Origin of the sequence: Lachnobacterium bovis DSM 14045, assembly GCF_900107245.1 — a bacterium.
Classification (GTDB): domain Bacteria; phylum Bacillota; class Clostridia; order Lachnospirales; family Lachnospiraceae; genus Roseburia; species Roseburia bovis.
The window spans coordinates 1-57,671 of the sequence record NZ_FNPG01000009.1 but is presented as its reverse complement, the minus strand read 5'-3'; the positions used below and the strand labels follow the sequence as shown (position 1 = coordinate 57,671).

The 57,671-nt window shown below is 31.6% G+C and carries 49 protein-coding genes (1 of these 49 running past the window's edge); 46 read left to right on the top strand and 3 right to left on the bottom strand.

Features of this window, described 5'->3' with window-relative positions:
* The 6 genes from ilvB to BLV79_RS04375 all read left to right on the top strand — a co-directional run.
* On the top strand, positions 1-1,349 hold the 3' portion of the coding sequence (gene ilvB, locus BLV79_RS04400) for a biosynthetic-type acetolactate synthase large subunit (protein ID WP_074716510.1). The gene continues 397 nt to the left of window position 1, outside the view; only the last 1,349 of its 1,746 coding nucleotides appear in the window; the start codon falls outside the window, past its left edge; its stop codon occupies positions 1,347-1,349.
* Positions 1,350-1,393: 44 nt separating this feature from the next.
* Complete coding sequence (gene serC / locus BLV79_RS04395) at positions 1,394-2,476, top strand: 3-phosphoserine/phosphohydroxythreonine transaminase (protein ID WP_074716508.1); 1,083 nt, start codon at positions 1,394-1,396, stop codon at positions 2,474-2,476.
* Positions 2,477-2,493: 17 nt separating this feature from the next.
* A complete protein-coding gene (locus tag BLV79_RS04390; protein WP_074716506.1) occupies positions 2,494-3,657 on the top strand; it encodes a phosphoglycerate dehydrogenase in 1,164 nt (387 codons plus the stop codon).
* Between the two features lie 88 nt (positions 3,658-3,745).
* Positions 3,746-4,705, top strand: coding sequence for a mechanosensitive ion channel family protein (locus BLV79_RS04385; RefSeq protein ID WP_083354439.1), 960 nt, complete (start codon positions 3,746-3,748; stop codon positions 4,703-4,705).
* A 112-nt stretch (positions 4,706-4,817) separates the two neighbouring features.
* Positions 4,818-5,018, top strand: a complete 201-nt coding sequence (locus BLV79_RS04380) for a cold shock domain-containing protein (protein WP_022747641.1) — start codon at positions 4,818-4,820, stop codon at positions 5,016-5,018.
* Between the two features lie 169 nt (positions 5,019-5,187).
* A complete protein-coding gene (locus BLV79_RS04375) occupies positions 5,188-6,840 on the top strand; it encodes a putative manganese-dependent inorganic diphosphatase (protein WP_074716504.1) in 1,653 nt (550 codons plus the stop codon).
* A 147-nt stretch (positions 6,841-6,987) separates the two neighbouring features.
* On the opposite strand, the gene BLV79_RS04370 is transcribed toward BLV79_RS04375, so the two are convergent.
* The gene (locus BLV79_RS04370; protein WP_074716502.1) at positions 6,988-7,830 is read right to left on the bottom strand and encodes an AraC family transcriptional regulator; all 843 of its coding nucleotides are present in this window, start codon (positions 7,828-7,830) and stop codon (positions 6,988-6,990) included.
* A 158-nt stretch (positions 7,831-7,988) separates the two neighbouring features.
* Here BLV79_RS04370 and dapF point away from each other — a divergent pair, with 158 nt between their 5' ends.
* The 4 genes from dapF (at position 7,989) to BLV79_RS04350 (ending at position 12,149) form a co-directional block, all read left to right on the top strand.
* Positions 7,989-8,816 (top strand): diaminopimelate epimerase, encoded by an 828-nt coding sequence (gene dapF / locus BLV79_RS04365; RefSeq protein ID WP_074716500.1) that lies wholly within the window; start codon positions 7,989-7,991, stop codon positions 8,814-8,816.
* A gap of 75 nt (positions 8,817-8,891) precedes the next feature.
* Positions 8,892-10,364 carry a UDP-N-acetylmuramoyl-L-alanyl-D-glutamate--2,6-diaminopimelate ligase gene (locus BLV79_RS04360; RefSeq protein ID WP_074716498.1) on the top strand — a complete coding sequence of 491 codons (1,473 nt, stop codon included), beginning with the start codon at positions 8,892-8,894 and terminating at the stop codon, positions 10,362-10,364.
* A gap of 19 nt (positions 10,365-10,383) precedes the next feature.
* Entirely contained in the window at positions 10,384-11,268 is an 885-nt protein-coding gene (gene dapA, locus BLV79_RS04355; RefSeq protein ID WP_074716496.1) for a 4-hydroxy-tetrahydrodipicolinate synthase, read from the top strand.
* A 275-nt stretch (positions 11,269-11,543) separates the two neighbouring features.
* Positions 11,544-12,149 (top strand): flavin reductase family protein, encoded by a 606-nt coding sequence (locus BLV79_RS04350; RefSeq protein ID WP_074716494.1) that lies wholly within the window; start codon positions 11,544-11,546, stop codon positions 12,147-12,149.
* Positions 12,150-12,347: 198 nt separating this feature from the next.
* On the opposite strand, the gene BLV79_RS04345 is transcribed toward BLV79_RS04350, so the two are convergent.
* On the bottom strand, positions 12,348-12,863 hold the full coding sequence (locus tag BLV79_RS04345; RefSeq protein WP_074716492.1) for a DUF4364 family protein: 516 nt from the start codon (positions 12,861-12,863) through the stop codon (positions 12,348-12,350).
* A 129-nt stretch (positions 12,864-12,992) separates the two neighbouring features.
* Here BLV79_RS04345 and BLV79_RS04340 point away from each other — a divergent pair, with 129 nt between their 5' ends.
* From BLV79_RS04340 to BLV79_RS04250, 19 genes are all read left to right on the top strand, one after another.
* Positions 12,993-13,178, top strand: coding sequence for a hypothetical protein (locus tag BLV79_RS04340; RefSeq protein ID WP_074716490.1), 186 nt, complete (start codon positions 12,993-12,995; stop codon positions 13,176-13,178).
* A 57-nt stretch (positions 13,179-13,235) separates the two neighbouring features.
* A complete protein-coding gene (gene rho, locus BLV79_RS04335) occupies positions 13,236-14,966 on the top strand; it encodes a transcription termination factor Rho (RefSeq protein WP_074716488.1) in 1,731 nt (576 codons plus the stop codon).
* Between the two features lie 199 nt (positions 14,967-15,165).
* Positions 15,166-15,366, top strand: coding sequence for a 50S ribosomal protein L31 (gene rpmE, locus BLV79_RS04330; RefSeq protein WP_074716486.1), 201 nt, complete (start codon positions 15,166-15,168; stop codon positions 15,364-15,366).
* A gap of 163 nt (positions 15,367-15,529) precedes the next feature.
* The gene (locus tag BLV79_RS04325; RefSeq protein WP_074716484.1) at positions 15,530-16,477 is read left to right on the top strand and encodes a DUF1385 domain-containing protein; all 948 of its coding nucleotides are present in this window, start codon (positions 15,530-15,532) and stop codon (positions 16,475-16,477) included.
* Positions 16,467-17,297, top strand: a complete 831-nt coding sequence (prmC, locus tag BLV79_RS04320; RefSeq protein WP_074716482.1) for a peptide chain release factor N(5)-glutamine methyltransferase — start codon at positions 16,467-16,469, stop codon at positions 17,295-17,297. The genes BLV79_RS04325 and prmC overlap by 11 nt, the downstream gene beginning before the upstream one ends.
* 59 nt (positions 17,298-17,356) lie before the next feature.
* Positions 17,357-18,433: a peptide chain release factor 1 gene (prfA, locus tag BLV79_RS04315; protein WP_074716480.1), complete on the top strand. Its 1,077-nt coding sequence runs from the start codon at positions 17,357-17,359 to the stop codon at positions 18,431-18,433.
* A gap of 63 nt (positions 18,434-18,496) precedes the next feature.
* Positions 18,497-19,084 (top strand): ribonuclease H1 domain-containing protein, encoded by a 588-nt coding sequence (locus BLV79_RS04310; RefSeq protein WP_074716478.1) that lies wholly within the window; start codon positions 18,497-18,499, stop codon positions 19,082-19,084.
* An 86-nt stretch (positions 19,085-19,170) separates the two neighbouring features.
* Entirely contained in the window at positions 19,171-20,289 is a 1,119-nt protein-coding gene (gene aroB, locus BLV79_RS04305; RefSeq protein ID WP_074716476.1) for a 3-dehydroquinate synthase, read from the top strand.
* Between the two features lie 129 nt (positions 20,290-20,418).
* Positions 20,419-22,374 (top strand): fructose-1,6-bisphosphatase, encoded by a 1,956-nt coding sequence (locus tag BLV79_RS04300; RefSeq protein ID WP_074716474.1) that lies wholly within the window; start codon positions 20,419-20,421, stop codon positions 22,372-22,374.
* The gene (locus BLV79_RS04295) at positions 22,374-23,027 is read left to right on the top strand and encodes a hypothetical protein (RefSeq protein ID WP_074716472.1); all 654 of its coding nucleotides are present in this window, start codon (positions 22,374-22,376) and stop codon (positions 23,025-23,027) included. The genes BLV79_RS04300 and BLV79_RS04295 overlap by 1 nt, the downstream gene beginning before the upstream one ends.
* 131 nt (positions 23,028-23,158) lie before the next feature.
* Entirely contained in the window at positions 23,159-23,839 is a 681-nt protein-coding gene (locus BLV79_RS04290; protein ID WP_074716470.1) for a response regulator transcription factor, read from the top strand.
* Between the two features lie 43 nt (positions 23,840-23,882).
* The gene (locus BLV79_RS04285; RefSeq protein ID WP_074716468.1) at positions 23,883-25,373 is read left to right on the top strand and encodes a HAMP domain-containing sensor histidine kinase; all 1,491 of its coding nucleotides are present in this window, start codon (positions 23,883-23,885) and stop codon (positions 25,371-25,373) included.
* 187 nt (positions 25,374-25,560) lie between these two features.
* A complete protein-coding gene (locus BLV79_RS04280; protein WP_074716466.1) occupies positions 25,561-26,316 on the top strand; it encodes a DUF4352 domain-containing protein in 756 nt (251 codons plus the stop codon).
* A 101-nt stretch (positions 26,317-26,417) separates the two neighbouring features.
* A complete protein-coding gene (locus BLV79_RS04275; RefSeq protein ID WP_074716465.1) occupies positions 26,418-27,338 on the top strand; it encodes a chemotaxis protein in 921 nt (306 codons plus the stop codon).
* Between the two features lie 154 nt (positions 27,339-27,492).
* Positions 27,493-29,574 (top strand): hypothetical protein, encoded by a 2,082-nt coding sequence (locus BLV79_RS04270; protein WP_074716463.1) that lies wholly within the window; start codon positions 27,493-27,495, stop codon positions 29,572-29,574.
* A gap of 12 nt (positions 29,575-29,586) precedes the next feature.
* Positions 29,587-30,195, top strand: coding sequence for an imidazole glycerol phosphate synthase subunit HisH (gene hisH / locus BLV79_RS04265; protein ID WP_074716461.1), 609 nt, complete (start codon positions 29,587-29,589; stop codon positions 30,193-30,195).
* 110 nt (positions 30,196-30,305) lie between these two features.
* Positions 30,306-31,067 (top strand): imidazole glycerol phosphate synthase subunit HisF, encoded by a 762-nt coding sequence (hisF, locus tag BLV79_RS04260; RefSeq protein WP_074716459.1) that lies wholly within the window; start codon positions 30,306-30,308, stop codon positions 31,065-31,067.
* Between the two features lie 32 nt (positions 31,068-31,099).
* Positions 31,100-31,777: a uracil-DNA glycosylase gene (gene ung, locus BLV79_RS04255; protein ID WP_074716457.1), complete on the top strand. Its 678-nt coding sequence runs from the start codon at positions 31,100-31,102 to the stop codon at positions 31,775-31,777.
* A gap of 123 nt (positions 31,778-31,900) precedes the next feature.
* Positions 31,901-32,686 carry a hypothetical protein gene (locus BLV79_RS04250; RefSeq protein ID WP_074716455.1) on the top strand — a complete coding sequence of 262 codons (786 nt, stop codon included), beginning with the start codon at positions 31,901-31,903 and terminating at the stop codon, positions 32,684-32,686.
* A gap of 116 nt (positions 32,687-32,802) precedes the next feature.
* Here the strand turns inward: BLV79_RS04250 and BLV79_RS04245 are convergent, their stop codons facing one another.
* Positions 32,803-34,434, bottom strand: a complete 1,632-nt coding sequence (locus BLV79_RS04245) for an ABC-F family ATP-binding cassette domain-containing protein (RefSeq protein ID WP_074716453.1) — start codon at positions 34,432-34,434, stop codon at positions 32,803-32,805.
* Between the two features lie 407 nt (positions 34,435-34,841).
* Here BLV79_RS04245 and nifJ point away from each other — a divergent pair, with 407 nt between their 5' ends.
* The 17 genes from nifJ to BLV79_RS04160 all read left to right on the top strand — a co-directional run.
* The gene (nifJ, locus tag BLV79_RS04240) at positions 34,842-38,366 is read left to right on the top strand and encodes a pyruvate:ferredoxin (flavodoxin) oxidoreductase (RefSeq protein ID WP_074716451.1); all 3,525 of its coding nucleotides are present in this window, start codon (positions 34,842-34,844) and stop codon (positions 38,364-38,366) included.
* Positions 38,367-38,578: 212 nt separating this feature from the next.
* Positions 38,579-39,811: a hypothetical protein gene (locus BLV79_RS04235; protein WP_074716449.1), complete on the top strand. Its 1,233-nt coding sequence runs from the start codon at positions 38,579-38,581 to the stop codon at positions 39,809-39,811.
* 243 nt (positions 39,812-40,054) lie between these two features.
* Positions 40,055-42,967 (top strand): insulinase family protein, encoded by a 2,913-nt coding sequence (locus BLV79_RS04230; protein WP_074716447.1) that lies wholly within the window; start codon positions 40,055-40,057, stop codon positions 42,965-42,967.
* Between the two features lie 136 nt (positions 42,968-43,103).
* Complete coding sequence (era, locus tag BLV79_RS04225; RefSeq protein ID WP_074716445.1) at positions 43,104-44,015, top strand: GTPase Era; 912 nt, start codon at positions 43,104-43,106, stop codon at positions 44,013-44,015.
* A gap of 8 nt (positions 44,016-44,023) precedes the next feature.
* Positions 44,024-44,779, top strand: coding sequence for a DNA repair protein RecO (gene recO, locus BLV79_RS04220; protein WP_083354447.1), 756 nt, complete (start codon positions 44,024-44,026; stop codon positions 44,777-44,779).
* 34 nt (positions 44,780-44,813) lie between these two features.
* Entirely contained in the window at positions 44,814-45,650 is an 837-nt protein-coding gene (locus BLV79_RS04215; RefSeq protein ID WP_074716441.1) for a hypothetical protein, read from the top strand.
* A 75-nt stretch (positions 45,651-45,725) separates the two neighbouring features.
* Complete coding sequence (locus BLV79_RS04210; protein ID WP_074716439.1) at positions 45,726-47,123, top strand: glycine--tRNA ligase; 1,398 nt, start codon at positions 45,726-45,728, stop codon at positions 47,121-47,123.
* Positions 47,124-47,198: 75 nt separating this feature from the next.
* The gene (locus tag BLV79_RS04205; RefSeq protein WP_074716437.1) at positions 47,199-48,236 is read left to right on the top strand and encodes a GHKL domain-containing protein; all 1,038 of its coding nucleotides are present in this window, start codon (positions 47,199-47,201) and stop codon (positions 48,234-48,236) included.
* Positions 48,237-48,536: 300 nt separating this feature from the next.
* Positions 48,537-51,227, top strand: coding sequence for a pyruvate, phosphate dikinase (gene ppdK, locus BLV79_RS04200; protein ID WP_083354438.1), 2,691 nt, complete (start codon positions 48,537-48,539; stop codon positions 51,225-51,227).
* Between the two features lie 279 nt (positions 51,228-51,506).
* The gene (locus tag BLV79_RS04195; RefSeq protein ID WP_074716435.1) at positions 51,507-52,526 is read left to right on the top strand and encodes a hypothetical protein; all 1,020 of its coding nucleotides are present in this window, start codon (positions 51,507-51,509) and stop codon (positions 52,524-52,526) included.
* A 5-nt stretch (positions 52,527-52,531) separates the two neighbouring features.
* A complete protein-coding gene (locus tag BLV79_RS04190) occupies positions 52,532-53,293 on the top strand; it encodes a hypothetical protein (protein WP_074716433.1) in 762 nt (253 codons plus the stop codon).
* A gap of 35 nt (positions 53,294-53,328) precedes the next feature.
* The gene (locus tag BLV79_RS04185; protein WP_074716431.1) at positions 53,329-53,811 is read left to right on the top strand and encodes a hypothetical protein; all 483 of its coding nucleotides are present in this window, start codon (positions 53,329-53,331) and stop codon (positions 53,809-53,811) included.
* A gap of 1 nt (position 53,812) precedes the next feature.
* Positions 53,813-54,526, top strand: coding sequence for a hypothetical protein (locus BLV79_RS04180; RefSeq protein ID WP_074716429.1), 714 nt, complete (start codon positions 53,813-53,815; stop codon positions 54,524-54,526).
* Positions 54,519-55,253, top strand: coding sequence for a hypothetical protein (locus BLV79_RS04175; protein WP_074716427.1), 735 nt, complete (start codon positions 54,519-54,521; stop codon positions 55,251-55,253). Before BLV79_RS04180 ends, BLV79_RS04175 begins: the two co-directional genes overlap by 8 nt.
* A gap of 66 nt (positions 55,254-55,319) precedes the next feature.
* A complete protein-coding gene (locus BLV79_RS04170) occupies positions 55,320-55,949 on the top strand; it encodes an ATP-binding cassette domain-containing protein (protein ID WP_074716425.1) in 630 nt (209 codons plus the stop codon).
* A gap of 121 nt (positions 55,950-56,070) precedes the next feature.
* Positions 56,071-57,063, top strand: coding sequence for a helix-turn-helix transcriptional regulator (locus tag BLV79_RS04165; protein ID WP_074716423.1), 993 nt, complete (start codon positions 56,071-56,073; stop codon positions 57,061-57,063).
* Between the two features lie 360 nt (positions 57,064-57,423).
* On the top strand, positions 57,424-57,671 hold a 248-nt coding region (locus BLV79_RS04160), incomplete at its 3' end, for a transposase (RefSeq protein WP_143470208.1).

Here is a 57,671-nt window from a genome sequence, read left to right as displayed (position 1 = left end):
ATATAAAAGATTTAGCACCTACTATGAGAAGAGCATTTTCAATAGCACAAAGCGGCCGACCAGGCCCTGTGCTTGTTGACATTGCAAAAGACGTTACTGGCGCGGAAGTAGAATATGAGTTTATACCACAGAAAAAAGCTACTAAGAAAGAAACAGATTTACTATCAAGAGTACATAAAGTGCTAAAAAATGGGAAAAAAGTAGAAATTAAATTAAATTCAACTGAAATAGAAAGTGAAGAAATAGAAGAAGCAGTTAAACTAATTGAATCGGCTAAAAAACCATTTATTTTTGTTGGTGGTGGAGCAGTTATTTCTGGTGCTTCGGAAGAACTTAGTAAGTTTGTTGAATTAGTTGATGCACCAGTCTGTGATTCATTAATGGGAAAAGGTGCATTTGATGGTACTAAACCAAATTATACTGGAATGTTGGGAATGCATGGTACTAAAACATCAAATATTGGCGTAAGTAAGTGTGATTTGTTGATTTCGGTTGGTGTTAGATTTTCTGATAGAGTAATTGGTAATCCAAAAGAATTTGCAAAAAATGCAAAAATTTTACAATTTGAAATAGATGCTGCTGAAATTAATAAGAATATAAGAGTTGATGCAGCAGTAATTGGCGATGTAAAGGAAATACTAAAATTAATTAATCCAAAATTAAAGAAGGCAAATCATAAAGATTGGCTAGATGAAATTCAATCATATAAAGAACAGTTTCCACTTACATATCCAAAAGAAGGTTTAAGCGGTCCATATATCATCGAAAAACTTTACGAAGAGACAAAGGGAGATGCTGTAATTGTAACAGAAGTTGGTCAGCATCAGATGTGGGTAGCTCAATTTTATAAATTTAAAAATCCACATACTTTCTTGACATCAGGTGGATTAGGAACAATGGGCTATGGACTTGGAGCAGCAATTGGAGCTCAGGTTGCATTAAAAGATAAACAGGTCGTAAATATTGCGGGAGATGGATGTTTTAGAATGAATCTAAACGAAATTGCTACAGCAGCAAGAGAACATCTTCCACTTATACAAATTGTAATAAATAATCATGTGTTAGGAATGGTTCGTCAGTGGCAAAATCTTTTCTATGGTCAGCGTTATTCAGCTACGGTTTTAGATGATGGTGTTGATTTTGTGAAGGTTGCAGAGGGTCTAGGTGCAATAGCAAAACGTGTAACTTCAAGAGAAGAGTTTGAAAAGGCTTTAGAAGAAGCAATTAAATGTGATGGTCCATTTGTAATAGACTGCATAATTGATTCAGATGAGAAAGTATGGCCAATGGTTGCCCCAGGCGCACCAATAAGTCAATCATTTGATGAAAGTGATTTGCAAAAAAAATAAGATTTTAAAAGTTTTAAAAGTAATTATTTAGGAGGAAGTTAAAAATGAGTAGAGTTTACAATTTCTCAGCAGGACCAGCAGTTTTGCCAGAGGAAGTTTTACAAGAGGCAGCAGATGAAATGCTTGATTATAAAGGGTGTGGGATGTCTGTAATGGAGATGAGTCATCGTTCAAAAGTATATGATGACATCATTAAAGAAGCAGAGGCAGATTTAAGAGAATTAATGAATATTCCAGACAATTATGATGTTTTATTTTTACAGGGAGGAGCTTCACAACAGTTCGCAGCAATCCCAATGAACTTAATGAAAAATAAAAAAGCCGGATACATTATTACTGGACAATGGGCAAAAAAAGCAGCAGCAGAAGCAAAAAAATATGGTGAAGTTGTTGAACTTGCTTCATCAGCAGATAAGACATTTACATATATTCCAGATTGTTCAGATTTAGCTATTACAGATGATATGGATTATGTATATATTTGTGAAAATAATACTATTTATGGAACAAAATATAAACAGTTACCTAATACAAAGGGTGTAGATTTAGTAGCTGATGTATCTTCATGTTTCTTATCTGAGCCAGTTGATGTTAGCAAATATGCACTTATCTATGGTGGTGTTCAAAAAAATGTTGGACCAGCAGGTGTAGTAGTTGTAATTATTAGAAAAGATTTAGTAAGAGATGATGTTATGCCATTTACACCAACAATGTTAAAATATAAAACACAGGCAGATAGTGCATCATTATATAATACACCACCTTGCTACAATATTTATATTTGCGGAAAAGTATTTAAATGGCTTAAAAAACTAGGCGGTCTTGAAAAAATGAAAGAGCTTAATGAAGAAAAAGCTAAAGTATTATATGATTTCTTAGATCAAAGTAAATTATTTAAGGGAACAGTTGAAAAGAAAGATCGTTCATTAATGAATGTGCCATTTGTTACAGGAGATAAAGAATTAGACGCTAAATTTGTTGAAGAAGCAGCAAAAGCTGGATTTGTTAACTTAAAAGGACATAGAACAGTTGGTGGAATGAGAGCATCAATTTATAATGCTATGCCAAAAGAAGGCGTTGAAAAACTAGTTGAGTTTATGAGAGAGTTTGAAAAAAAGAATTTATAAATAGTAAGGAGTAGGAAATGTTTAATTATACATGCTTAAATCCTATCGCAGATGTAGGTTTAAAATTATTTTCTAAAGATTATAAAAAAGTAGATAAAGTTGAAGAAGCAGAGGCAGTTTTAGTTAGAAGCTGCGCAATGCATGATATGGAATTACCAGAATCATTATTAGCAGTTGCAAGAGCAGGTGCAGGAGTAAATAACATACCTTTAGATAAATGCGCAGAACAAGGTATTGTTGTTTTTAACACACCAGGTGCTAATGCTAATGGTGTAAAAGAGTTGGTTTTAGCAGGAATGTTATATGCCTCAAGAGATATTTTTGGTGGAGTAGAATGGATTCTAGATAACCAGGATGATGAGACAATTGCAAAAAGAGCTGAAAAACAAAAAAAGAAATTTGCAGGTCACGAAATTTCAGGAAAAAAATTAGGTGTAATTGGACTTGGAGCAATTGGTGTTTTAGTAGCAAATGCTGCACAACACCTTGGAATGGAAGTTTACGGATATGATCCATATATCTCAGTTAATGCAGCTTGGAATTTATCACATAATATCAAACATATCAGTAATGTTGAAGAAATTTATAAAAATTGTGATTTTATAACAATTCATGTTCCATTATTAGATTCAACTAAAAAAATGATTGATAAAGATGCAATCGCTATGATGAAACCAAATGCAGTATTACTAAATTTTGCAAGAGATTTATTAGTTGATGAAGAAGCTGTAGTTGATGCATTAAATAACGATAAATTAGGAAAATATATATCAGATTTCCCTAATGAAACAACAGCAGGAGCTAAAAACTGTATTGTAACTCCACACTTAGGAGCATCTACATCTGAGTCAGAAGATAATTGTGCAATGATGGCAGTTAGAGAATTACGTGATTTCATTGAAAATGGAAATATCGTACACTCAGTAAACTTCCCTGATTGTAGCATGGGATCTTGTGATAGCGAGGGAAGAATTAGTATTTTACATAGAAATAACAAAGGTATGATTGCTCAATATACAACTGTTTTAAAAGATGCTGATGTTAACGTTTCAGATTTGACAAATAAAGGAAAAGGCGATTATGCATATTCTCTTATAGATGTTGATTCTAAGCTAGATGAAGATGTTTTAGAAAAATTAAGAGCAATTGATGGAGTATTAAGAGTTAGAAGAGTAAAATAATTTATTCTTTTTTCTTTCACTACTTTAATTATACAAAATTCTATGTTATACTATCCGTGAATTTAAGATATGAAAGGAAGTAGTGAGGATGAATTCGTACGATTTTATTGGTGCATGTGGGAAATTTTCTAAGATATTCAATAATGTGCTTGCTAAAGAGACAACAGAAGATAAGATTAATAAGGTTTCTGACAGTGCAGCTGATGCAGTTCAAAATGTAGTAGAGAAACCATCAATTTTAAAAAAATGGATGGAGGATCTCATACCTCAAGGTTTAGATTTCTTATTAAATATTGTAGCGGTCATTATTGTTATTTTTATTGCTAGAAAAATTGTAAAAGCAGTAATTAAGATTCTTAATAGATCATTAAATAAATTTGGTGTTGAAAAAGGTGTAAATACATTTTTATGCTCATTAGTTAAATATGCTATCTATATTTTGATTGGTATGGGTATACTTGCTAAATTTGGTCTTGCAAGTTCTGTTGTAGCTATTGTCGGTTCAGCAGGTTTAACAATGGGTCTTGCTTTGCAGGGAAGCTTGTCAAACTTCGCAGGAGGAGTTTTGATTTTACTCTTAAAACCATTCGTAGTTGGTGATTATATTGTTAACAATAGTTCTAAAGAAGAAGGAACTGTTCATGAAATAACAATTTTTTATACAAAACTATTAACTGTAGATAATAGAATGATACTTATTCCAAATGGTACATTATCAAATACAAGTTTAACAAATGTATCAAAGATGTCAGAAAGAATGATTACATTCGGAGTTGGTGTAGGATATGATACAGACTTATCCATTGTTAAAACAGTTCTAAGAAATATTGCAGCAAATGATGATAGAGTTTTACAAGACAAAGGTATAAAAGTTTTTGTATCTGAGCTTGGAGAGAGCGCTGTTGATATGCAACTTAGAGTTTGGGTTAATGCTGAGGATTATTGGGAAGTAAAATGGGATTTAACAGAAGAAATAAAAAATCAGTTAGATGCCCATAATATTAACATACCTTATCCACAATTAGATGTTTCCTTGAAAAAAGATTAATAAATAACTATAGTAAAAGAAATTTTCTGAAAATTATTGACATTACCTAATGATTGTGATACTCTTTAATTGTTGTAAAAAGTTTAATTAATTAGGTAGGAGGAATTTAGTTATGCAGGGTACAGTAAAATGGTTTAATGCAAAAAAAGGGTATGGTTTTCTTTCAGATGAAGCAGGAAAAGATGTATTTGTTCATTTCTCTGCTATCAATATGGAAGGATTCAAAGAACTCAAAGATGGAGAGAAGGTTGAATTCGAAGTAGTTGATGGAGAAAAGGGCCCACAGGCAACAAATGTATCGCCTATACAATAGAAGATTTATTAGAAAAGATATAAAAAAAGCGCAGACCAAATTTTTATGGTCTGTGTTTTTTAATGCGCTAAAAGGTTGACAGTTGTAGGATTTTCTAGTATAACTGATATTGTGTGTATTTAAAAGTAATTAATAATAATTAAATATAAATAAATAGGAGATTTTTTATATGGAAAAAAAGAAAGTATGGGTAGTAGGACACAAACATCCAGATTCGGATTCAATTTGTTCTGCTATTTCTTATGCATATCTCAAGAATGCAATTAATCAAAAAGAAGATGTAGAATATGAAGCAAGAAGAGCAGGTGAAGTTAATCCTGAAACAGCTTATATTTTAGAAAGATTTGGGGTTGAAGCTCCTGAATTAGTAGAAGATGCTGGTTCACAGGTTAAAGATATTAAAATGCGTAAGACAGAAGGCGTAAGTAGTCATATTTCAATCAGAAAAGCATGGGATATGATGAAAGACCAGGATATCGCAACATTACCTGTAGTTAATACAAGAAATAAACTTGAGGGCTTAATTGTTACTGGAGATATCGCAGAATCATACATGGACGTATATGATAATGAAACATTAGCTATTGCTAGAACTCAATATAAAAACATCATTGAGACATTAGCTGGTAAACTTTTAAGTGGTAATGAACATGGCTATTTTGTAAAAGGAAAAGTAGTTATCGGAACAGCTACATCTGAAGTTTTAAAAGATAAAATTGAATCAGACGATTTAGTAATTTTAAGTGATAGAGAAGATGCTCAACTTCTTGCAATTGAAGAAAATTGCAGTTGTATCGTTGTAAGTAACGGTTTTGGAGCAAGTGAGAAAGTTTTAGAAGCTGCTAAAGAAAAAGAAGTTGTTATTATTAGTACACCTTATGATACATTTACAGCAGCTCGTTTAATTAATCAGAGTATGCCTATTAAATTTTTTATGGCAAGAGATAATTTCACTACATTTACATTAGATGATTTATTATCAGATGTTAAGAAAACAATGTCAGAAGTAAGACACAGAGATTTTCCAGTTGTTGATGATGATATGAATTACATTGGAATGATTTCAAGACGTAATTTATTAAGCTTCGATAAAAAACAGATTATTTTAGTTGACCATAACGAAAAATCACAAGCGTTAAATAACATTGATGATGCAGAAGTTGTAGAAATTATTGATCACCATAAAATTGGCGATTTACAGACATTAGCACCAGTATATTTTAGAAATCAACCATTAGGATGTACAGGAACTATCGTATATCAGATGTATAAAGAAAATGGCGTAGAAATTGAACCAAAGATAGCTGGATTATTATGTTCTGCAATTATTTCAGATACTCTTATGTTCCGTTCTCCTACATGCACACCAGTTGATAAAATGGTAGGCGAAGAATTGGCTAAAATTGCCGGAGTAGATGTAGAAGAGTTAGCTATTAAGATGTTTGAAGCAGGAAGCAATTTCGCTGAGAAAACAGAAGAAGAAATCTTAAATCAAGACTTTAAGATTTTCCATGCTGGAGACGTTGCATTTGGTGTTGATCAGGTAAGTGCAATGGGTAAAAAACAGTTAGATGAAGTTAAAGCTCGTTTAATCCCTGCATTAGATGCTATGATTGAAGAAAAGAAAATCGATATGGTATTTGTAATGTTAACAGATATCTTAACAGAATCTACTGATTTGATCTGTGGTGGTGAAGGCGCAAGAGAAGTAGCTCAGAAAGCATATCCAAAGGCCACAGGTGAAGACAGCTTATGGTTAGAAGGCGTTGTATCTAGAAAGAAACAACTTATTCCTTCATTCATGTCTTCTATTGACGCATAATGTCAAAACATGTAAAATGAATAGGTATTTCGTTGTAGTCTAAAGTGATTTTCTAAAGCGTCATTTTAGATGAGACTTAATATAAAGACCACAATTATTATAAAAAAGGCTGAATCTATAATTTCTTAGATTCAGCCTTTTGTGTGCTTATTTATTTTTGAAAGCATTAGTTGGAGTGGTTCCAAAGGATTTCTTATATGCACGAGAAAAAGTTGAATAGTTTTTAAAACCACTCTCATAGCAAGCCGCAGTTATCGGCATTCCATGTGCTATCAAATCTTTTGCGAGAAGTAATCTTTTATTGGTTATATAGTTTCCTATAGTATAACCAGTTTCCTCTTTGAAAATATGCATCAGATAATATCTACTGAGGAAAAATGTATTTGCAATAGAATCAATAGATATTTCATCAGTTAAATTATTGTTAACATAATTTATAATTTCAACGATTTTTTGATTGGGTGAAGAGTTTTTAATGTATTCGACACCGTCATTTATTGAAAGCCTATTAAGTTGTATCATAAATTCAAGAAATAAAATATTATGATACAAATCATTAGCATATTCATCAGTATTAAAAGAGGCTTCAAGTTCTTTAGTTATGCTTCCGAGTTTACTGTTTGCAAAAGAATGCACACGAAGAACGTGAGATTTATTATGTGAAGCTTTTTTGAAACAAAGGCTTAAATCATTGTTCTCTTCACTATAACTACTTAAATAATCTTTGGAAATATATATAATAATACGTTCATATGTTGTATTGTCACAAATAATAGGTTTATGAACTTCACCAGAATTAACAAAAACAATATCATTTGGCTGAAGTTGATATGATCGTCCTTCAATAGAATATGTTACGTGACCACTCAAAAAAATTAATACTTTATGAAAATTATGGTAATGGTATTCAATATCATGTTTTTTTTGATCTTTTAAATGAAAAATTTTAAAATTTGATTTTAAATAACCTGTTCGATTATATGAAGTCATGAATACGAACCTCCTTATGGTTATATGTTACAATGAAAAAGCACGATTTGCAATATATAAAGCACATTATTTGTATTTTATAAAAAATGTGTTATATATTATATATAATGGAAAGTAAGAAATGATTATTAAGCTTAGAAGGAAAAAGGTGATTATAAATGAAATTTACAAAGATGCATGGTTGCGGCAATGATTATGTGTATGTTAATTTATTCGAAGAAAAGATAGATGATTATGCAAAGATGTCAATTAAAGTAAGTGATAGACATTTTGGTATTGGTTCAGATGGATTAATTACTATAGGGCCATCTGATTGTGCTGATTTTAGAATGCGTATTTTTAATGCAGATGGTTCAGAAGCAGAAATGTGCGGTAATGGTGTTAGATGTGTTGGAAAGTACGTATATGATCACAAATTAACAGATAAAAAAGAAGTTGATGTTGAAACAGGTGCTGGAATTAAGCATTTAATTTTAAATGTCAAAAATGATAAAGTTGAAACAGTTCGTGTTGATATGGGAGAACCAGTTTTTAACGCAAAAGATATACCTGTAGCATTGGATATGGATAAGGTTGTAGATTATCCAATTACAGTTGGTGATAGAGAATGGAAGATGACTTGTGTTTCAATGGGAAATCCTCATGCAGTTGTTTTTATAGACAACGTTAAAGAGTTTCAGATTGAAAAATATGGTCCACTTTTTGAAAATAATAAAATGTTTCCAAAGAGAACAAACACAGAGTTCGTAGAAATTATTAGTGATAGTGAAGTGTCAATGCGTGTATGGGAACGTGGATCCGCAGAAACCTGGGCTTGTGGTACAGGAACTTGTGCATGTGTTTTAGCTTGTATTTTAAATGGATATACAAAAGATAGAGTTTTAGTTCATTTATTAGGTGGAGACTTGACAATTGAATATGATAGAGCTAGCAATCATGTTTTTATGACAGGTCCGGCTACAGAAGTGTTTAACGGAATTATTTAGGTTGTTTTATAGAAAGTTAATACATATAGAATTTAATACATATAGTTTATAGATTGAATAAAAAGAGGTTTGAAAATGACAATTAAACAATTAGTAGAAAAATTAGATTATACTTTAGTACAAGGTGATGTAGAAAGAGAAATCACAACTCTTGTGTATGATTCGCGTAAAGTTGAAGAAGGATCAGTTTTTGTATGTATTTCAGGTACAGTAAGAGATGCACACGAATTTATTCCTGATGTTATAAAAAAAGGTGCAGCTTGTGTCATTGTTGAAAAAGATGTTGAAGTAAATGATGATGTTGTTGTTATTAAGGTTGAAAATTCTAGAAAAGCATTAGCTTATATGGCGGCTGCATATTTTGGATATCCAGCAAAGGAAATTAAAACAATTGGTATTACTGGAACAAAAGGTAAGACAACAACAACATATATGGTTAAATCAATCCTTGAATCTGCAGGAATAAAGACAGGTTTGATTGGAACAATTGAAACAATTATAGGTGATAAAAAAATTCCTTCAGCTAATACTACACCAGAATCATTTGTAGTTCAAAAATACTTCAGAGAAATGGTAGATGCTGGATTAGATGCTGTTGTAATGGAGGTTTCTTCTCAAGCACTAAAATTAAGTCGTGTAGAAGGATTTACTTTTGATATTGGTGTATTTACTAATCTAGAACCAGATCATATCGGAACTAATGAACACAAGGATTTTGCAGAATACACATATTGTAAGAGCCTATTATTTAGACAGTGTAAGAAGGGTATTTTCAATGGAGATAGTGAGCACGTTGAAGAAATTCTTAAAGGCCATACATGTGATGTGTTGAAATTCGGATATAATGATTCAAATGATTTAGTTGCAAAAAATGTAGAACTTAAGAAAACTCACGGTGAATTAGGTGTTAAATATCACGTTTCAGGAGAATGTGACTTTGATGTGGAAGTAAATGTTCCTGGTTCATTTAGTGTATATAATTCTTTAACAGCTATTGCAATTTGTAATTATTTTGATATTAAACCAGGAATAATTAAGAATGCTTTAAAAAATGTAACAGTTAAAGGTAGAATAGAGATTGTACCAGTAACTAAAAGATATACATTAATGATTGATTATGCTCATAATGCTATGTCATTAGAGAGCTTATTAAAAGCTTTAAGAAAATATGAACCAAAGAGATTGGTATGTTTATTCGGATGTGGCGGAAACAGAGCTAAGGCAAGACGTTTTGAAATGGGAGAGGTTTCTTCTAAACTTGCTGATTTAACAGTTATCACATCAGATAACCCAAGAAATGAAGAACCAATGGATATTATTGCCGATATTTTAACAGGTGTAAAAAAAGCAGATGGAGAATATGTAACAATTCCTGATAGAAAAGAAGCAATTAAGTATTGTATGGAAAATGCTCTAGATGGTGACATCATTGTTTTAGCTGGTAAAGGACATGAGGATTATCAGGAAATCAAGGGTGTTAAACATCATATGGATGAAAGAGAACTTATTGCAGATATTATTAAAGAAAATCCAAATTTAGATTTATAAGATGACAAGGAGAAATATTATGTCAATTTTTAAAGGTGCTGGAGTAGCATTATTAACTCCATTTAATGAGGATAATACAATCAATTTTGAAGAATTAGGAAAAATTATTGAAGATCAAATTGCTGGTGGCACAGATGCTCTTATTGTATGTGGAACTACAGGTGAACCTGCAACAATGTCTTATGAAGAGAGACAAAGTGTTATTGAATTTGCGGTAAAAACAGTAAATAAAAGAATTCCAGTAATTGCTGGTACAGGTGCTAATTCAACTCATACTGCAATTAAATTATCTGAACAAGCTAAAGAAGTAGGTGCAGATGCAATATTAGTTGTAACTCCATTTTATAACAAATGTACACAGGCTGGTTTATATGAACATTATAAAGCAGTAGCTACAGCTGTTGATTTACCAATTATTATGTATAATGTTCCTTCAAGAACAGGATGTAATATTTTACCAGAGACAGCAATTAAATTGGCTAAAGAATTTGAAAATATTGTTGCTATCAAAGAAGCAAGTGGAGACATTTCTCAAATTGCCGATTTAGCAGCTATGAATGATGGCGTTTTAGATATTTATTCAGGAAATGATGATCAGGTTATTCCCATTTTATCATTAGGTGGAATTGGAGTGATTTCTGTATTATCCAATGTTGCTCCTAAAGATACACATGATATGGTTATGAGTTATTTAGAAGGAAATACTAAAAAAGCATTATCATTACAACTTAAATATTTGAACGTAATCCATGCTTTATTTAGCGAGGTTAATCCAATTCCTGTGAAATGGGCTGCAAATATCATGGGTTATAAAGCAGGTGGATTAAGATTGCCTTTGACAGAATTAGAAGAATCTCATAAAAAAGAATTAGAACTTGCAATGAAGAATGCATGTATTATATAATAGTCTCCTAAAGCATTGTTTTACATGTAAATTGCGTGTGTAAACATTAACATAGTTTTTACACGTATAACTTTTAGATCGATTAATATACTCCGGTTTTAAACAAGATTTGTTTGATCGGAGTATTTTGCAATTAGAGAGCTATTACATAATTAGTAAGCTAATCTGCAATTAGAGAACTAATTAAGATGTGAAATTATATTTTTTAAAATTATAAAAGTATAAAAGATTTTGAAAATAAAAAAATCAATTATATAGAAAGAGAGTTGTTATTAATGGGAAAAGAAATTTGGAAAGCTGGTAATATGCTTAATCCTGTGCCTGCAGTGATGGTAAGCGTCGCAGATAAGGAAGGAAATGCAAATATTTTGACAGTAGCTTGGGCAGGAACAATTTGTACCAATCCTCCAATGCTGTCAATTTCAGTTCGTCCCGAAAGATATTCATACCACATGATTAAAGAAACGAATGAATTTGTAGTAAATCTTACAACTAAGGATTTGGTTAAGGAAACAGATTTTTGCGGAGTTAGAAGTGGTAGAGATGTTGATAAATATAAAGAATTAGGCCTAACAAAAAGCAAAATGGAACACGTATCTGCGCCTGGTATTGCAGAAAGTCCAGTAAATATAGAATGCAAAGTTAGAAAAATTGAAGAGTTAGGAAGTCATCATATGTTTATAGCCGACGTTGTGGGCGTAGTTGTTGACGATAAGTATTTTGATGAAACTAACAGATTTCATATAAATGATACAAATTTGATAATGTATTCTCATGGTGAATACTTCGCATTGGGTGAAAAACTTGGTAAATTTGGATATAGTGTCAAAAAAAGCAAAAAAAATAAAAAACAAAAGGATAAAAAAACAAAAGAAAAATAAAGCATCAAATAATAAATGCAAAATAATTGAACTTGTAAAAGTAGATATCTTACATATTGTTAAAGAACTCTCCTTGGAGGGAACTTTAACAATAAAAGATACTCAACAATAAAAGATTTTTATTATTAAAGGATATCCAACAATAAAAGATAGTTGACAATAAAAGACATTTTAGAATACGATTATAAAAACCGATAACTATTGAATTAGATTATCCATTAAATATTCATAAATATCTGTATTCTTATTTTTCCAATTAGTACAAACTACATTTGCCTGCGCTTGAGATGATACAACCAAGGTGATATCTACTACAGCTTGATTGTTTGAATATACTTGTAAATGTGCAGCATATTTTTGATTATCTGTTTTATAGTAATTAGCACGAATAGAATTATCTTTTTTCAAATCAAATTTATTTTTCTCAAAATATTTAAGAATATCCTGCTCGACTGCTTCGGATATCTTATCTTTAAAATACCCTAATGTTTCCCGACCAAAATCATTAATCGAATATAAAGTGTTAGAATGGGTTCGGGTGCCAAAAATTAATCCAGCACTTTCCAAGTCTTGGATTATTTCCTGAACGTTAAAATAATTAGTGTAATCAGCATCCAAGAAAAAATTAGTTATTTGCGAATTAGATAAAGGAAAATCCACTTTTTCCAACATATCAAGGATGATGAGTTTGTATAATGTATTTGGTTCAGCCATAGTACCTCCAAAATTCATTTTTAAAAATTAATAAAAACTATTTTAAAAATAGTATTGAAAAGTAATACAAAATCTGATAAACTACTTCTAGAAATATAGTAACACGATTGAAAATGTAAATCAAGAGATATGGTTTCATTTATAAATGTTATTAACTCTTTTAAGAGTCAGAGTCAGTTCAGACAAATTCCCAAACATATGTATTTAGATGACACAACTAGAAAGTTTGGAATGGAGCAAATTAGGCTACAAGAATACTGGAATTTTAAATATTTGATTGTTGTTTTTAATATTTCAATTCGTGGTATTATGTAGTGATGATTTCTATTAACGTAAATTCAGTAAAAAATAAATTAAAAATAGGAGAATATGATGCGAGAAAAGTATGAAACTTTGTCACTTTCTAATTTGAAAGAGATCGCTAAAGCGAGAAAAATCAGAGGATTTTCTACATTAAAAAAAAGGGAACTAATCGATAGATTAGTTGAAGAGGATGAAAAGCAAGAAAATTTAAATCCAACTAATGAAAAAAAATCCACAACAACTTATACATCTTATGCTAATCAGGCAAATGATGTACAACAGAATTATTCTGTTGCTAAGAATTATAATCAAGAATTTAGAAACGATAATTACAAAGATAATAACTACAGAGAAAATAATGCGAAAAATGAGCGAAATGAATATCGCAAAAACACTAGAACAGTAGAAATAAGTTATTCTGATAATAGTTCTAATGGATATTCAAGAGATAATAATTATTCAAGAGATAGTGGAAATAATTATCAGAATAGATTTAATAATAATTATAATAAGTCAAATCCAGATGATAATCAGCATGATGCAAGAAGAAATAATAATGAAAGATCATCTTATAGAACAAGTAGAAATAATGAGTATGTAGATAATGGTAGAAATTATAAGAATAATCACACCAATAATGAGCTTTCGTTAATTAAAGAAGAAAATGCCGATTTAGATAGTGGATATACAGCTAATGGAATTTTAGAGGTTATGCCAGATGGTTTTGGTTTTATTCGTTCAGCAAATTATTTGCCAGGTGATGAGGATGTTTATGTCGCTCCATCACAGATTAGAAGATTTAACCTTAAAACTGGAGATATTGTATGTGGTAATACAAGAATCAAAACACAGGGCGAGAAATTCTCTGCGTTGTTGTATGTGTCAACTGTTAATGGATATCCACCATCAGCAACAATTTCTAGACCAAATTTTGAGGATCTAACACCTATTTTCCCAAATGAAAGAATTCATCTAGAAAGACCTGGCTGTTCACTTGCTATGAGAGTTGTTGATTTGATTTCTCCAATTGGTAAGGGACAAAGAGGTATGATTGTTTCGCCACCAAAAGCAGGTAAAACAACATTATTGAAGGATATTGCCAAGTCAGTTACAAAAAATAACCCAGATATGCATTTGATTATTTTATTAATTGATGAAAGACCAGAAGAAGTAACAGATATCAAAGAATCTATTGTTGGTGATAATGTAGAAGTAATCTATTCTACTTTTGACGAGTTGCCAGAACATCATAAGCGTGTTTCAGAAATGGTAATTGAAAGAGCAAAACGTTTAGTAGAACACAAACAAGATGTTATGATTTTACTTGATAGTATTACAAGATTAACAAGAGCATATAACTTAACAGTACAGCCAAGTGGTAGAACATTATCAGGTGGTTTAGATCCAGCAGCTCTTCATATGCCAAAGAAATTCTTTGGTGCAGCTAGAAAGATGAGAGAAGGCGGAAGTTTAACTGTACTTGCAACAGCACTTGTAGATACTGGAAGTAGAATGGATGATGTGGTTTTCGAAGAATTTAAAGGTACAGGTAACATGGAAATTGTACTTGATAGAAAACTTTCAGAAAAGAGAATTTTCCCAGCAATTGATATCTCTAAATCTAGTACGAGAAGAGAGGATTTATTGTTAGATAGAGATGAGTATAAGGCTGTTGAAGAAATGAGAAAAGGATTAAGAGGAATGAAAGCTGATGAATCAGCAGAGATGATTTTAAACTTATTTAGTCGAACAGATGATAACACTGAATTCGTGATGAAAGCTAAAACCATTAAATTTTAAACATAAATAGGAAACTTGAAATGTGGTATTATTGTGTTGACTTATGCAAAATATCATGTTATAATAAGTCTGCTGTTTATCGGGATGTAAGCGGACGAAAGTGTCGTTCTTCGTTATAAGTATCATATACGGATCGGGTATACGGGTGCAGAAGAATGAAGCATAGATTAACGATAAGAATATAAAAGAGGTGAAAAGCATGAGAAAAGGAATCCATCCAGATTACTATCAAGCAACTGTTACATGTAACTGTGGTAACACATTCGTAACAGGTTCTACAAAACCAGAGATTCACGTTGAGATTTGTTCAAAATGTCATCCTTTCTATACAGGCCAGCAGAAAGCTAATAAGGCTCGTGGACGTATTGAACAGTTCAACAAGAAATACGGTATGAAATAGAATTAAGCAGTTATTTTATTACAAGGTTGAGGTTGTTGAATCTCAACCTTTTTAATTGAAATTTTAGATGAGATATTCATTATTTTATATTTTTTTCATTTACATAATTTCGCTTTGTGATATAATACAATAAGTTAATAATGTATTATGAGTGGAGGATATTATGAAATTTTCAGGTGTTGGCGGACAGGCTGTTATGGAAGGCGTGATGATGCGTAATAAGGATTATTATGCTGTAGCTGTAAGAAAGCCTGATAAAGAAATAGAAGTAAAAGTATCAGAATATGAAGGAATAATAAAGAACAAACGTATTAGAAAAATCCCGGTTTTAAGAGGAATGATAGCTTTTGTGGAATCTTTGTATCTTGGGATGTCAACTCTTATGTATTCGGCTTCTTTTTTTGAGGATGAAGAAGAATCTAAAGAAAGCAATTCCAGAGAGAGTATAACTAAGAATGATAGTCTTAAAGAAAGTAACTCTCAGGGGATTATGATTGCAGGTACGGTGATAGTATCAATTTTGCTTGCAGTTGGATTGTTTTTTGTTTTGCCTTATTTTATATCAATATTTTTTGAAAAATTTATTAAGTCTAATTTTTTTGTGGTTTTCTTAGAAGGAATAACAAGACTTGTGATTTTTATTTTATATATTAGTCTTATTTCATTTACACCAGATATAAAGAGGGTATATATGTATCATGGTGCTGAGCATAAATGTATTAATTGTATTGAACATGGACATAAACTAACAGTCGAAAATGTAAGAAAAAGTTCTAAACATCATAAACGATGCGGAACAAGTTTTTTGATTTTAGTCATGATGATAAGTATTGTATTTTTTATGTTCATTCAATTTGATTCTCATATTGTTAAATTATTAGTTCGTTTGATTTGTGTTCCTCTTATAGCAGGTGTGTCTTATGAGTTTATTCAATTAGCTGGTAAAAACGATAATAAATTTATTGATTTAGTAAGCGCACCAGGTCTTTGGATGCAAAGAATAACGACAAAAGAACCAGACGATGATATGATAGAAGTTGGAATTGCTTCAGTTGAAGCAGTTTTTGATTGGAGTAAATGGCAAAAGGAACAGAGAATATATGACTTATAAAGAAGTATTAGATAATGGAACTGAGCGTTTATTAGACGTAGGAATTGTTGATGCAAAGAATGATGCTTGGTTATTACTAGAGATGGTATGCAAAATAGATAGAAATTATTATTACATGCATATGCAAGATGAGGTTTTGGCAGAGCATATTAGAGAGTATGATCTTGTAATTGGCAAGCGTGCGGAAAGGGTACCTCTTCAATATATAACTGGTGAGCAGGAATTTTATGGCTTGAATTTTAGAGTTAACAGTTCGGTACTTGTTCCAAGACAAGATACGGAAACTCTAGTTGAAGAAGTACTTAAGAGAATAGAACCTAATATGTCAATTCTTGATATGTGTACAGGTAGCGGTTGCATTTTAATAAGTGTATTGAAAAACTCGATAGGGGTATCTGGTCTAGGGATAGATATTTCTAAGAATGCAATAAATCTTGCTAAAGAGAATGCAAAGATTAATAATGTTGTTGCTGAATTTGAAACAAGTGATTTATTTGAAAATGTAAAAGACAAATATGATATAATTGTTTCAAATCCGCCATACATAAAAACTGAGGAAATACAAAATCTTATGCCTGAAGTTGCAATGTTTGAACCAATAGGGGCATTAGATGGCAAAGAAGATGGTTTGTATTTTTATAGAAAAATAGTAAGACATAGTAAAGAATTCTTAAATCACAAAGGATATCTTATTCTTGAAATAGGATATGATCAGGGAAAAAGCTTAGATCTTATGATGAATCAAGCGGATTTTAAGAATGTTCAAGTTATAAAGGATCTTGCAGGCAATGATAGAGTTGTTGTGGGACAGTTAGAGTAGATTTATTTATTTTTAATAAATTTAGATTGCAATGTGAAAGAAAGGAATACAGTGTAATTATGTTATTTGATAAGTTAGATGATACAGTAAGACATTACGAAGAGTTGATGAACACATTAAGTGAACCTGATGTGGCAAATGATACTAATCGTTTTAGAAAGCTTATGAAAGAACAAAGCGATTTAATGCCAATTGTTGACACATATAAACAATATAAAGAATGTCAGCAGAATATTGATGATTCATTAGAAATTTTAAGTGAAGAATCAGATGAAGAGATGAAAGAATTAGCTAAAGCAGAATTAAGTGAGTCTAAAGAAAATTTAGAAGTTTTAGCACAGAAATTAAAGATTTTACTTCTTCCAAAAGATCCTAACGATGATAAAAACGTTATCGTTGAAATTAGAGCAGGTGCCGGCGGAGATGAGGCAGCTTTATTTGCCGCTGAAATTTATAGAATGTATATTCATTATGCAGAGACACAGAATTGGAAAGTAGAGACACTTGAAGTAGAAGAAATCGGTATAGGTGGAATGAAGAAAGTTAACTTCATGTTAAGTGGACCAAGCGTTTATTCAAAAATGAAATATGAATCAGGTGTACATCGTGTACAGCGTGTACCAGCTACAGAATCTGCAGGTAGAATTCATACATCTACAATTACGGTTGCGGTTATGCCTGAGGCTGAAGATGTAGATATTAAAATTGATGAGAAAGATATTCGTATTGACGTAATGAGAGCGTCTGGTAACGGTGGACAGTGTGTAAATACAACTGATTCAGCTGTTCGTTTAACTCACTATCCAACAGGTATTGTTATTTATAGTCAGACTGAAAAATCTCAGATTCAAAATAAGGCTAAAGCATTTGCTTTATTAAAAACTAAATTATATGATTTAGAGTTACAAAAGAAGCAGGATGCTGAATCTGCAGAGCGTTTAAGTCAAATTGGTACAGGCGATCGTTCAGAGAAGATTCGTACATACAATTTTCCACAAGGACGTGTAACTGATCATAGAATCAACTTAACATTATATAAATTAGATAAAATTTTAAATGGTGATATTGCGGAAATTTTAGATGCATGTATCGCAGCAGATCAAGCAAAGAAACTAAGTAAAATGGGCGAGGATTAATAAAAAAGATTGTAGTGTTTTGCTACAATCTTTTTTTAAAAGTATAATAAATAGGAGAAAAATATGGCAAAAAAATTTTATGCAGTTCGAAAAGGATATAAGACAGGTGTTTTTAATACTTGGGCAGAATGCGAAAAGGCTGTAAAAGGTTTTAAAGGAGCTATGTATAAAAGCTTTTTGACATTAGATGAAGCAAAGGAGTATTTAGGAGATTCATCTTCTAAAAAAATAGATGAAAATTTGCCATTTGCATTTGTTGATGGCTCTTTTAATATTGCTACAAAGGTATACGGATATGGCGGCTTTTTGAATTACAATGGAAAACGTTATGTTTTGCAGGGAAACGGAAAAGATGAAGAAATGGCAAGTATGCGAAATGTATCTGGCGAAATATTAGGTAGTATGGCCGCAATGGAAAAAGCTATAGAGCTAGGAATAGAAGAAATCAATATTTACTATGATTATATGGGAATTGAAATGTGGGCAAAAGGCGAATGGAAAAGAAATAAAAAAGGTACAATTGCCTATTATGACTACTATAATTCAATTAAATCGGCATTAAAAGTAAATTTTGTTAAAGTAAAAGGTCATTCAGGTATTGAAGGAAACGAAGAAGCTGATAGACTAGCAAAAGAAAGCGTAGGAATTTAATGCTATTCTTATAGTACATCTTTTGTATAATCATTTATAATAAAATAAAAAATATAAAATAAAAAACGAAATAGAGAGGATTAGTTATGAGTGAGTTTAGAGTTGAATTAAAAAAGGTAGTAGATGATAGTTATGACATTTTAATAGGACATAATTTAAGAAAAAAATTGGTTGATGATGTAGCAGATGGTTTGCTTGGAAAAATCAAGAAATTTGCTATCATTACTGATACAAACGTTCTAGAAATTTATGCGGAACCAATCTATAAGATGCTAGTTGAAAAAGGTTATAAAGCTGATTTGTTTATTATTCAGGCAGGCGAAAAAAGTAAAACAAGAGAAACAAAGAGCAAAATCGAAGATGCCATGCTTGAAAAAGGATACAGAAGAGATTGTGCTGTAATAGCAGTTGGTGGAGGCGTTGTTTCTGATTTAGCTGGATTTTTAGCGGGAACTTATGGAAGAGGTATTCCATTTATTACATATGCAACAACACTTTTATCAGCAGCAGATGCTTCAATAGGTGGTAAAACTGCAGTAGATACACCTCTTGCAACTAATTTGATAGGGCTTTTTAACCAACCAAGAAAAGTATATATTGATTTAGAAGCATGGAAGACATTGCCTGAGAGACAGATGTATAGTGGTATGGCAGAAACAATTAAGCATGCTTGTTTAGCGAGCAAGGAATTATTTGTTTTTTTACAGGAAAACATGGATAAAATATATTCGAATGATGTTGAAGCGTGCGAATATATAGCCAATTATAATTGTGAAATCAAATATAATGTTGTAATGAAAGATGAAAGAGAAAGCGGTTTGCGTGAAGTGTTAAATCTAGGTCATACAGTAGGTAGAGCAATTGAAACTGTAAGTGATTATCGTTTGTTACATGGAGAAGCTGTAGCAATAGGTTTGGTTGCACAGGCATATTTAGCAAAAGAAAAGGGTTATATGACAGAAAGTGAAGTAAAAAAAGTTATTAATCTTTTAAAAAAAGCTAAACTTCCAACAGAAATTCCGGAGTATGTAGATAAAGAAGAATTGATAAATAAGCTTTATACAGATAAAAAAGTAAGAGATGGCAAATTAAGATTTGTTTTAGAAAATGGTATAGGAGATGTTGTTTGTTTTGGGGAAAATGAATATGCAACTCCAATTCATGAAGACGAAGTTAGAAATATCATTGACAAGTATTTTGAATAAATATCTTGAATAAATATTTCTAATAATAAAGCAATTATTGAGTGTGTTAGAGAGGTATAGTTGTTTTCATAGACTATAAAATGTATTATAATTATCATAGGAGATTTTTAAAGATATTGGAGGAGTAAAGTGAATAAGCAGGAAAAAAGTTATTTAGAACTATTGTCGTGTACATTTCCAACAATTGAAGCGGCATCGACAGAAATAATAAATTTGCAATCAATTTTGAATTTACCTAAAGGAACGGAACATTTTATGTCGGATATTCACGGCGAATTTGAAGCATTTTCACATGTTTTAAAAAATGGCTCAGGTGCGGTAAGAAAAAAAATAGAAGATGTATTTGGTCATTCACTAACAACGGCGGATAAATCGGCGCTTGCAACGCTTATTTATTATCCAAAAGAGAAGATGGAATTAGTCCAAAAGAAAGAAAAAGATATGGACAATTGGTATAAGATAACATTATATCGATTAATTGAAGTATGTAAGACTGTTTCATCAAAATATACAAGATCAAAAGTTAGAAAGGCTTTGCCACCGGATTATTCGTATGTAATTGAAGAATTAATAGCAGAAAAACCGGAAGTTTTGAATAAAGAGGCATATTATGAGGCCATTGTAAATACTATTGTTGAACTTGGTAATGCTGAGAATTTTATCGTTGCATTAGCGGAACTGATTCAAAGATTAGTAATTGATAGACTTCATGTTATAGGAGATATCTATGACAGAGGTTCAGGATCTCATTTGATAATGGATAGATTATGTAAATATCATTCTTTAGATATTCAATGGGGCAATCATGACGTCCTTTGGATGGGGGCAGCAATAGGTAACAAAGCATGTATTGCAAGTGCGATTAGAAACAGTATCAGATATGGTAATTTAGATATGCTTGAAGAAGGTTATGGAATCAATATGTTACCTTTAGCAACATTTGCAATGGATGTTTATAAAAAGGATCCTTGTACCCGATTTGTTTTAAAAGGTGAGGTCGTAGCGACTGAAGTTGAAACTGAATTAGTAAAAAAAATGCATAAAGCGATTGCAATAATTAAGTTTAAATTAGATGGTCAGTTAGCCAAGAAGTATCCGGAATTTGGAATGACTGAAAGAAGTATGATGGACCAGATAGATTATGAACACGGTTGGGTTACTATTGATGGAAAGAAATATCAGATGAGGGATATGCATTTTCCAACAGTTGATCCTAATGATCCAACGAAGCTTTCGCCAGAGGAAGAGGATGTAATGAATCATTTACAATCGTCTTTTATACATTGTGAAAAGCTTCAGAAACATATGAATCTTTTAATGAAAAAAGGCAATATGTATAAAACATTTAACGGAAATCTATTGTACCATGGATGTATGCCAATGAATGAAGATGGAACTTTTGCAAAGGTATGGGTTTTCGGAAAAGAGTATAAGGGAAAAGAATTATATGATGTTATAGAATCATATGTTAGAAAAGCTGTTTTTTCAGTCGATTCTGTAGAAAAGAAGCAGGCAGAAGATATTTTCTGGTTTTTATGGACTGGACCAAGGTCACCTTTGTATGGACGAGATAAAATGGCAACTTTTGAGAGGTACTTTTTAGATGATCCAGAAGTTAAAAAAGAGTATAAAAATGAATACTATCAGAGGCTAGATAAAGCTGAATTAGCGGCTACTATTTTAAAAGAATTTGGTTTGTCGCCTAAGAATGGCCACATAATTAATGGTCATGTCCCAGTTCATAGAGTGGATGGTGAAAAACCAGTAAAATGCGAAGGAAAGTTGATTATTATTGATGGTGGATTTTCAAAAACATATAGAAAAGAAACTGGAATAGCAGGTTACACTTTAATATACAATTCATATGGTTTGACGCTTGCAGCACATGATCCATTTGTTTCTAGAGAGGAAGCTGTTTCCAATGAAATTGATATTGCATCACGTCAAGAGGCAGTTCAATATACAGATCATCGAATTTTAGTTGGTGATACAGATAATGGAAAACAGATGAAATGCCGAATAAAAGAATTGAAAGCACTTATAGAAGCATATAGATTAGGTGAAATTAAGGAGAAAACCAAATAATGCCAATTGTAAATGATTTTAATTTTGAGGATAACCAAGAAGCTTTAAAGGCTAAAAAAGAAGTCGAAGGAATTAAATACGTTAAATCAAAGGGGAATTTTGAGGATGTTAATCAAGTGATAAAGATTTATTCCATGCTAATAGAAAAAGAATATTTTTCGACAGTAGTCGGAATCAGTTTTTTAGTGTCCCTTAGAAATAGAGCGTTAGAATTAGGAGCAAGTGAAGAGCAACTACCTACTATTTATATTCCTAAGAAAGAAGAAATTGAGCTAGATGATGGAAAAGCTGCTAGAAGAGAATTAGCTCAATTTAAAAGGGATATGGTTTCTAAGAAGGAATATGCGACTTTGAGTAAAAGAAAAAAATTTGTTACTTTTTTAGCGATTATTTTTGGTATTTCAATAATTGGAATGTTTGCAATAATGTTTTATACCAGGTCGACGACAACTATCGTTAATTATGAAAATGAGATTATTAACAAGTACGAGGCGTGGGAAAAAAAATTAAACAAAAAAGAAAAAGAACTAAATAAAAAAGAAAAATATTTAGAAGGCTTAGAGAAGAAGCTTAAAAAGATTCAAACTGAATCTAAAGAAAAAACAACAGAGAAAAAAACTGAAAAAACAACAAATCAAACAACGGATAAATAGGGAAAAGTCCATCTTAAAGTACTTACATATAAGTGGTGCGAAAGATGGGCTTTTTGTTCACATTTTTTTCATAGGAGTAGATTATACTAGAAACAAATTAGAGAACGTAAAAATAGAGTGAGGTAAATAAAATGGATAAACTAAAAATACTAGTAGTAGATGATGAAGCTAGAATGAGAAAATTAGTAAAGGATTTTTTGGTTAGACAAGACTATGAAGTATTAGAAGCTGGTGATGGAGAGGAAGCATTAAAAGTTTTTTATGAAAATAAGGATATTGCAGTGATAATTTTAGATATTATGATGCCTAAGATGAACGGTTGGGAGGTTTGTAAAGAAATAAGAGATTCCTCAAAGGTTCCAATTATTATGTTAACAGCTAAAGGTGATGAATCAGATGAATTGATGGGATTTAATCTAGGTGTTGACGAATATGTAACGAAACCTTTTTCACCTAAAATACTTGTCGCAAGAGTTGGCGCTATTATTCGTAGAACATCACAAAATGATACAGATGAAGTGTATGAAATGGACGGAATTAAACTAGATAAAAGTGCTCATTTATTGGAAATTGATGGAGAAGTTATTAATTTAAGCTTTAAAGAGTTTGAATTATTGTCTTATTTTATGGAAAATGCAGGAATTGCATTGTCTAGAGATAAGATTTTAGATAATGTCTGGAATTATGATTATTATGGTGATGCAAGAACAATAGATACTCATGTTAAAAAATTAAGAAATAAGATGGGTAAAAAAGGTGAACTTATTAAAACTATTTGGGGTATGGGATATAAGTTTGATGTAAAAAAATAAAACAGTATAAAAACCAAAATATTTTGAAGTAATGGAGAAATGTATGGAAGACGTGTTGAAAAAAAAGAGAGCGCCGTTAACAATTCAGCTAATTGTTACTATGGTTTCTTTGGTTGCGGGCACAATATTGTTGTGTGCTTTTATAAACAGTACTTGTTTGGAACGCTTTTATGTTTATAAAAAAGAAAATTCAATTATAGATGGATTCAAAATAATTAATAAAGCAGCAAATAATAATTATTTATCTTCAAGTAAATTTGATATAAAGTTTGAATCCATATGCGCAAATAAAAATCTTACGATTGCTATAGTAGGAAGCGATAAAACAACAATTAGATCGTCATCAACTAATGAACCATATATTTTTATGCAAATTAACGACATGATTTATGGAGATGATGATAATGCCGTTGTTTTGAAGAAAGAAAAAAATTATGTCCTACAAAAACGTTTTGACGATAGAATGAATGCTTACTTTTTGACTCTATATGGAAAACTCGGCGATGGATCAACAATTTTTATGAGAACACCTTTAGAAAGTATTAGAGAAAGTGCGCAACTTACAAATTTCTTTTTTGAATGTGTAGGTGGACTAGCAGTTATTGGAAGTGCAATAGTTATTATTTTTGTGTCGAGAAGAATATCAAGACCAATTCTTCAATTGTCAAAGATTTCTAAAGAAATAACTAATCTAAATTTTGATGCAAAATATAAAAGTTATATGCTTAGTAGTAGAGAAACTGACGAACTTGGAAATAATATGAATATTTTATCAGATACTTTGCAAGACGTTATTTCTGAGCTAAAAGAGGCAAATAATGAACTTATGCAAGACCTTGAAAAGAAAGAAAAAATTGATGAGATGAGAAAAGAATTTTTATCAAATGTCTCACACGAGTTAAAGACGCCTCTTGCATTGATTCAGGGGTATGCTGAAGGATTAAAAGAATGTATTAATGATGATCCTGAAAGTAAGGATTTTTACAGCGATGTTATTATTGATGAAGCTGGCAAAATGAATAAAATGGTTCAAAAACTGTTGACATTAAACCAATTAGAGTTTGGTAACGAAATGGTTGAAATGAAGAGATTTGAGTTAGGTGAATTAATTGACGGAGTTGTTAATGCGTCATCCTTGATGGCTTCTCAGAATGACATAAATATTAAATTTAAAATTAACAATCCGATTTATGTGTGGGGCGATGAATTTAAGGTTGAGGAGGTTATTTCTAATTTTTTAAGTAATGCAATTCATTATGCAAAAAATGAAAAACAAATTGAAATAAATGTTGAAGTAAAAGATGATATTGTAAGAACAACAGTATTTAATACGGGAGATTTGATTCCAGAAGAAGAAATTGATAAAGTTTGGATTAAATTTTACAAAGTTGATAAAGCAAGAACTAGAGAATATGGTGGCTCTGGTATTGGTTTATCAATTGTAAAAGCTATAATGGATTCCTTCCATCAAAAATGTGGAGTAGAAAACAAAAAAAATGGAGTTGCATTCTGGATGGAACTTCAAAAAGGCTAATTGCTATAAAGTTTTTAAAATGTTTATAATTTAAGAATATTCGTAAGGTTAAAAAAATAGTGGATTATTACGATAACTAAAGTAGAATTATTATGATTGTCTGTGGAGTTGTGTTATGACAACTTATGATAGTTATAATAATAAGTTAAGATGTGTTTTTTCATAAAAGTAAAGGCGGAGGAATACTATGAAAAACAAAAAAGGTATACTCTTAGCGTTACTACTTTCAAATTCGTTACTTTTAAGTGGTTGCGTAGTAACTCCACTAATTGAATTAACCGATGACGAAAATGCGTTGATTACTAATTATTCGGCTAAAGTAGTAGCAAAATATAATACTTATCAAAAAGATGGATTAAATTGTACGTTACCTGATCCGGTGCTAGAACGGTCTACAGAGGAAAAAGTTGAAGAGAAAAATACGGAAGAGAGTACAGAGGTAGATGAAGAGAAAAACACTGAGAAATCTGATACGAAGGAGAATAAAGAAAATAATCAAACGACATCAGAAAATAAAGAAGATAATTCATCGTCGACAACCTTAGCTAAATTAATGGAACATGAAAACGATTTGACGATAGAGTGTACTGGTACAACAACCGCTCAAAGTTTCAATGAAAAGGGCGTGTATTCTATTTCACCTCAGCCAGGCATGTTGTACGCAGTAGTTCATTTGAAAGTAACTAATAAGACTAGTTCGGATGTGGCAGTTAACAATTTAATGAAAACATTAGATATATCTGCAAAAATAAATGGAGAGACTTATCCTGCAATGAAGAGTTTGCTTTCAAATGATTTCTTTACATATACGGGTACAGTAACAGCTAATAGTTCTATAGATATGGTAATGCTTTTTGAAATACCTAGTGATGCGGCAGCAGGTTTAGGTGGAATTTTGTTAGAGGCGACTGTAAATGGAACAAAAAGTGCTGTCAAATTATAAAAATAGCGAGTGTGTGACGATATATAAGACATAGATATCTGAATATAGATATATTATGTTAACGTTTTTGTTATGTTGTCATTGCTCGGGGAGGAGACTAAATGGATACAAATATTCTATTAGAATCAGGAACCAATGAATTAGAATTATTAGAATTCACGTTAGGTGATAATCATTATGGAATTAACGTAGCCAAAATTAGAGAAATTTTACAATATCAGCAAATTACGCCAGTTCCAAATTCGCATCCAAGTGTAGAAGGTATTTTTATGCCTAGAGATACTATGATTACTGTTATAAGTTTGAAAAAGTGTTTGGGTTTACCTGAGACAAAAGGTGAAGGTCTTTTTATCATTACGAATTTTAACAAATTAAATGTTGCTTTTCATGTTGATCAGGTATTAGGAATCCATCGTGTATCTTGGGATGCAATAATTAAACCTGATGCTACAATAAATGCACAGGATACAAGCACATCTACCGGTGTAATCAAATTAGGAGCAAAGCTAGTCGTTATTTTGGATTTCGAGTCTATTGTATCAAGCATTAGTCCAGAGACAGGTCTTAGAGTTTCAGACGTAGATACAATGAAAGAAGAAAGAAGCCGAAGCGATTCAACTATTCTTATTGCAGAAGATTCTCCACTACTTAGTAAACTTATTACAGATTGTCTGAAGAAAGCAGGATATACAAGCCTAATTATAAACGGAAATGGTCAGGAAGCATGGGATCGTTTGAGAGCTATGAAAAAAGAAGGCGGTGTCGCCGAGAAAATTGATTGCATAGTAACGGATATTGAGATGCCTATGATGGATGGTCATAGATTGACAAAATTGGTAAAAAGTGATGATGAAATGAAAGAAATTCCATTGATTATCTTCTCTTCACTTGTTAACGATGAAATGAGAAGAAAAGGCGAGTCGTTAGGTGCAGATGCACAATTAACTAAGCCAGAGATTGGTCAGCTAGTATCAGCAATTGACGATTTAATTGATAAAGCTCATAGTTCAAGAAGAGGCTAGATGAATGTAGAAAATAATTAAGGATGTGATAAGAGTGTCACATCCTTTTTCACTAAAAGAGAGTATTTGTAGTTCTTTTGATTATATAGTATAAAACTAAAGAATAAACTGTGTGTTTAATAAACGGGCAGTAAGATTGGAGGGAGAGTGGAAAATGGAAAAACATCCAGAAGAAGATTATTTAGATGATTTGTTAAAAGCTATGGATGAAACTGTTAGTGATTCGGCTTTAAATAAAGCTGAAGCTTCTGCTCTATCTGTCAATCATTTAGATGAAAAAGTAGATCCATCTCGTGCATTTGGTAGAAAATCTGCGGACGATTTTTTAAGAGATTTCAATAAAGAATTAGAACAAACATCTAATAATGGAGTTTTTGCAAAAAATATTGAAAAAGAACTAGATGAATTTGAAAAAATAATAAATGATTCAACAAAGCGTGCGAAAAAAGAAAATAACGATAATATATTTAAAACTGATGAGGGCAAAGAGCTTAGAGAGTTATTAGGAAGAACAGATGGAACGAGCCCTATAGATGAAGACGAGGAAGAAAGCGATGATGTTGAAACTGATATAGAATCTATGGATTTGGGTAGTGACATAGATTTAGAAAATGACCTAAATCTAGAAGGCAATCTAGAATCAGATAGCAATTTAGAAAGTGACCTAGACATAGAAAGTAATCTTGATTTAGATGGTGATTTAGATTTAGATAATGACGTGGATACAGAAAACGATTTAGAACTCAAAGAAGGAGAAAAATTAAACTTAAACATAGATGAAATTCAGTTAAATGATGTTGAAGAACCAGAAAATGAGATTGATACTCTTGATTTAGATATCGAAGAAGACGAGGATGATTCATTAGAAGCAGACATACAAGAATCGTTTGACGATTTAGTTAGTCAACTTGGTAACGACGGTGAGATGGAAGAAAAAGAAGATGAAGAAAAAGAAGATGAAGTAAGAGAAGACGAAGAAAAAGAAGATGTAGAAAATGATGAAACAGAAAAATTAGAAACAGCAGAAACTACACAGACTGAGCCAGAAATAGAAAATATTACTTCTGAGAGTAAAGAAGGTGAAATAGATTTGGCAGAGAAAGAAAATGAATCAATTGAGGAATTGTTAGACGATTCTAATTTGGATTTAGGTTTAGATGATTTAGATGATTTGTTTAAAGATGATGAAGATAAAAGTTCAAGTGATGAAATAAATTTAGAGGCTGAGACTTCAAGTGAATCTTCAGGAGAACCCTCGTTAGAGGAATTGGCTGAAGGATTATCAAATCTTGAAACAGAAGATACATCTGATAGTGGAGATGATTCGGATGAATCAATTGAAGAAGGTTCAGATGAAGATAATTCAAAGGGCAAGAAAAAAGGAAAAAAGAAAAAAGATAAAGGTGCTGGTGAAAAAAAAGGTGGCTTTTTTGCAAAATTAGTGGGAATGCTATTTGGACCGGATGATGAAGATGAAGAAGGCACTGCCGGAGCAGGAGATGCAACAGCAGGTGAACTTTCAGAAGAAAATGCAGCTATTTTAGCAGAATTAGGGATGAGTGGCGCAGAAGGTGCCGATTCCAAAGGAAAAAAGAAAAAAGAAAAAAAGAAAAAAGAGAAAAAGCCTAAAGAAAAGAAAGAAAAACCAAAGAAAGAAAAGAAACCAAAGAAGGAAAAACCTAAAAAAGAAAAGAAACCAAAAGAAGTAGATAATACGCCACCATTACCAAAAGGCCCAGTAATTACAATTTGGATTATGGCATTGTCACTTTTGGCATTTATATATTTAGGAACCAATCTAATACGAAAAGATATGCTTATGAAGAATGCTAAAACTTCGTTTGAACAAAAAAAATATTCTCAGGCATATCAAGAACTATCCGGATTAGACATAAAAAAAACAGATGAAAAAATGTATGCAAAAGCAGAAATGTTTGCAAGTCTAGAAGGTAGATACAATGCGTATATGACATTTTATAAAGCACATAAATATGATATGGCCTTAGATGCTCTTGTGTGTGGTAAAGGTAGATGTGAAAATTATAGAGAATTAGCAAAACAACTAAAATGTGAAAAAGAGCTAACAGATTATGAAAACCAAATTGATGCTGCATTACAAGATTCATTTGGGGTATCGCCAGAACAGGCCAAGCAGTGGTATAATATAGGAGATTGGAATCAATATTCAATCGAAATATATAAGAAAGTAAGAGAATTAGGCTTACTTGAAAGTTAGGAGACCACTACTATGATAGCAATTATTGACTACAATGCTGGCAATTTAAAAAGTGTAGAAAAAGCCTTTGTTTCGCTGAAAGAAGAATGTGTTGTTACAAGAGATTTGAATACTATTCTTTCGGCGGACAAAGTTGTTTTGCCAGGAGTCGGAGCTTTTGGAAAAGCAATGGTACAATTAAAAAAATATGAACTCGACAAAGCAATAAAGGAAGTAGTTTCTGAAGGTAAACCATTTTTGGGAATTTGTCTTGGATTACAACTTTTATTTGAAGGAAGTGAAGAAAGTAGCGGCGTTGAGGGATTAAATATTTTGGATGGACAAATTATACGAATTCCATCAAAGGAAGGATTAAAGATTCCTCATATTGGATGGAATAGTTTAGATATCACCCCAGATGGACGTTTGTTCAAGGGACTTGATGCTAATCCTTATGTATATTTTGTCCATTCTTATTATTTGAAAGCAAAAGATGAGCAAATAGTTAAAGCTACTACAGAATATGGCGTTAATATTCATGCTTCTGTTGAAAAGGATAATGTTTTTGCATGTCAATTCCATCCAGAGAAGAGTAGTAGCGTAGGATTAAAAATTTTGGAAAATTTTTGCAACATAAAGTAAAGTTTTGAATTTAATTTTTAGAGAATTTTTTTAATAGAAATAATTAAAAATAATAAAAAAATTTCAAAGAAATAGTATCAAAACTGCAGTTAAAAAAGAAAGGGAATACTATGTTTACAAAAAGAATAATTCCATGTTTAGATGTAAAAGATGGAAGAGTAGTAAAAGGAGTTAATTTTATCAATTTAAAGGATGCAGGAGATCCAGTTGAAATTGCAAAAGTTTATGATAAAGCAGGAGCAGATGAATTAGTATTTTTAGATATAACAGCTTCATCCGATAACAGAAATACAGTGATAGATATGGTTTCTAAGGTTGCTTCAAATGTATTTATACCATTTACAGTAGGAGGAGGAATCAGAACTGTCGAGGATTTTAAGGCCTTATTGAGAGAAGGAGCTGATAAGATTTCAATAAATTCCGCTGCAATAAATAATCCTGATTTAATTGCAGAAGCCGCAGAACGTTTTGGAAGTCAGTGCGTAGTAGTGGCGATAGATGCTAGAAAACGTGAAGATAATAGCGGTTGGAATGTTTATAAAAACGGAGGTAGAGTTGATACAGGCTTAGATGCAGTTGAGTGGGCCCAAAAAGCAGATCAATTAGGAGCAGGAGAAATTTTGCTTACAAGTATGGATTGTGATGGCACCAAAAATGGATACGATATAGAACTCACAAGAACTATTGCTGAAAATGTATCAATTCCTGTAATTGCTTCTGGAGGTGCTGGAGTAAAAGAACATTTTTACGATGCACTAGAAGAAGGAAAAGCAGATGCAGTGCTTGCAGCATCACTTTTCCACTATAAGGAGTTAGAAATCAAAGATTTAAAGGAATATTTAGCAAAAAAGGGAATATCGGTTAGATTGTAGGAAGGAGATAACATATTAAGTTATACTAGAGAATGAAAGTTACAAATGATTGGCAGAATGTTTTAGAAAAAGAATACAAAAAAGATTACTATAAAGATTTATATAAATTTGTTTTGGAGGAATATCAAACACAAACTATATATCCACCAGCAGATGATATTTTTAATGCATTACATTTGACACCATTAAAAGATGTAAAAGTGTTGATTTTAGGACAAGATCCTTACCATAATGAACATCAGGCTCATGGATTGAGTTTTTCCGTTTTACCGGATCAAAAAGAAATTCCACCATCTTTGCAAAATATATATAAAGAATTAAATAGTGATTTGGGTTGTTATATTCCTAATAATGGTTTCCTTGAAAAATGGGCCAAGCAGGGAGTGTTAATGTTGAACACTGTTTTGACGGTAAGAGCACATCAGGCAAATTCGCATAGAGGACATGGATGGGAAAAATTTACTGATGCAATCATAAAAGCAGTAAATGAGAAAGAAGAGCCAGTTGTATTCTTGTTATGGGGACGACCAGCGCAAATGAAAGAAAAAATGGTAACAAATCCTAAACATTTGGTTTTAAAAGCTCCTCATCCAAGTCCTTTATCAGCATATAGAGGATTCTTTGGATGCAAACATTTTAGTCAAACAAATGATTTTTTAGAAAAAAATGGTATAAAACCGATTGATTGGCAGATTGAAAATATAAATTAATTATTATATTCAATCACTATATTTAGTCATTATATTTAATCATTATATTTAATCATAAAACACCCTCTTTTGACGATATAATATACGTAAGTGTATGCAAAATTATCAAAAGGGGGTGAATTTATGGCAATAACAACAGGATTTAATAGTCAATCTATAAGTATGCTTTTTTCACAGAATCAGAATAATAAAACCAATACCAATAGCATATCAAGCATTTACAAATTATCGAGTGATTATAGCACGATTAAATTTGGTGGCTATGGACAATTGGTCAAATCATACATAAATAAAGTTGAAGGAAGTAGTAGTTCAAGCAAGAGTAAAACTAAATATGAAGATGTTGATACTTTAGCAAGAATAAAAGAATCACTTAATATTGATAAAGATAATGCTAAGAGTACATCAGTTTCTAAAGAATCAAACAAGACAATTGTAGCAGTTGAGGAAAAAGCAGATAAGCTGATTAAAACTGCGAAAGAGCTCAATTCTGACAATAAGATTTATGATGATTCAGAAAAACTAAATAAAAAGATTAATGAATTTGTAGATAATTATAATAGTTTGCTTAAAGAAAAGGAAAATATTAAATCAACTACAATTGATAAATCATATGAAAATCTAGTTAATGCGACAAAATCTAATGAAAAATTATTAAAAGCGGTCGGAATAACAATAAATGAAGATAAAACGCTTAAGATTGATGATGAAGTTTTAAAAAATGCAGATAAGGACAAGTTAAAAGTTTTGTTTAAAGACAATGCATCATATGGTTATAGTACAAGGCTTAATGCATCTATGATTCAGATGAATGCAAAGAATGAAGCCAATAAATCAAATACATATAATTTTGATGGAGCATACACAAATAACTATAATAGTGGCTCATTATTTAATTATTTAATTTGACAATATAAATTAATCGGATAATAAAAAATAAATTTGACATTTAACATTTAAAAGAGAGATATTATTGCACGTTTTGTACAATAGCATCTCTCTTTTTAAAAAAAGATTATTAGATATTAATCTTCAGATTCTTCAACTGAGAATACCTGACGTTTTCTAGCCATTTCATCACTTTCAAGATATTCATCGTAAGTTGTAACTTTATCAATCATGCTACCGTTAGGTAAGAATTCAATAATACGGTTAGCTGTTGTCTGAACAACTTGGTGATCTCGGCTTGAGAATAAGATAACACCAGGGAATTTAATCATACCATTATTTAATGCAGTGATTGATTCCATGTCTAAGTGGTCAGTAGGTTCATCAAACATTAAAACGTTGCTTCCTTCAATCATCATACGAGAAAGAAGTACACGAACTTTTTCACCACCGGATAATACACGCATCTTTTTAACACCATCTTCTCCGGCAAATAACATACGTCCTAAGAATCCACGTACATAAGTAGCTTCTTTAACTTCTGAGAATTGAGTTAACCAATCAACGATTAATGAATCAGTGTCAAAAATCTCAGTATTATCTTTAGGGAAGTAAGACTGGCTTGTTGTTACACCCCATTTATAAGATCCTTCATCAGGTTCTAATTCACCTGCTAAAATTTTAAATAATGTTGTTTTTGCTAATTCATTTCCACCAACGAAGGCGATTTTGTCATCATGTCCAACGATGAAAGAAATATTATCAAGAACTTTAACACCATCGATAGTTTTTGAAATTCCTTCAACTGTAAGAACTTCATTTCCGATGTCTCTGTTTGGTCTAAAATCAATATATGGATATTTACGGCTTGAAGGTCTAATTTCGTCAAGCTGAATTTTTTCAAGAGCTTTCTTTCTTGAAGTAGCCTGCTTAGATTTTGAAGCATTAGCAGAGAATCTTGAAATAAATTCTTGTAATTCTTTGATTTTTTCTTCTTTTTTCTTATTAGCTTCTTTCATCTGACGAATCATAAGCTGACTTGATTCATACCAGAAATCATAGTTACCAGCATAAATCTGTATTTTACCATAATCAAGATCTGCAATGTTAGTACAAACCTTATTAAGGAAGTATCTATCATGTGATACGATGATTACAGTATTTTCGAAGTTAATAAGGAATTCTTCTAACCACGAAATAGCATCTAAATCCAAGTGGTTAGTAGGCTCATCGAGTAAAAGAATATCTGGATTACCAAATAAAGCCTGAGCAAGTAAAACCTTAACTTTAGAAGCACCAGGTAAGTCCTTCATTAATGTATAATGCTCTTCAGAAGGAATACCAAGACCATTTAAAAGTGTAGCTGCATCACTTTCAGCATTCCATCCGTCCATCTCAGCAAATTCAGCTTCTAATTCACTAGCACGAATTCCATCTTCGTCACTAAAATCTTCCTTAGCATAAATTGCTTCTTTTTCCTTCATAATATCATATAGACGGCTATTTCCCATGATTACTGTATCAAGAACCATTTTGTCGTCATATTTAAAGTGATCTTGTTGTAGGAAAGAAAGACGTTGACCTGGAGTGATAATAACTTCACCACTAGTTGGTTCAATTTGTCCAGATAGTATTTTTAGAAAAGTAGATTTACCAGCACCGTTAGCACCGATTAATCCATAACAATTGCCCTCGGTAAATTTGATATTAACTTCTTCAAAAAGAGCTTTTTTACCAAGACGTAGAGTTACGTTACTTGTTTGAATCATAATTTTTAATTCTCCTATAAAATAATAAATAAAATATACTGTTTAATTATAATTTGTGAAAAAAAAATAGAGTCCTAGATGTATAAAAACATGAAGTCTTCTATACTATGCACAAATATATCATATTACATAATGTTCAAATGATATAATACTAAAAAACAACCTAAAAAGCAACTATAAAAAAATTATAAAAAAAGCGGATTTATATGCAATAGCACTATTAATTATATGAATAATTACCACCTTATATATAAAATAACTAAAAAGTATCTCAAAAAATACAATCCATTATAGTGGTTTTGCTTGATTTTTTTTGAAAAAATGTCTATATTTATATGTAGGGGATCGATTGAAAGGTCGATACAAAAATTTTGGACATTTGTTTAATAAAGAGTAGGAGGATTTACATGAAACGTTCAATGAAAACAATGGATGGAAATCATGCTGCAGCTCACGTATCATACGCTTACACAGATGTAGCAGCAATCTATCCAATCACACCATCATCTGTAATGGCTGAAGCAACAGATGAATGGGCAACAGCAGGAAGAAAAAATATTTTTGGCCAGGAAGTACAGGTTACTGAAATGCAGTCTGAAGCAGGTGCAGCAGGTACAGTACATGGTTCATTGGCTGCAGGTGCTTTAACTACAACTTATACAGCATCTCAGGGATTATTACTTATGATTCCTAACTTATATAAAGTAGCAGGAGAAAGATTACCAGGTGTATTTAACGTATCAGCACGTTGTGTAGCTTCTCATGCATTAAATATTTTCGGTGATCACTCAGATGTTTACGCTTGTCGTCAAACAGGTGTTGCAATGCTTTGTGAATCATCTGTACAGGAAGTTATGGATTTAACACCTGTAGCTCATTGCGCAGCAATCAAAGGAAGAATTCCATTTATTAACTTCTTCGATGGATTCCGTACATCTCACGAAATTCAGAAAATTGAAACATGGGATTATGAAGATCTTAAAGATATGGTAGATATGGATGCAGTTGATGCTTTCCGTAAAGGATCATTAAATCCAAACCATCCATGTCAGATGGGTTCAGCACAAAACCCAGATATCTTCTTCCAGACAAGAGAATCATGTAACACAGCATACGATGAATTACCAGCAATCGTACAAGAGTACATGGATAAAGTTAATGAAAAAATTGGAACAGATTATAAATTATTTAACTACTATGGTGCACAGGATGCTGAAAAAGTTATCATCGCTATGGGTTCAGTTTGTGAAACAATCGATGAAACAATCGACTTCTTAATGGCTAGAGGCGAAAAAGTCGGTGTTGTTAAAGTTCGTTTATATAGACCATTCGTAAAAGAAGCTTTAATCGAAGCAATTCCAGATACAGTTAAGAGAATTTCAGTATTAGATAGAACTAAAGAGCCAGGTTCATTAGGTGAACCATTATACTTAGATGTAGTAGCTGCATTAAAAGGTTCTAAATTTGATCAGGTTCCAGTATTTAGTGGACGTTATGGTTTAGGTTCAAAAGATACAACACCAGGACAGATCGTTGCAGTATACAATAATGACTCAAAAGAAAGATTTACAATTGGTATCATTGATGATGTTACAAATCTTTCACTTGAAGTAAAAGAAAATCCAGTTACAACACCAGAAGGAACAACAAACTGTAAATTCTGGGGACTTGGAGCAGACGGTACTGTAGGTGCTAATAAGAACTCAATCAAGATTATTGGTGATAATACAGATATGTATGCTCAGGCATATTTCGATTATGACTCTAAAAAATCAGGTGGCGTTACAATTTCTCACTTAAGATTTGGTCATACACCAATCAGATCAACATATTTAATTTCACAGGCTAACTTCGTTGCTTGTCACTGTACAGCTTATATTTACAAATATAACATGGTACAAGACTTAGTTCCAGGTGGTACATTCTTATTCAATACACAGTGGTCTGTAGATGAATTAGATGAAAAATTACCAGGACAGGTTAAGAGATACATCGCAGAAAATAACATTAACTTCTATATTATCGATGGTGTTAAAATTGGTAAAGAAATCGGACTTGGAAAACGTATCAATACAGTTTTACAGTCAGCATTCTTCTCATTAACAAAATTAATTCCAGAAGAAGAAGTTATTAAATTAATGAAAGACGCAGCTACAAGATCATATGCTAAAAAAGGTGATAACGTTGTACGTATGAACCATGAAGCTATTGATGCTGGTGCTACAGCATACGTTAAAGTAGATGTTCCAGAAAGCTGGAAGAATTGCCCAGATGATGATTACTCTAAAGAAGTTAAAGGTGACCGTAAAGATGCCGTTGATTTCGTTAAAGAAATTCAGGCAAAAGTTAACGCACAGCAGGGTAATACAATTCCAGTATCTGTTGTTAAAAAATATGAAACAGGTTACACACCATCAGGTACAGCTGCATTTGAAAAACGTGGTGTAGCTACTGATGTTCCAGTATGGGATTCAACAAAATGTATCGAATGTAACCAATGTGCATATGTATGTCCACATGCGGCAATCCGTCCAGTTGCATTAACAGAAGAAGAGGCTGCTAATGCTCCAGAAGGAATGCAAATTAAAGACTTAAATACAATGCCAGGATACAAATTTGCAATCACTGTATCAGCATATGACTGTACAGGTTGTGGATCTTGTGTAAATGTTTGTCCTGATAAAGTTCAGGCAATTTCAATGGCTTCATTTGAAGAAAACGAAGGCGAACAGGCATTCTTTGATTATGGAGTATCTCTTCCAGAAAAAGAAGAAGTTATCGAGAAATTCAAACTTACAACAGTTAAAGGTTCTCAGTTCAAGAAACCATTGCTTGAGTTCTCAGGAGCTTGTGGTGGATGTGGAGAAACTCCTTATGCTAGATTAATCACACAGTTATTTGGTGATAGAATGTACATTGCAAACGCAACAGGATGTTCTTCAATTTGGGGTAACTCATCACCATCTACACCATACACAGTAAATGCTAAAGGACAGGGTCCTGCATGGTCTAACTCATTATTCGAAGATGCAGCTGAGTTTGGTTATGGTATGTTACTTGCTCAGAGAGCTATTCGTGATAGATTAAAAGATGAAGTTGAAAAATTAGCTTCAGAGAGCACAGCAGTTAAAGATGCAGCAGACAAATGGGTAGAAACATTTGCAAGTGGTATCACAAACAAAGATGCAACAGATAAATTAGTTGAAGCATTAGAAAAAGATGGTTCAGAAGCAGCAAAAGCTATCCTTAAAGAAAAAGATTACCTTGCTAAGAAATCTCAGTGGGTATTCGGTGGTGACGGATGGGCTTACGACATCGGATTCGGTGGAGTTGACCACATCTTAGCTTCAGGAAAAGATATCAACGTAATGGTATTTGATACTGAAGTATATTCAAATACAGGTGGACAGTCTTCAAAAGCTACACCAACAGGTGCTATTGCACAATTCGCAGCAGGCGGAAAAGAAACTAAGAAGAAAGACTTAGCTGGTATCGCTATGAGTTATGGTTATGTTTACGTAGCACACATCGCTATGGGTGCAAACATGGCTCAGACAGTTAAAGCACTTGCTGAAGCTGAAGCATATCCAGGACCATCATTAATTATTGCTTATGCTCCATGTATCAACCACGGTATCAAGAAAGGTATGAGCAAAGCAATGACAGAAGAAAAACTTGCTGTTGAATCAGGATATTGGTTCAACTTCAGATATAATCCTGAACTTGCTGCAGAAGGAAAAGATGCATTCATCTTAGACAGCAAAGAGCCAACAGGTGATTATCAAGAATTCTTAAAAGGTGAGAACCGTTACGCTTCTTTAGTTAAGTTCCACCCAGAAAAAGCTTCTGAGTTATTTGCTAAAGCAGAGCAAACATCTAAAGAGCGTTATGAGCACTTAAAGAAACTTGTAGATTTATATGCAGGTAAATAATAAAGGTTTTCATGTCTAAACAATATGTTTAGAGTTTTATGTAATCTTAAATGGGGACACTATTCTGAATAAGAGTAGTGTCCTTTTTATTTTTTAAAAATTCATGCAAATTTATTAATTTTCAGACAAATAAGTTTGACATTAAAAATGTCTAATGATAAAATTTAATTATGTATTATAGGGTTTTAGTATAAAAAAAAGGAGAGGTAGAAATGAAAAAAGAGGGAATAAAATTCCAAAAAGAGACAGATAATAGTAACAGGGATTTGATATTAGATTATGAAGATATTGATATGGCTGATAATGCTAGTGATGATATAATGGAGATTACAATTGATCCTAAGGTTAAATTTCCTAAAGAATTTAATGAAAATTTAACAGAAGTTTTTAATGAATCGTTGGCTGAAGAGGGAAAAACACGTCAGCAAAGATATGTTACAAGAACAAGAACTGCAAGAACTCAAAGGGTTAATAAGATAAAAAAAGAAACAATAGATCATAAACAAAATGAAAATGAGGGATTAGAAATGGAGAACGTTGTTGAAAAGAACCAGGAACTAGAAAAAACAGATAACCTTGAACATACAGTTACTCAGGAGAACAAACAAGAAAAAATACAAGAGAAACCACAAGAAAAAAACTTAGAAAAAAAAACTGAAAGAACAAAAGAAAGAACACAATTTACAGCTAGTAATATTACTATAGTCAACATGGGAGATGATACAAAGGAGAATAGGTTAGAAAAAGAAGGGGGAAATGATATGGAGGCAGATTTATTAGCAGTTGAAAATGACGGATTATTACAGCAAATAGATGAATTCAGGGAGAAAGCAAAAATGTTACAGACACTAATACAGACAAAAGAAAATCAAGCAAAAAAATTAGAAGGAATTGTAGCTGAAAAAGAAGATAAGGCCGAAAAACTTCAACAAATCGTGAATGAAAGACAAGAAAAAGCTGATGGTATTACAGGTGAAGTAAATAAAAGAATAAAAGAAATGGAACGAGAATTGGTTGAAAAAATTAATGTTATAGAAGAAACTATAGATTCACGTTTAAAAGAAAATACTTCAAATGCGAATGAAATGAATAATCAGTTAAAAGAGACAGTTACAGATTCTAATACACAGGCTCTTAAAAAAATTGATGAAAAATTAGGAACAGTTGTAACATCAAGAGAAATTGAAGGAATTGTTGAAGAACAATTGGAAGAAACTAAAATTGTTTTATCAGAAAAGATACATAGTGAAGATGTAAAATTATATAGAAATACAAAAGATGCTCTAAAAGATATTGAACAGCAACTATATAATATAGAAAACGTAAAAGATAGCACAAATTCTGTAAAAGGATTATTAAAAGCAGTTATGGCATTGTCTTTAATAAATTTTGCGGGAATAGTTGCAATTGGTTTGTATATGCTTGGATTTATTCATCTTTCATAAAATATCAAACTAATCAACAGAATAATGGATTATTATAGAAGTGACCATCTGAAGTAGTATGGAAAAAATGAATTAAAAAAGAACCATGGTAGAATCAATAAACTATCATGGTTTCTTTTTGATAGAAAAATCTGTAAAAATAAAAACATATAACGTAATGCTATTAAATTATAATTAAAAGATACATAGGCAAAAAGAGTTGTGTGTGTTATAATATAGACACTTACGTTCAGGAGGTAGGAAATGCAGATACAAGAGTTAACTACTTATAGAATTATTGAAGATAAGAAAATAGATGATATAAATTCAAAAGGTTATATTTTGGAACACATTAAAAGTGGAGCAAGAGTCAGTGTTATTTCGAATGAAGATAAAAATAAAGTTTTTTATATAGGATTTAAAACTCCACCTAAAGATGAGACAGGAGTACCACATATTATTGAGCATACAGTTTTATGTGGATCAGCCAAATTCCCTGTCAAAGACCCATTCGTTGAATTGGTAAAGGGTTCACTTAATACATTTTTAAACGCGATGACATATCCAGAGAAGACAGTTTATCCAGTAGCAAGTTGTAACGATAAAGATTTTCAGAATTTAATGGATGTATATCTAGATGCAGTTTTTAATCCAAATATTTATAAGTATAAAGAAATATTTAAACAAGAAGGATGGCATTACGAATTAGAGGATAAAGATTCATCTCTTAAGATAAATGGTGTCGTCTACAATGAGATGAAAGGCGCTTATTCTTCACCAGAAGAGGTACTTCAGGAAGAAATTAGTAAAGCGTTATTCCCAGACAATGCATATGGAAAAGATTCAGGCGGTAATCCAGAACATATTCCAGAATTAACATATGAGGATTATCTTGATTTTCACAGAAAGTATTATCATCCAGTTAATTCATATATCTATTTATACGGAGATATGGATGTGGTTGAAAAACTAGATTGGTTGGATAAAGAATATTTAAGTAAGTACGATAGAATTGTTGTTGATTCCGAAATTGAAAAACAGCCGGAATTTGATGGAATAAAGGACATTGTTAAAGAATATTCAATAGCTTCAGATGAAGATACTAAAGATAAAGCTTATTTGTCATATAGTAAAGTTATAGATGACGTGTTAGACACTAAGCTTTATCATGCATTTGATGTTCTTGACTATTGCTTAATTTCTGCACCGGGAGCCCCTGTAAAGAAGGCTTTGATTGATGCAAAAATTGGTAAAGATATTTCAAGTTCTTATGACGATGGCATTTTACAGCCAACATTTACGATTTGCGCTAAAAATGCTAATGAATGTGACAAAGAAAGATTCGTGCAGATTATTGATGAAACACTTAGAAAAGTTGTAAAAGAAGGTATTAATAAAGAAGCAATTTTAGCTTCAATTAATTCATCAGAATTCCGTTTCAGAGAAGCAGACTTTGGTCAATTCCCTAAGGGATTACTATATGGATTACAGATGCTTGATTCGTGGTTGTATGATGATACTAAACCATTTTTACATTTAGAGTGTTTGGATACTTATAAATTTCTTAAGAGCCAGATAGGTACAGATTATTATGAAAAATTAATAGAAAAGTACTTGTTATCTAAGAAAAATGGTGCAGTGATAACATTAAAACCTGTTGCAGGATTAAATTCAAAATATGAAAAAGAGCAGGAAGAGAAGTTAGCCAAGATTAAAAGTCAGATGTCTGAACAAGAAATAGAAGATCTTGTTAAAGAAACTAAGCATTTAAAACAATACCAGGAAGAACCATCTTCTAAAGAAGATTTAGAGAAGATTCCAATGCTTAAAAGAACAGATATTTCACCTAATGCAATGCCATTTAAAAACGAAAAAGTTGTAGTAGAAGATGTGCCTGTTATTTATCATGATTATGAAACAAATGGAATTGATTACGTTGATTTCATGTTTGATACAACAGACTTTACATCGCAGGAATTACAGACATTGGGATTGTTAAAAGCACTGTTAAGTTTTGTAGATACTAAAGAATATAAATATTCAGATTTATCTAATCAAATTAGTATTTATACAGGAGGAATTAATTTTTCAGTTTCATCTGTAACTAAACTTACAGATTATGAGCCTCTTATATATATTAATGCAAGGATTCGTGCTTTGCATGAAAACATTGACAAGGGACTTTCACTTTTGTGGGAAATTCTTTTAAATACTGATTTTTCAGACAAAACAAGAATAAAAGAATTAATAGCTCAAACAACTACTAGATTAAAGAATAGCTTAAGTAGTAGTGGAAATGTGGCGGCAGCTTTAAGAGCAATGTCTTATGTTTCAAAATATGGATATTATTCTGATTTAGTTGTCGGTATAGAGTTTTATAGATTTATATCAGATATAGATAAGAATTTTGATGAAAAAATTGATACAGTTATTGAAGATGTCAGAAAAGTTCTTGTTAAAGCTATATCAAAAAACAGATTGACAATCAGTTATACAGGTAATAAGGATTTATTTGAGGATACTAAGAAGACGATTTCTAAATATATTTGTCAATGTCCTGTTGGCTCTAAGGCTGGTAAAGCTTTACCAGTTGAATTTGAACAAAAAAATGAAGCATTTATGGATGCCTCACAAATACATTACGTTGCCAGAGTCGGAAGCTTTAAAAAACACGGCTATGATTACACAGGACTTCTTAGAATTCTTAAGGTGATTTTGAGTTATGATTATTTATGGATTAATGTCAGAGTAAAGGGAGGAGCATACGGTTGTTCAGGCTCATTCCAGAAGACAGGAGAAGTTATGTTTACTTCTTACAGAGATCCAAATCTATCTGCAACAAATGATATTTATGAAAGAATACCAGACTATGTTAGAAACTTTGATGTTGATGACAGAGATATGACTAAATACGTTATTGGAACTTTCAATTCACTTGATGCACCACTTTATCCGGAAGCATTAGGCTTAAGATCATTTGTGGCATACTTAGTCGGAGAAACACAGGAACGTATACAAGAAGAAAGAAATGTTATTTTAAATGCGACACAGGAAGATATTAGGAAACTAGCCGATATGTTAGAAGCAGTTTTAAAGGAAAATAACATTTGTGTAATTGGTAATGAAGTTACAATCAAAAAAGAAAAAGACTTGTTTAATAATGTTGAAACATTATAACTAGTAACGTAATGTATAAGCGAGTGTGTGTTTTTAGAAGATAGACTCAATGATCAAATATAAAGTGTTAATATAAAAGTCAAATGCAATAGAAGAAAGGAGAGTATAGGCGCAATTGGCGTTTATACGAAAGATAATGAACGAAAGTTTTAAATCAGGATTTGTTACAATTATTGGAAGACCCAATGTTGGAAAATCAACATTAATGAATAAAATTATTGGACAAAAAATTGCGATAACATCAAATAAGCCTCAAACAACAAGAAATAGAATTCAAACAGTTTATACAGATATGTCAAGGGGACAATTAGTTTTTTTAGACACACCTGGAATTCATAAAGCCAAGAATAAGCTAGGCCAATTTATGGTGAATGTAGCTGAAAAAACATTAAAAGAAGTAGATGTTATTTTATGGTTGGTAGAACCTTCGACATATGTTGGCGCAGGCGAACAACATATTATAGAACAATTAAAGAAAGTTACCACACCAGTTATTTTAATTATTAACAAAGTTGATACTGTAGAAAAAGATAAGGTACTTGAATATATTGATACTTACAGAAAACTATATGATTTTGCAGAAATTATTCCAACATCAGCACTCAGAGGTAATAATATAGATGATGTTATAGATAGTATTTTTAAGTATATGCCTTATGGGCCACAATTCTACGATGAAGATACTATAACTGATCAACCTGAAAGAGCAATTTGCGCAGAAATTATTCGTGAAAAAGCTTTACATGCATTAGATGAAGAAGTACCACATGGTATTGCTGTTGGAATTGATTCAATGAAAACAAGAAAAAATAAATCTGGATTGATTTATGATATTGATGCGACAATTGTATGTGAGAAGAATTCACATAAAGGTATCATTATCGGAAAACAAGGTGCAATGCTTAAGAAAATAGGAACAAATGCACGCTTTGAAATTGAAAGATTATTAGATGCAAAAGTAAATCTTAAATTATGGGTTAAAGTCAAAAAAGATTGGAGAGATAGCGATTTCTTAATCAAGAACTTTGGCTTTAAAGATGAAAATTAATTGTTATGATTAATAATAATTTAGTATTAAAAGGCATAGTATTGTCGGCTATGCCTGTGGGCGATTATGATAAGAGATTAAGCATTTTAACTCGGGAAAGAGGAAAAATAGTTGCGTTTGCAAAGGGTGCAAGAAGGCCAAATAATCAATTGGTGGCAGCAGCTAATCCATTTTGTTTTGGCGAATTTGAACTTTATCAGGGAAAGAATGCATATACATTGTCTAAAGCTAACATACAAAATTATTTCAGAGATTTGGCAAACGATATTTCTACTGCGTATTATGGATTTTATTTTTTAGAATTTGCAAGTTATTTCTGCCAGGAAAATGTAGAAAACTTAGAATTCTTAAAGCTTATTTATCAGTCACTGCGTGCGTTAGAGAGTCCACGGTTTGATAATAAACTAGTGAAGGCGATTTTTGAATTAAAGGCGCTTACGATTGAAGGAATTGCTCCGATGATGTTTCATTGCATAGGATGTCATACGACAGAAAAGCTTAATTATTTTTCCATAGAGCGTTCAGGTATTGTATGTCAAAAATGTAAGAAAGATATACATGTTTATAAGATTTCAGATGCCACACGATATACTATGCAGTATATAATCAGTCAACGAATTGAAAAATTATATACTTTTAAATTGACGGATGAAATTTTAAGTGAATTAAGTTATATAATAAAAAAATTTATTGATTATCACATACAGCATAGGTTTAAGTCTCTTGAAATAATAGAACAAGACGTGTATAATTACAAGAGTTAATGCTTAAGTAACGGACAAGAAGGTAGGAAAAAACATGAAAAGATTATTTATGATAATTCCAGTGTTTGTACTAGTGCTGGGAATGTGTACAGGGTGTGGTAAGAATTACGAAGCAAAGAAGAGTACACTATTTATAGAAAGTGATGGAGGGGTTGTATCAAAGGATATAGAGGCATTTGATACACACGAATATAGTAAAGAATCATTTAGAAAATACGTCAATCAAAGAATTGATGACTATAACAAAAAAATGGATTCGAAGGCTATCAAGCTAAAAGAACTTGAATTTAATAATGACAATGCAATTTTAACTATTTCGTATAAATCATATAAAGATTATTCGAAATTTAATGATATTGATTTGTTTGTAGGAAGTGTTTCTGATGCAGTAGCTGAAGGTTATTCTATAGACACTAATTTTGTTAAAATTGAGGACAATAAGCCTGTTAAGAAAGTATCATGTAATAAGGTTTTAGAAAACAATTCGGATAAGATTGTTATAATTAAAGCTAATACAAGAGTTAATATTTCAGGTACAATTAAATATACATCAGCAAAGGATGTAGAATTAGTCAATGATAATACTGTTGACATTAAAGAAAACACTAATTTGCTTGATAAAATACCTGATAAGAAAGAGTCAGATAAGGATTCATCAAATAAGAAGTCATCAGATAAGAATTCTATATCAAAAGATAAGTCATCTAAAAAAAGTAAAAAAGACAAAGTACAATCTGATGGAAGCGTAGATGAAAAAGATCTTGAAGTAGGAAAAGACAAAGAAGAAGATGTTAAATTCAATTTTAAAGAAGATAAATTAAGTTCATCTTCACAGATTTCAGATGTTTTCACATACGTTGTATTTGATTAATAATATTGCTAAAAGTCATTAGGATTATTCCTAATATTTTTATAAAAATCACTGAGAATGAGAGGAAAATCTGTTATGGAGAAAACCATGGATAAAATTGTACAAGTAGCTAAAGCAAGAGGATTTGTATATCCTGGCTCTGAAATTTATGGAGGTCTTGCTAATACTTGGGACTACGGTAATTTAGGTGTAGAATTAAAAAATAATGTAAAAAAAGCTTGGTGGAAAAAGTTCATCCAAGAGAATAAGTATAATGTAGGTGTTGACTGTGCCATTCTTATGAATCCACAGACATGGGTTGCATCAGGTCACTTAGGCGGATTCTCAGATCCACTTATGGATTGTAAAGAATGTCACGAGAGATTTAGAGCTGATAAAATTATCGAGGAATTTGCAGCTAAAAACGATATTGAATTAGAGACATCTGTAGATGGATGGACAAATGAGGCAATGCAAGATTTCATTAAAGAACATGAAATTAAATGTCCTTCATGTGGAGCTCATGATTTCACAGATATCAGACAGTTCAACTTAATGTTTAAAACATTTCAGGGTGTAACAGAAGATGCTAAAAATACAGTATATCTTCGTCCTGAAACTGCACAAGGAATTTTTGTCAACTTTAAGAACGTTCAAAGAACATCTAGAAAGAAGATTCCATTTGGTATTGGACAGGTTGGTAAATCATTTAGAAATGAGATTACACCGGGTAACTTCACATTCCGTACAAGAGAATTCGAGCAAATGGAGTTAGAATTCTTCTGTGAGCCAGGAACAGATATGGAATGGTTCCACTATTGGAGAAGCTTCTGTAAAGAATGGTTATTATCATTAGGAATTAAAGAAGACGAAATCAGATTAAGAGACCATGATCAGGATGAATTATCATTCTATTCAAAAGGTACAACTGATATTGAATTCATGTTCCCATTCGGATGGGGTGAATTATGGGGAATCGCTGATAGAACAGACTATGATTTAAAATGTCATCAGAATGTTTCAGGACAGGATTTAACATACTTTGATGATCAAAAAGGCGAAAAATACTTACCATACGTTATCGAACCATCATTAGGTGCAGACCGTGTAGTATTAGCATTCTTATGTGCTGCATATGATGAAGAAAACATTGGTACAGAAGAAAAACCTGATGTTAGAACTGTTTTCCATTTCCATCCAGCATTAGCACCAGTTAAAATTGGTGTATTACCACTTTCTAAGAAATTAAACGAAAGTGCAGAAAAAGTATTTGAACAGTTATCTAAACAATATAACTGTGAATATGATGATAGAGGTACAATTGGAAAACGTTACCGTCGTCAGGATGAAATTGGTACACCTTTCTGTGTTACATATGACTTTGATTCAGAAGAAGATCATGCAGTAACAGTACGTGATCGTGATACAATGCAACAGGAAAGAATTAAAATCGAAGATTTAGATGCATATTTTGCAGATAAGTTCAAATTCTAATTAAAAGCTTTAGTAATTAAAAGGTAGGTCAATGGTTACTAATTGATCTACCTTTTAAAGTTAATGAGGAAGTAAATGTTACAAGAAAGAATAATATATAAATTGATGGCTGTGTTAATTTTATATGCTTTTTGTATAATCTTTTTTTATATGTGTGTAACAGAAAGATTGACACAAGAGTATTGTGAATTGGGCTTTGTTGGAATATTAGTCAATTCATTATTTTTGATGAATATTATTGGAATAAAAAATGGAATAATGTTTTTTTTCCCGCTAGAAATAGTTACAATTGTATTGATGTGGTCACCGTTAAAGGAAAGAATAAGTTTTTGTGCACGCGGGTTATTACATTATTATCCTATAATATATCCTTCAATTATATGCATTGCAGGCCTTTTAAACTATGAATTAATTGAATTCCAAAAGAACAAAGAAGATTTAATAGAGCAACATAATGTACAAAAAAAGGAATATGCTTTAAGATACGATGAACAGGTAATGTTGTATAGAGAAAAAAATAGCATAATTCAAAATTATTATTCTAAAATGAATAGGCATGTGCTTATGTTGATGAAGTATATAGAACAGAAACAGTATGATGATGCACTAGAGTATATAGAAAGAGTTAATGGGCAAATAGATTATTCTGAAAAATCATATAGTAATTGTGCCAATCAAACAATAAAAGGAGTTCTGATTTTATTTGATGAGAAAGCAAGACAGAATAATTGTAAACTGTTTGTAAGGACTTTGGTGCCGGTTCAAATTAGTTTAGATTCAAAGGAAATAGTGTATATAATGGCAGCATTGCTAGAGAATGCAATTGAGTCATCTAGGATGGCGTACAGTTATAAAGAAGCACAAATAGATGATCAACCAGTTATACGTTTATATCTCGATTATGATACAAGTTCTGATACAATTGATATAAAGATGGAAAATTATTGTGGAAGGAAGGTATTATTTGATGAGAAAGGAATGCCTGTTACCGATAAAGAAAATGGTGGTAATGGAGTTAAAACAGTATGTCATATTGTAGAAAAATATAATGGTAAAATAAAATTTATTCAACATGGTAAGACATTTATAACAAGAATTCAAATTAATTGTTAGTAATTTTTAGAAAATTTAAAATTACTAGTTAGTTGAATTCTTTTTTTTGTAAAAACAAAAAGTCGGAAAATATAAAGAAGCAGGCAAATAAATACGACAATAGCGAATAAAGCGTACAGTATACAAAAAACAATAAAAAATATGATGAATTTAAAAAAAATACTTGTAAAACATCCTAAGTGTGTTAAAATTAATATGTACGATATAACTAAAAAATCGCACGAAATATAGTATTGGTTATACATTTTACTGAAAAATGTTAAAAGAGGGTAAAAATGAAGTATTAGGAGGATGTGTAAAATGGCAAAGAAATGGGTTTATTTATTCACAGAAGGTAATGCTGACATGAGAGAATTACTTGGAGGAAAAGGAGCTAACTTAGCCGAGATGACTAATATTGGTTTACCAGTTCCTCAGGGATTTACAATTACTACCGAGGCATGTACACAGTACTATGAGGATGGCAGAGAAATTAACCAAGAAATACGTGGACAGATTAATGAGTATATTGCAAAGATGGAAAAAATTACAGGTAAAAAGTTTGGTGACAAGGAAAATCCATTATTAGTATCTGTTCGTTCAGGTGCGAGAGCTTCAATGCCTGGTATGATGGATACAATTTTAAACTTAGGTTTAAATGAAGATGTAGTCGATGTAATTTCTAAAAAATCTAATAATCCAAGATGGGCATGGGATTGCTACAGACGTTTTATTCAAATGTATTCAGACGTTGTAATGGAAGTTGGTAAAAAATATTTTGAAGAATTAATCGACAAAATGAAAGATAATCGTGGAGTTAAACAAGATGTTGAACTTACAGCTGATGATTTGAAAGAATTAGCATATCAGTTTAAAGATGAATATAAAGAAAAAGTAGGAGAACCATTCCCAGATGATCCAAAAGAACAGTTAATGGGAGCTATTAAAGCTGTATTCCGTTCATGGGATAACCCAAGAGCTAACGTATATAGAAGAGATAATGATATTCCTTATTCATGGGGAACAGCTGTAAACGTTCAGTCAATGGCATTTGGTAACATGGGAGATGATTGTGGAACAGGTGTAGCATTCACAAGAGATCCTGCAACAGGTGAAAGAGGCTTATTTGGTGAATTCTTAACAAATGCCCAAGGTGAAGACGTAGTAGCCGGTGTAAGAACACCAATGAGAATCAGTGAAATGGAACAGAAGTTCCCAGAAGCATTTGCACAGTTTAAAGATGTTTGTCAGATCCTTGAAAAACATTATAGAGATATGCAGGATATGGAATTTACTGTAGAAAATGGTAAATTATATATGTTACAGACAAGAAACGGAAAGAGAACTGCTCAGGCTGCTTTAAAAATCGCTTGCGATTTAGTTGATGAAGGAATGAGAACAGAAGAAGAAGCTGTATCAATGATTGATCCTCGTAACTTAGATACATTATTACATCCACAGTTTGATGTAAAAGCATTAAAAGCAGCAACTCCAATGGGTAAAGGACTAGGAGCTTCTCCTGGTGCAGCATGTGGTAAAGTAGTATTTACAGCTGACGATGCTGTAGAATGGGCTAACAGGGGTGAAGATGTTATTCTTGTTCGTTTAGAGACATCACCAGAAGATATCACAGGTATGAAGTCTGCTCAAGGTATCTTAACAGTTCGTGGCGGTATGACATCACATGCAGCCGTAGTTGCAAGAGGAATGGGTGAATGTTGTGTAGCTGGTTGTGGCGATATCACAATGGATGAAGAAAATAAACGCTTTAAATTAGGTGGAAAAGAATATCATGAAGGAGATATTATCTCAATTGATGGTTCAACAGGTAACATCTATGATGGTGTAATTCCAACAGTTGATGCTCAAATTGCAGGTGAATTTGGAAGAATCATGGCTTGGGCAGATAAATTTAGAAGATTAAAAGTTAGAACAAATGCTGATACTCCTCGTGATGCTAAGAAAGCAAGAGAATTAGGAGCAGAAGGTATTGGTTTATGTAGAACAGAGCATATGTTCTTTGAGGCTGATAGGATTGCAGCATTTAGAGAAATGATTTGTTCAGATACAGTAGAAGAAAGAGTTGAAGCACTCGATAAGATTTTGCCTTACCAGCAAGGAGACTTTAAAGCACTTTATGAAGCACTTGAAGGAAATCCTGTTACAATTAGATTCCTTGATCCACCACTTCATGAGTTTGTTCCAACAGAAGAAGCTGATATCAAAAAATTAGCAGAAGCAAAAGGAAAATCTGTTGATGAAATTAAAGACATTATTGATGGATTACATGAATTTAACCCAATGATGGGACACAGAGGATGTAGATTAACAGTTGCTTATCCTGAAATTGCAAGAATGCAGACAAAAGCTGTAATTCGTGCAGCAATCGAAGTTCATAATGAACATAAAGATTGGGATTTACGTCCAGAAATCATGATTCCACTTGTATGTGATGTAAAAGAATTAAAATTCGTTAAGAAAATTGTTGTAGAAACAGCAGATGAGGAAATTAGAAAAGCAAATAGCGATATCAAATATGAAGTAGGTACAATGATTGAAATTCCAAGAGCTGCACTTACAGCTAATGAAATTGCAAGCGAAGCTGATTTCTTCTGCTTTGGTACAAACGATTTAACACAGATGACATATGGATTCTCAAGAGATGATGCTGGAAAATTCTTAGATGCATACTATGATAATAAGATTTTTGAAAACGATCCATTCTCTAAATTAGATCAGACAGGTGTTGGTAAATTGTTAGAAATGACAATTAAACTTGGTAGACCAGTTAATCCATCATTACACATTGGTATTTGTGGAGAACATGGAGGAGATCCATCATCAGTTGAGTTCTGTCATAAGATTGGCTTGGATTATGTAAGCTGTAGCCCATTCCGCGTACCTATCGCAAGACTCGCCGCAGCGCAGGCATCCATTAAAGAAAGAGAAGAAAGAAAATCAATGGAGATTTTATTATCTTCAAAAAGCAAAAAAGAAAAAGTTTTAGTTTAAAAAAGTAGTACATAAAAATTATATATAAACATAAAATTATGAAAGCAATAATATAATAAAATCCAAGAAAACCAAGGCAGAGTAGGACTTAAAAAAGTTCAAAATGTCTTGGTTTTTTATAGTACAATAATTTATATAAAATGTTATTGCATAATCTTTTGTGTTGAGTTACGATTATATATGTGAAAAATGATAAATAAATAGAGGAATTTGTGTATTTAGTACAATATAGTGGGCATGTTGCATAAACACAGAATCTGTATATATTGGGAGAAGATAATGAGAAAAAAATACGAGAAAGTAGGGCTTAGAACAATTGTAGGAGTTGTTGTATTTACAATTGTAGTGCTAGGCGGAATACTTTTTATACAGCGTCGTTTGACTGGCGAGGAGATAAAACTTACAAAATGTAAATATGAAAAGATTGAATTTTCGGAGTTAGCAGATATAATCGAAAACGACAAGTCTAATTTACGACAGAATATCGAATCAAAAACATATAAAATACTCGGTAAATATCGAGGTGGTAAAGTTTACAATTATAAATATAAGTTAAATCAATGGTTTCAAACAAAGAAAGTTAACGTTGCTTTGTGTTCTTTTTGTGTAAAAAAGAATGATGAATCAAAATGGACGAACGATGATTATAATAAATTTAAATCATTATATTCAAAAGGGAAAATAACAGTGGATTTTTTGATAAATGGAAGTGTTATCGAACCTAGATTTATTCTTTCCACTAATAAAAAAGAATTGATAGTCAAAGGTGGAATATATTATAATTCTTTGGGTTTGAAATTAAATAAAACAGGCAACTCTAGATTTATCGAAGAAGTAGATATAGATGAAAATAGGGGGAGCGAGGATAACAAAATACGTTTTGCATGTCCTGATAAGTGTGCTACTGACAAAACATTAGAATATAAGGGAAACAACAAAGAATATGTCAATAAAATAGAAATCAACTCATACGGTATTAATATTGAATTAAATATTTCAAAACAAATTAGTGAGTATAAGAAAAAATTAGAAAAATTAAAACCAAATGAGAATGAAGAAAGTGTAGGATATGACATATGTGATTCTGTAGTAATAAAATATAAGGATGGCAATACGAAACAATACTACACAAAGGATTTAATAGCTTCGAACTCAAGAGTGTCATTTCAAGATGCTGATATGACGGATGAATTTGTTAGCGAAAAACAAAAAAAAGCTGCAATAACGGTCATACGAGACATAGATATAGATAATGTTGTTTCAGTGTTTATTAATAATAAAGAGTATAAAATGAGGTAAGTGAAGTGAAACAGTATACATGGAAAAATGAGCAGAGGAAAAAAATTACAATATTTCTTTTGTCATTAATTGTAATAATTTTTATAGTAGCTGCAATATTTGGAGAATACACAAAACGAAGTTTTAGAAATGATATTAAAAATAACCATTTTTTCAAAGATAAAAAAATTATTCTATCAACATATAGTCAAGAACTTGGTTGTAACAACGATGGGTATGCGTATGATGGAGACATTTCATCCGTTGAGGATTTGATAAATATAAGCGATTGCGTGGTAAAAATTAAATTGATAGATGCTGATAAAAGGCAAAAATGTACTACATCATTACTTTCTAAGGTTAAAGTCCTTGAAGTATATAAGGGTAAGCTTTTAAAAAAACAAAATATAATGTTGCTTGAATTTATTGAGCCAACAAAAAATCAGATTATGTCTGTAAATGGTTATAATGCACTTAAAGAAGGTAAAGAATATATAGTTTTCTTGAAAAAATTTAAAAATCGTAATTATTCAATTGAACATAATTCTGGAGAAAAAATGGATACAGATAGCATATATGCTCCTGTGTCACCAATTCTAGGAAAATATCCTACAAATAATTCCTATAAAAAAGTAAAAACACTTGAAAAAAAGAGATTAAACCAAGAAAGTAAGCCATATAAATATAATACAGTAAAAAATTATGAAATTTTTACAGATAGTTCTAAAGTCTTAAACAAATATATTTATATAGGTAATCAGGTTTATAAAAGGTATGGAGGAAAATAGATGGGAATGTTCAAAGAAGAATTACTAAAAATCTTTTGAGTAAGCTAGCTGCAATTGTTATTGCAACTGTTATATTAGTCGCAATTCCATTGGCACTTAACATGATTCTTACATTAATAACATTTCCAATACAAGGAGCATATACTAATACTGAGACTTATTTGTCATTTGTGGTAAAAAACGAATTGCAGTTTGAGGAATTATTAGTTAAAGAACCATATATTAATTTTTTGGTGTATTCGTTAATAAGAATAATGACTGCTGTATGTTATGCAGTTTTTGCTTTTGGATTTTCAACATTATATACAGAAAACAGATATATAATTCTTTTATCAGGAGTGCTGTATTATTATGCATTTCAGATTTTAGGTTTACTTTTTCCAAATGATATCTTTAGAATAAACATATATAATACTAATGGAACAAATCAAAGTATTTTAGGTACATTAATTTTTATATGTACAGGAATTGTTTTAGGTATAGTAATGACAATAATTGGAAGTAAGAGGGAACTTTAATATGATTAAAGCAGAATTAAAAAGAATATTACAAGCAGTAGTGCTAATTAGCATCTTATTATATGGAATCATGTATTATATTGTTAGTGACGTTGATGTAAATCAATATAATTTTGTAAAATGCGTGGAATGCGTTTTCAATTATAGGTTATTCATAGGCGTATATAGTTTAATATTCCTTTTCGTGATTTGTATGTATTTAAAAAGAGCTGTAGTAGTAGAAAAAATTATTAAATTGTCAGATATAGATGATTATATTTTGTTTTTAGAGAAAAAAATAATGATGATTTCAGCAGGATATTCAGCAGTAATTACGATATTGTGGGGAGAAATATCAATAAATTTATTTGGTTTGGAAAAAATTGATAGTTTAATGCTTTTTAAAATGTTTATTACACAATTTGTAGGGTGGTTATTGCTATCAGGTCTAAGCTTGCTAGTCATGTTTATCTTTGTAAAACCAGTTATTACTTTTGCAATATTAGAGGCATTGACAATACTTTTGAATTTTAGATTCGATTTATCTAAGTCAGGAAAATTGGATTATTTTCAAGTTAGAGAGTATATGTATGGGTTTATGAATCAAGGATTATATATTAATTTAGCAAAAACATTCTTTTATTTTGGGTGTATCGTAGTAATATACGTAGTTACAGTGAAAATCGCACAAAAAAGAGATTATTTGGCAGGAAAGGCGAGAGTAAACAATGAATAAAAGAATTATAGTGTTATTAGGAGTACTAATAGTTATAGGTGGATTTATTCCATCTGACACAAAAAATATATATGCATTAGTTTTGGATATTTTTAACATTAGGAAAGGAATTGCGGATGCATATGTATTTGAATCAATGATGAGATTTTTGTTACCCCAGATAATATTTTTTGCTTGTTTTGGAGATTTTTTTAATACTAATATAATTAACAATGCATGTATGCTTTTTATAAGAAACAAAAAAAATAATTACGTAGTAAATAAGTACGCTAAGATGCTGTTAATTAAAGTAGTGGTTTCAGTGTTGAGCGTTTATGCAATTATTATTTTTCTAAGAATATTACAAAGCAGAAACTTAGAATCAAATTGTGTTGTTTTATTATTGTTTTGGGTTGTTAACTATGCAGTTTATATGGCATTTTCAATAATGGTTGCTAATGTTTTAGCTATTTTTGTGGGAGCAGCAGAGGCAACGGCAATAGTGTTTTTCGTAAAAATTGTTGAAGTAATGATACTAGCAAAAGCAGTTGATAATAACATATATGATAAAATTTCAAAAGTTATTCCAATAAGTATTATTGCTGGCAGAACTAATTATTTAGAAAAAAGTATAACTATAACAGTATTTTTTCAGTATTTTTTAATTCCGTTTATTGTAGGAGCAATATTATGTTTGGTAACAATTAGAATATGCGGTCGCCTATTAAATCATAAAGAGTGGTTTTGATAGAGTTAAGTAGGTAAAAAGAGTAATTTTGATAAAGTTAAGTATGCAACAGGTAAGGAGAACAGTATGCAAAAAATTATTTTAAATAATGTTTCTAAGATAATTAAAGGACGAACAGTCCTTTCTGGTATTAACATAAAATTAGAAGGTGGAACAATTTATGGACTTTCCGGAATAAATGGATCAGGAAAAACGATGCTTCTTCGTATGATAGCGGGCCTTATTAAGCCTACAACAGGTGCAGTTTTTATAAATGAAAAGGAATTACACAAAGATATGGATTTTCCAGAAGATGTTGGTGCCTTAATAGAAAACCCAGATTTTTGGCCAAGTTATACAGGAGAAGAAGCGCTTTATTCGATTGCAAAAATAAAAAAGCAAATAGGAATACCTGAAATCCAAAAAACGTTAGAATATGTTGGCTTAAAGCCAAATGATTCACGTACCATAAAAAAATATTCTCTTGGTATGAAAAAACGTCTAGGCATAGCTCAAGCCATAATGGAGAATCCAAAGATTTTGCTCTTAGATGAACCATGCAATGCACTAGATTCCGAAGGTGAAAAAATGGTGAGTCAACTCCTTCAAAAGAAAAAGGAAGAAGGTGCAATTGTTGTTATCGCAAGCCATGCACAAAATGATTTGGCATTGTGTGATTATATTTTTGAAGTGAGGGATGGGAGGATAGAATCTTGAGAAGAACTTTTGTTGGATATAAGTCCTTTAAAATGTGCAGCATATGATATAATTGACATAACGATGTTGACTATATCAGACAAGACAGAGTGTCTGACTAATATAAAAGGGGGACTTTAATATGTCGAGAGGCACAAATCAAAAGTTTAAGTTCACTTATCTGATGAAGATGATGCAGGAAAAGACTGATGATGATCACGCTCTTACAATGCCGCAGATTAGGGAAGAACTTGAAAAATATGGTGTGACTGCAGAACGAAAAAGTATCTATGCAGACTTTGCGGATATGGAAAAGTTCGGTGTAGAGATTATTAAGGAGCAGATTGGACGTGAAACGTATTATCACGTTGGAACAAGAGCGTTTGAACTTGCAGAGGTGAAGCTTTTAGTTGATGCAATTCAATCATCAAAGTTTATTACGCAGACTAAGTCGAGAAATCTTATCACCAAGATGAAGTCATTTGTTAGCCAGTATCAAGGAAGCACATTACAGCGTCAGGTCATTATTAATGATCGTGTAAAATCTATGAATGAAAGTGTTTTCTATAATGTGGATGAGGTCTATACAGCAATTAATGAAAATAAGAAAATCCGATTTAAGTATTACAAGTGGGATATCAATAAAAAGCTGATTGCGCGTAAAGGCGGCGATTGGTTTGAAATCAGTCCGTGGGGACTAACCTGGGCAGATGAGAATTACTATATGATTGCTTATGATGAGTGGGATGGTAATGTTAAAACTTATCGAGTAGACAAGATGATGAGAATCTCGATTTTAGATGAAAAGCGTGAAGGACAGAAAGAGTTTAAGGCATTTGATATGTCTAAGCTTTCAAAAACAACTTTTGGAATGTATGGCGGTCATAAGAAAAGAGTGAAGATTCAATTTGAAAATAGTATGTGTGGAGTTTTTCTAGACCGCTTTGGAAAAGAAGATATTAATTTTAAACCTATCGGGGAAAATTGGAGCGAGTTTAGTGTTGAAGTCAGTGTAAGCCAACATTTCTTTGGATGGCTGTTTGGCATGGGACCTAAAGTTAGACTTGTTGGACCGGATGATGTGGTTGAAGAATTAAAAGAATACGGAAAAGCATATTTTGAGAATATGAGATGATAAAGGGAGGCTAGTAATAATGTTTGCTGAGTTGATTGGAGCAAGAGTTACGCATAAAAAGTTTGTCAAAAGCTAATCCAAATTAGTAATGGGTTAATGCTTGAACAAGTAATTAAAGATGTTGGAACTGAAACATTTGAGGCGTCCTCAGGAATGGACAGAGATTAAGGCAATTCAGTTTATCTGGGTTGTCTTTTTTTATGCTCAAATTCAGGTAAAAATGAGCTGGTGTTTTTAACGTACAGGTCAGAGTGTAAAGTAATAACATCAAAACAATTGTGGTATTGTACAATAAAATTTGACACCCTATCCTCAAGGTTTTTGATATAATGATAATCAATCAGAAAACAGGAGGACAATATGGCAAAAAAACAAAGAACATATGACATGGAGTACAAAGCACAGGCAGTAAAACTCGCACAGGAAATAGGTGGACATAAAGCAGCGAAAGAATTAGGTGTTCCAGACGGTACTATCTATTGTTGGATAAAAGCATTTAAAGAAGGCCGTTTACATGTTGCATCAGCAGTTCATACACCTGATGATGCTTTATCACTGAATGAGGAACTAATCGAACTTAGAAAACGTATCAGAGAACAGGAAAAAGA

What these genes read in the sequence shown, in the direction of transcription:
- serC (WP_074716508.1), top strand. Translation starts at nt 1,394, where the DNA reads ATGAGTAGAGTTTACAATTTCTCAGCAGGACCAGCAGTTTTGCCAGAG.
- BLV79_RS04390 (WP_074716506.1), top strand. Translation starts at nt 2,494, where the DNA reads ATGTTTAATTATACATGCTTAAATCCTATCGCAGATGTAGGTTTAAAA.
- BLV79_RS04385 (WP_083354439.1), top strand. Translation starts at nt 3,746, where the DNA reads ATGAATTCGTACGATTTTATTGGTGCATGTGGGAAATTTTCTAAGATA.
- BLV79_RS04380 (WP_022747641.1), top strand. Translation starts at nt 4,818, where the DNA reads ATGCAGGGTACAGTAAAATGGTTTAATGCAAAAAAAGGGTATGGTTTT.
- BLV79_RS04375 (WP_074716504.1), top strand. Translation starts at nt 5,188, where the DNA reads ATGGAAAAAAAGAAAGTATGGGTAGTAGGACACAAACATCCAGATTCG.
- BLV79_RS04370 (WP_074716502.1), bottom strand. Translation starts at nt 7,830, where the DNA reads ATGACTTCATATAATCGAACAGGTTATTTAAAATCAAATTTTAAAATT.
- dapF (WP_074716500.1), top strand. Translation starts at nt 7,989, where the DNA reads ATGAAATTTACAAAGATGCATGGTTGCGGCAATGATTATGTGTATGTT.
- BLV79_RS04360 (WP_074716498.1), top strand. Translation starts at nt 8,892, where the DNA reads ATGACAATTAAACAATTAGTAGAAAAATTAGATTATACTTTAGTACAA.
- dapA (WP_074716496.1), top strand. Translation starts at nt 10,384, where the DNA reads ATGTCAATTTTTAAAGGTGCTGGAGTAGCATTATTAACTCCATTTAAT.
- BLV79_RS04350 (WP_074716494.1), top strand. Translation starts at nt 11,544, where the DNA reads ATGGGAAAAGAAATTTGGAAAGCTGGTAATATGCTTAATCCTGTGCCT.
- BLV79_RS04345 (WP_074716492.1), bottom strand. Translation starts at nt 12,863, where the DNA reads ATGGCTGAACCAAATACATTATACAAACTCATCATCCTTGATATGTTG.
- BLV79_RS04340 (WP_074716490.1), top strand. Translation starts at nt 12,993, where the DNA reads ATGGTTTCATTTATAAATGTTATTAACTCTTTTAAGAGTCAGAGTCAG.
- rho (WP_074716488.1), top strand. Translation starts at nt 13,236, where the DNA reads ATGCGAGAAAAGTATGAAACTTTGTCACTTTCTAATTTGAAAGAGATC.
- rpmE (WP_074716486.1), top strand. Translation starts at nt 15,166, where the DNA reads ATGAGAAAAGGAATCCATCCAGATTACTATCAAGCAACTGTTACATGT.
- BLV79_RS04325 (WP_074716484.1), top strand. Translation starts at nt 15,530, where the DNA reads ATGAAATTTTCAGGTGTTGGCGGACAGGCTGTTATGGAAGGCGTGATG.
- prmC (WP_074716482.1), top strand. Translation starts at nt 16,467, where the DNA reads ATGACTTATAAAGAAGTATTAGATAATGGAACTGAGCGTTTATTAGAC.
- prfA (WP_074716480.1), top strand. Translation starts at nt 17,357, where the DNA reads ATGTTATTTGATAAGTTAGATGATACAGTAAGACATTACGAAGAGTTG.
- BLV79_RS04310 (WP_074716478.1), top strand. Translation starts at nt 18,497, where the DNA reads ATGGCAAAAAAATTTTATGCAGTTCGAAAAGGATATAAGACAGGTGTT.
- aroB (WP_074716476.1), top strand. Translation starts at nt 19,171, where the DNA reads ATGAGTGAGTTTAGAGTTGAATTAAAAAAGGTAGTAGATGATAGTTAT.
- BLV79_RS04295 (WP_074716472.1), top strand. Translation starts at nt 22,374, where the DNA reads ATGCCAATTGTAAATGATTTTAATTTTGAGGATAACCAAGAAGCTTTA.
- BLV79_RS04290 (WP_074716470.1), top strand. Translation starts at nt 23,159, where the DNA reads ATGGATAAACTAAAAATACTAGTAGTAGATGATGAAGCTAGAATGAGA.
- BLV79_RS04285 (WP_074716468.1), top strand. Translation starts at nt 23,883, where the DNA reads ATGGAAGACGTGTTGAAAAAAAAGAGAGCGCCGTTAACAATTCAGCTA.
- BLV79_RS04280 (WP_074716466.1), top strand. Translation starts at nt 25,561, where the DNA reads ATGAAAAACAAAAAAGGTATACTCTTAGCGTTACTACTTTCAAATTCG.
- BLV79_RS04275 (WP_074716465.1), top strand. Translation starts at nt 26,418, where the DNA reads ATGGATACAAATATTCTATTAGAATCAGGAACCAATGAATTAGAATTA.
- BLV79_RS04270 (WP_074716463.1), top strand. Translation starts at nt 27,493, where the DNA reads ATGGAAAAACATCCAGAAGAAGATTATTTAGATGATTTGTTAAAAGCT.
- hisH (WP_074716461.1), top strand. Translation starts at nt 29,587, where the DNA reads ATGATAGCAATTATTGACTACAATGCTGGCAATTTAAAAAGTGTAGAA.
- hisF (WP_074716459.1), top strand. Translation starts at nt 30,306, where the DNA reads ATGTTTACAAAAAGAATAATTCCATGTTTAGATGTAAAAGATGGAAGA.
- ung (WP_074716457.1), top strand. Translation starts at nt 31,100, where the DNA reads ATGAAAGTTACAAATGATTGGCAGAATGTTTTAGAAAAAGAATACAAA.
- BLV79_RS04250 (WP_074716455.1), top strand. Translation starts at nt 31,901, where the DNA reads ATGGCAATAACAACAGGATTTAATAGTCAATCTATAAGTATGCTTTTT.
- BLV79_RS04245 (WP_074716453.1), bottom strand. Translation starts at nt 34,434, where the DNA reads ATGATTCAAACAAGTAACGTAACTCTACGTCTTGGTAAAAAAGCTCTT.
- nifJ (WP_074716451.1), top strand. Translation starts at nt 34,842, where the DNA reads ATGAAACGTTCAATGAAAACAATGGATGGAAATCATGCTGCAGCTCAC.
- BLV79_RS04235 (WP_074716449.1), top strand. Translation starts at nt 38,579, where the DNA reads ATGAAAAAAGAGGGAATAAAATTCCAAAAAGAGACAGATAATAGTAAC.
- BLV79_RS04230 (WP_074716447.1), top strand. Translation starts at nt 40,055, where the DNA reads ATGCAGATACAAGAGTTAACTACTTATAGAATTATTGAAGATAAGAAA.
- era (WP_074716445.1), top strand. Translation starts at nt 43,104, where the DNA reads ATGAACGAAAGTTTTAAATCAGGATTTGTTACAATTATTGGAAGACCC.
- BLV79_RS04215 (WP_074716441.1), top strand. Translation starts at nt 44,814, where the DNA reads ATGAAAAGATTATTTATGATAATTCCAGTGTTTGTACTAGTGCTGGGA.
- BLV79_RS04210 (WP_074716439.1), top strand. Translation starts at nt 45,726, where the DNA reads ATGGAGAAAACCATGGATAAAATTGTACAAGTAGCTAAAGCAAGAGGA.
- BLV79_RS04205 (WP_074716437.1), top strand. Translation starts at nt 47,199, where the DNA reads ATGTTACAAGAAAGAATAATATATAAATTGATGGCTGTGTTAATTTTA.
- ppdK (WP_083354438.1), top strand. Translation starts at nt 48,537, where the DNA reads ATGGCAAAGAAATGGGTTTATTTATTCACAGAAGGTAATGCTGACATG.
- BLV79_RS04195 (WP_074716435.1), top strand. Translation starts at nt 51,507, where the DNA reads ATGAGAAAAAAATACGAGAAAGTAGGGCTTAGAACAATTGTAGGAGTT.
- BLV79_RS04180 (WP_074716429.1), top strand. Translation starts at nt 53,813, where the DNA reads ATGATTAAAGCAGAATTAAAAAGAATATTACAAGCAGTAGTGCTAATT.
- BLV79_RS04175 (WP_074716427.1), top strand. Translation starts at nt 54,519, where the DNA reads ATGAATAAAAGAATTATAGTGTTATTAGGAGTACTAATAGTTATAGGT.
- BLV79_RS04170 (WP_074716425.1), top strand. Translation starts at nt 55,320, where the DNA reads ATGCAAAAAATTATTTTAAATAATGTTTCTAAGATAATTAAAGGACGA.
- BLV79_RS04165 (WP_074716423.1), top strand. Translation starts at nt 56,071, where the DNA reads ATGTCGAGAGGCACAAATCAAAAGTTTAAGTTCACTTATCTGATGAAG.